This window comes from Sphingomonas sp. FW306-1B-B10E (assembly GCF_058782005.1).
This window is the reverse complement of sequence record NZ_JBYSXG010000018.1, coordinates 1-57,671: the sequence shown is the minus strand read 5'-3', so window position 1 is coordinate 57,671 and position 57,671 is coordinate 1. Positions and strand designations below refer to the sequence as shown.

At 65.7% G+C, this 57,671-nt stretch carries 43 protein-coding genes, 1 tRNA gene and 1 pseudogene (1 of these 45 running past the window's edge); 25 read left to right on the top strand and 20 right to left on the bottom strand.

What is annotated here, in order from left to right; genetic code table 11:
• The 3 genes from AC3WJI_RS09480 to AC3WJI_RS09470 all read left to right on the top strand — a co-directional run.
• Positions 1–943 carry the end of a TonB-dependent receptor gene (locus AC3WJI_RS09480; protein ID WP_492757010.1) on the top strand. Its footprint begins 2,021 nt before the window's first position, so only the last 943 of its 2,964 coding nucleotides appear in the window; its start codon lies off the left edge, out of view; it ends in the stop codon at positions 941–943.
• Between the two features lie 295 nt (positions 944–1,238).
• Positions 1,239–2,099 (top strand): NPP1 family protein, encoded by an 861-nt coding sequence (locus AC3WJI_RS09475; RefSeq protein ID WP_492757009.1) that lies wholly within the window; start codon positions 1,239–1,241, stop codon positions 2,097–2,099.
• A gap of 191 nt (positions 2,100–2,290) precedes the next feature.
• A complete protein-coding gene (locus tag AC3WJI_RS09470; RefSeq protein WP_492757008.1) occupies positions 2,291–2,653 on the top strand; it encodes a hypothetical protein in 363 nt (120 codons plus the stop codon).
• Between the two features lie 12 nt (positions 2,654–2,665).
• Here AC3WJI_RS09470 and AC3WJI_RS09465 read toward each other — a convergent pair whose 3' ends face one another.
• The gene (locus tag AC3WJI_RS09465) at positions 2,666–3,436 is read right to left on the bottom strand and encodes a DUF6454 family protein (protein WP_492757007.1); all 771 of its coding nucleotides are present in this window, start codon (positions 3,434–3,436) and stop codon (positions 2,666–2,668) included.
• Positions 3,437–3,765: 329 nt separating this feature from the next.
• Between AC3WJI_RS09465 and AC3WJI_RS09460 the strand changes: the two genes are divergently transcribed.
• Entirely contained in the window at positions 3,766–4,185 is a 420-nt protein-coding gene (locus tag AC3WJI_RS09460) for a DUF805 domain-containing protein (protein ID WP_492757006.1), read from the top strand.
• A gap of 11 nt (positions 4,186–4,196) precedes the next feature.
• On the opposite strand, the gene AC3WJI_RS09455 is transcribed toward AC3WJI_RS09460, so the two are convergent.
• From AC3WJI_RS09455 to AC3WJI_RS09425, 7 genes are all read right to left on the bottom strand, one after another.
• Entirely contained in the window at positions 4,197–5,078 is an 882-nt protein-coding gene (locus tag AC3WJI_RS09455) for an RDD family protein (RefSeq protein ID WP_492757005.1), read from the bottom strand.
• A complete protein-coding gene (locus AC3WJI_RS09450; protein WP_492757022.1) occupies positions 5,059–6,060 on the bottom strand; it encodes a stage II sporulation protein M in 1,002 nt (333 codons plus the stop codon). The genes AC3WJI_RS09455 and AC3WJI_RS09450 overlap by 20 nt, the downstream gene beginning before the upstream one ends.
• Before the next feature lie 38 nt (positions 6,061–6,098).
• Positions 6,099–7,415, bottom strand: a complete 1,317-nt coding sequence (locus tag AC3WJI_RS09445) for a DUF58 domain-containing protein (protein ID WP_492757004.1) — start codon at positions 7,413–7,415, stop codon at positions 6,099–6,101.
• A 7-nt stretch (positions 7,416–7,422) separates the two neighbouring features.
• Positions 7,423–8,379: an AAA family ATPase gene (locus AC3WJI_RS09440; protein WP_492757003.1), complete on the bottom strand. Its 957-nt coding sequence runs from the start codon at positions 8,377–8,379 to the stop codon at positions 7,423–7,425.
• Entirely contained in the window at positions 8,376–9,626 is a 1,251-nt protein-coding gene (locus AC3WJI_RS09435) for a hypothetical protein (RefSeq protein ID WP_492757002.1), read from the bottom strand. Before AC3WJI_RS09435 ends, AC3WJI_RS09440 begins: the two co-directional genes overlap by 4 nt.
• Positions 9,623–10,324, bottom strand: a complete 702-nt coding sequence (locus tag AC3WJI_RS09430; RefSeq protein WP_492757001.1) for a DUF4129 domain-containing protein — start codon at positions 10,322–10,324, stop codon at positions 9,623–9,625. Before AC3WJI_RS09430 ends, AC3WJI_RS09435 begins: the two co-directional genes overlap by 4 nt.
• 139 nt (positions 10,325–10,463) lie before the next feature.
• Positions 10,464–14,714: an SIR2 family protein gene (locus AC3WJI_RS09425; protein WP_492757000.1), complete on the bottom strand. Its 4,251-nt coding sequence runs from the start codon at positions 14,712–14,714 to the stop codon at positions 10,464–10,466.
• A gap of 362 nt (positions 14,715–15,076) precedes the next feature.
• On the opposite strand from AC3WJI_RS09425, the gene AC3WJI_RS09420 reads away from it, so the two are divergent.
• Positions 15,077–15,487 (top strand): hypothetical protein, encoded by a 411-nt coding sequence (locus AC3WJI_RS09420; RefSeq protein WP_492756999.1) that lies wholly within the window; start codon positions 15,077–15,079, stop codon positions 15,485–15,487.
• A gap of 167 nt (positions 15,488–15,654) precedes the next feature.
• Entirely contained in the window at positions 15,655–16,131 is a 477-nt protein-coding gene (locus tag AC3WJI_RS09415) for a hypothetical protein (protein WP_492756998.1), read from the top strand.
• Here the strand turns inward: AC3WJI_RS09415 and AC3WJI_RS09410 are convergent.
• Positions 16,102–16,749: a hypothetical protein gene (locus AC3WJI_RS09410; protein ID WP_492756997.1), complete on the bottom strand. Its 648-nt coding sequence runs from the start codon at positions 16,747–16,749 to the stop codon at positions 16,102–16,104. The two genes, AC3WJI_RS09415 and AC3WJI_RS09410, sit on opposite strands and share 30 nt — an antisense overlap.
• 369 nt (positions 16,750–17,118) lie before the next feature.
• Here AC3WJI_RS09410 and AC3WJI_RS09405 point away from each other — a divergent pair, with 369 nt between their 5' ends.
• The 4 genes from AC3WJI_RS09405 to AC3WJI_RS09390 all read left to right on the top strand — a co-directional run bounded on the left by AC3WJI_RS09405 (position 17,119) and on the right by AC3WJI_RS09390 (position 36,017).
• Complete coding sequence (locus AC3WJI_RS09405) at positions 17,119–31,788, top strand: SPM autocatalytic domain-containing protein (RefSeq protein ID WP_492756996.1); 14,670 nt, start codon at positions 17,119–17,121, stop codon at positions 31,786–31,788.
• Entirely contained in the window at positions 31,785–32,306 is a 522-nt protein-coding gene (locus tag AC3WJI_RS09400) for a toxin-activating lysine-acyltransferase (protein WP_492756995.1), read from the top strand. The genes AC3WJI_RS09405 and AC3WJI_RS09400 overlap by 4 nt, the downstream gene beginning before the upstream one ends.
• Positions 32,307–32,463: 157 nt before the next feature.
• Positions 32,464–34,608 carry a type I secretion system permease/ATPase gene (locus tag AC3WJI_RS09395; RefSeq protein WP_492756994.1) on the top strand — a complete coding sequence of 715 codons (2,145 nt, stop codon included), beginning with the start codon at positions 32,464–32,466 and terminating at the stop codon, positions 34,606–34,608.
• Positions 34,605–36,017, top strand: a complete 1,413-nt coding sequence (locus AC3WJI_RS09390) for an HlyD family type I secretion periplasmic adaptor subunit (RefSeq protein WP_492756993.1) — start codon at positions 34,605–34,607, stop codon at positions 36,015–36,017. Before AC3WJI_RS09395 ends, AC3WJI_RS09390 begins: the two co-directional genes overlap by 4 nt.
• 324 nt (positions 36,018–36,341) lie before the next feature.
• On the opposite strand, the gene AC3WJI_RS09385 is transcribed toward AC3WJI_RS09390, so the two are convergent.
• The 3 genes from AC3WJI_RS09385 to AC3WJI_RS09375 all read right to left on the bottom strand — a co-directional run bounded on the left by AC3WJI_RS09385 (position 36,342) and on the right by AC3WJI_RS09375 (position 40,722).
• Positions 36,342–36,418, bottom strand: a tRNA-Trp gene (locus AC3WJI_RS09385).
• Positions 36,419–36,465: 47 nt separating this feature from the next.
• A complete protein-coding gene (locus AC3WJI_RS09380; RefSeq protein WP_492756992.1) occupies positions 36,466–38,823 on the bottom strand; it encodes a putative bifunctional diguanylate cyclase/phosphodiesterase in 2,358 nt (785 codons plus the stop codon).
• Positions 38,824–38,952: 129 nt separating this feature from the next.
• Positions 38,953–40,722, bottom strand: coding sequence for a fatty acyl-AMP ligase (locus tag AC3WJI_RS09375; RefSeq protein ID WP_492756991.1), 1,770 nt, complete (start codon positions 40,720–40,722; stop codon positions 38,953–38,955).
• Positions 40,723–40,875: 153 nt separating this feature from the next.
• On the opposite strand from AC3WJI_RS09375, the gene AC3WJI_RS09370 reads away from it, so the two are divergent.
• The 5 genes and pseudogenes from AC3WJI_RS09370 to AC3WJI_RS09350 all read left to right on the top strand — a co-directional run.
• The gene (locus AC3WJI_RS09370) at positions 40,876–41,379 is read left to right on the top strand and encodes a regulatory protein RecX (protein ID WP_492756990.1); all 504 of its coding nucleotides are present in this window, start codon (positions 40,876–40,878) and stop codon (positions 41,377–41,379) included.
• Positions 41,380–41,526: 147 nt separating this feature from the next.
• Entirely contained in the window at positions 41,527–42,075 is a 549-nt protein-coding gene (locus AC3WJI_RS09365; RefSeq protein WP_492757021.1) for a cold-shock protein, read from the top strand.
• A gap of 7 nt (positions 42,076–42,082) precedes the next feature.
• Positions 42,083–42,580 carry a DUF192 domain-containing protein gene (locus AC3WJI_RS09360; protein WP_492756989.1) on the top strand — a complete coding sequence of 166 codons (498 nt, stop codon included), beginning with the start codon at positions 42,083–42,085 and terminating at the stop codon, positions 42,578–42,580.
• 62 nt (positions 42,581–42,642) lie between these two features.
• Positions 42,643–43,035 (top strand): NADH:ubiquinone oxidoreductase subunit NDUFA12, encoded by a 393-nt coding sequence (locus tag AC3WJI_RS09355; protein ID WP_492756988.1) that lies wholly within the window; start codon positions 42,643–42,645, stop codon positions 43,033–43,035.
• Positions 43,032–43,454: pseudogene (locus tag AC3WJI_RS09350) on the top strand (DUF2155 domain-containing protein); the annotation flags it as partial. The gene AC3WJI_RS09355 and the pseudogene AC3WJI_RS09350, both read left to right, overlap by 4 nt.
• A gap of 35 nt (positions 43,455–43,489) precedes the next feature.
• On the opposite strand, the gene aat reads toward AC3WJI_RS09350, so the two are convergent.
• The 4 genes from aat to AC3WJI_RS09330 all read right to left on the bottom strand — a co-directional run bounded on the left by aat (position 43,490) and on the right by AC3WJI_RS09330 (position 46,859).
• Positions 43,490–44,242 carry a leucyl/phenylalanyl-tRNA--protein transferase gene (aat, locus tag AC3WJI_RS09345; RefSeq protein ID WP_492756987.1) on the bottom strand — a complete coding sequence of 251 codons (753 nt, stop codon included), beginning with the start codon at positions 44,240–44,242 and terminating at the stop codon, positions 43,490–43,492.
• A gap of 7 nt (positions 44,243–44,249) precedes the next feature.
• Entirely contained in the window at positions 44,250–44,978 is a 729-nt protein-coding gene (locus AC3WJI_RS09340) for a ParA family protein (protein WP_492756986.1), read from the bottom strand.
• Between the two features lie 93 nt (positions 44,979–45,071).
• Positions 45,072–45,455: a hypothetical protein gene (locus AC3WJI_RS09335; RefSeq protein WP_492756985.1), complete on the bottom strand. Its 384-nt coding sequence runs from the start codon at positions 45,453–45,455 to the stop codon at positions 45,072–45,074.
• Positions 45,456–45,569: 114 nt separating this feature from the next.
• Positions 45,570–46,859, bottom strand: a complete 1,290-nt coding sequence (locus AC3WJI_RS09330) for a DNA polymerase Y family protein (RefSeq protein WP_492756984.1) — start codon at positions 46,857–46,859, stop codon at positions 45,570–45,572.
• A 215-nt stretch (positions 46,860–47,074) separates the two neighbouring features.
• On the opposite strand from AC3WJI_RS09330, the gene AC3WJI_RS09325 reads away from it, so the two are divergent.
• Entirely contained in the window at positions 47,075–47,554 is a 480-nt protein-coding gene (locus AC3WJI_RS09325; RefSeq protein ID WP_492756983.1) for a hypothetical protein, read from the top strand.
• 5 nt (positions 47,555–47,559) lie between these two features.
• Positions 47,560–48,282, top strand: coding sequence for a copper homeostasis protein CutC (locus tag AC3WJI_RS09320; protein WP_492756982.1), 723 nt, complete (start codon positions 47,560–47,562; stop codon positions 48,280–48,282).
• Positions 48,283–48,403: 121 nt separating this feature from the next.
• Here the strand turns inward: AC3WJI_RS09320 and AC3WJI_RS09315 are convergent, their stop codons facing one another.
• The 3 genes from AC3WJI_RS09315 to AC3WJI_RS09305 are packed head-to-tail and all read right to left on the bottom strand — an operon-like array spanning position 48,404 to position 49,550.
• Entirely contained in the window at positions 48,404–48,901 is a 498-nt protein-coding gene (locus AC3WJI_RS09315; RefSeq protein WP_492756981.1) for a DNA-deoxyinosine glycosylase, read from the bottom strand.
• A complete protein-coding gene (locus tag AC3WJI_RS09310) occupies positions 48,898–49,287 on the bottom strand; it encodes a type II toxin-antitoxin system VapC family toxin (protein WP_492756980.1) in 390 nt (129 codons plus the stop codon). The genes AC3WJI_RS09315 and AC3WJI_RS09310 overlap by 4 nt, the downstream gene beginning before the upstream one ends.
• Positions 49,284–49,550 (bottom strand): type II toxin-antitoxin system VapB family antitoxin, encoded by a 267-nt coding sequence (locus AC3WJI_RS09305; protein ID WP_492756979.1) that lies wholly within the window; start codon positions 49,548–49,550, stop codon positions 49,284–49,286. Before AC3WJI_RS09305 ends, AC3WJI_RS09310 begins: the two co-directional genes overlap by 4 nt.
• Before the next feature lie 69 nt (positions 49,551–49,619).
• On the opposite strand from AC3WJI_RS09305, the gene AC3WJI_RS09300 reads away from it, so the two are divergent.
• Complete coding sequence (locus AC3WJI_RS09300; RefSeq protein ID WP_492756978.1) at positions 49,620–49,964, top strand: Mpo1-like protein; 345 nt, start codon at positions 49,620–49,622, stop codon at positions 49,962–49,964.
• On the opposite strand, the gene AC3WJI_RS09295 is transcribed toward AC3WJI_RS09300, so the two are convergent.
• Complete coding sequence (locus tag AC3WJI_RS09295; RefSeq protein ID WP_492756977.1) at positions 49,951–50,418, bottom strand: class I SAM-dependent methyltransferase; 468 nt, start codon at positions 50,416–50,418, stop codon at positions 49,951–49,953. The two genes, AC3WJI_RS09300 and AC3WJI_RS09295, sit on opposite strands and share 14 nt — an antisense overlap.
• 312 nt (positions 50,419–50,730) lie before the next feature.
• Here AC3WJI_RS09295 and AC3WJI_RS09290 point away from each other — a divergent pair, with 312 nt between their 5' ends.
• The 7 genes from AC3WJI_RS09290 (at position 50,731) to AC3WJI_RS09260 (ending at position 57,621) form a co-directional block, all read left to right on the top strand.
• Entirely contained in the window at positions 50,731–51,723 is a 993-nt protein-coding gene (locus AC3WJI_RS09290) for a cysteine synthase A (protein WP_492756976.1), read from the top strand.
• An 83-nt stretch (positions 51,724–51,806) separates the two neighbouring features.
• On the top strand, positions 51,807–52,070 hold the full coding sequence (locus tag AC3WJI_RS09285; protein ID WP_492756975.1) for a hypothetical protein: 264 nt from the start codon (positions 51,807–51,809) through the stop codon (positions 52,068–52,070).
• Positions 52,071–52,504: 434 nt separating this feature from the next.
• Positions 52,505–52,990 carry a division/cell wall cluster transcriptional repressor MraZ gene (locus AC3WJI_RS09280; protein WP_492756974.1) on the top strand — a complete coding sequence of 162 codons (486 nt, stop codon included), beginning with the start codon at positions 52,505–52,507 and terminating at the stop codon, positions 52,988–52,990.
• Complete coding sequence (gene rsmH / locus AC3WJI_RS09275; RefSeq protein WP_492756973.1) at positions 52,987–53,934, top strand: 16S rRNA (cytosine(1402)-N(4))-methyltransferase RsmH; 948 nt, start codon at positions 52,987–52,989, stop codon at positions 53,932–53,934. The genes AC3WJI_RS09280 and rsmH overlap by 4 nt, the downstream gene beginning before the upstream one ends.
• On the top strand, positions 53,934–54,503 hold the full coding sequence (locus AC3WJI_RS09270) for a hypothetical protein (RefSeq protein WP_492756972.1): 570 nt from the start codon (positions 53,934–53,936) through the stop codon (positions 54,501–54,503). Before rsmH ends, AC3WJI_RS09270 begins: the two co-directional genes overlap by 1 nt.
• Positions 54,500–56,209: a peptidoglycan D,D-transpeptidase FtsI family protein gene (locus AC3WJI_RS09265; RefSeq protein ID WP_492756971.1), complete on the top strand. Its 1,710-nt coding sequence runs from the start codon at positions 54,500–54,502 to the stop codon at positions 56,207–56,209. The genes AC3WJI_RS09270 and AC3WJI_RS09265 overlap by 4 nt, the downstream gene beginning before the upstream one ends.
• Complete coding sequence (locus AC3WJI_RS09260; RefSeq protein ID WP_492756970.1) at positions 56,206–57,621, top strand: UDP-N-acetylmuramoyl-L-alanyl-D-glutamate--2,6-diaminopimelate ligase; 1,416 nt, start codon at positions 56,206–56,208, stop codon at positions 57,619–57,621. The genes AC3WJI_RS09265 and AC3WJI_RS09260 overlap by 4 nt, the downstream gene beginning before the upstream one ends.
• The last annotated feature ends 50 nt before the right edge of the window (positions 57,622–57,671 follow it).

Below are 57,671 nucleotides of genomic sequence, written 5' to 3'. Positions count from 1 at the left end.
TTACACGACAGACCTGAACTCGTCGGGCCATCTCGCCACCACGGCGGGTTTCGTGCCGGTGTCGATCGACACCAACAGCCATGGCTGGCTTCCCGCCGCCAATGTCGCGCTCGATGTGGCCAAGGACCTGGTGATCCGCGTCAGCGCCAGCCGCAACGTCAATCGCCCCGGGCTCGGCGATCTCGCCGCGGCGGGCTCGATCACCACGCGCCCCAATGGCGGCAGCCTGAGCCTCGGCAATCCGTTCCTCAAGCCATATAAGGCAACATCGGTCGAAGGATCGATCGAATGGTACATGGATCGGTCGGGCTTCGCGTCGGTCGGCTTCTTCTACAAGAACATGGACAGCTTCATCTTGCCGACCACGACGACGATCCCCTATGGCCAGACCGGTCTGCCGCTGTCCCTGCTGATTCAGGGGCAGGACGCCAACACGCCCTATGACGTCAGTCAGCCGATCAACGGCCCCGGCGCCGACATCAAGGGCGTCGAAGTGGCGTTCCAGCACGACTTCACCTTCCTGCCGGCGCCGTTCGACCATTTCGGCGTCGTCGCCAACGGGACGTGGTTCGATGGTCACCAGCAGGCCAAGGTCGGTACCGCATTCGTGCGGCTGCCGCTGTTCAGCCTGTCCAAATGGGCAGCCAATGCGACGCTATATTATGAAGACAAGGATTGGGGTGTCCGCGTTTCGGATGCCTATCGCAGCAAATATTATACCGGCGTCGGCACGATCGGGAATGTCGGCGACTATATCGCCGCCACCCACAATATCGACTTCCAGGCGCATGTGAACCTGGCCCGCGGCATCAGGCTGGTCGCCGAGGGCATCAACCTCACCAACGAGCCGATCGAGCAGTTCGCCGGCGGCGAAATCGCCCGCCGCGTGGTCTACACGACCAGCGGGCGGACCTTCACGTTGGGCGTCAGCGCCGAGTTTTGATCGCGCGATCCCTCGCCTCGGCACCGGCCGGGGCGGGGGGCTCGCTTCGCGTCGATCGCGCCCTCGACCGGCACGACGTTCGGACCCTCGGGCAAAAAACACTGTCCGGATTGGTGGCGCCGTCCGTCTTCTTCTCGAAGGGGCAGGCAAGTCGATCCGGAGGCGATAGATGAAGTGTCGCCTTGGCTCGAACAGTGCTCGGAAAAATCAATGATTTACTTCCCCGGCCTGTTCTTCGCCGGCGAGTAAATGCGTGCGTACCACGTACATCAACCTGACTTATCACGGAGATTGTATGAAAAACCGATATCCGCTCGACAAGTTTCCTGTGCGTCTTGTATCCGCGGCCACCTTCGGCGCGCTCACCCTGTTCCCGCAGCTGGCGCAGGCGCAGGGCTGGCCGGCTCCGGTCGCGCCCCTGGCGCAGCGCGCGACTGCGCTCGACAAGAGGTTCCAGCCCGCAATCGATTTCGACACCGATGTCTGCTTCAACGCCCCAGCGGTCAGCGCAACCGGTGCGATCAGCCCGGCCGCGTCGACTTACGCCACTCGGCCGCCGGCATCGTGCCGCAGCGCCAGCTATCTGACGACGAGCAACGTCTATTCGCGCGCCCGCTGCAACAACGGCTATTGCGCCCTGGTCTACAGCTATTTCTGGCAGTCCGATTTCTCGCACGGCTATGATTGGGAGTCGATCATCGTGTGGATCACCGATCAGGGCGCGAACAGCACCGTGGTCGGCGTCACGCGCGGCGATCACGGCAACTGGGAAACCCGCGCGACCAGCGGGGGCCAGCTGCGCTTCGCCACCGATTCGACCGGCCAGCACGTCAAAATGGTCTATCACTACGAAACCTGGGGCTTCTCCCACCTCTGGCGCTTCTCGAAGACCGATAATGGCGACGAGCCGCCCGAGAACGGCACCGGCAATTGGGTGCTCCAGCCGCTGGTGAGCTGGAACGGCTATCCGTCGCTCAGCGTCCGCGACACGGTGTCGAACTATAATTTCAACGGCACGAATTTCGACAACAAGGAATCGCGCTTCGCGGGCGTGCTCGCGGCGGCGCTCAACACCAGCATCACGCCGGGCTTCAATCCCAATGTGGATTCCGGCGCGAACTCGCCGGGTTGCCCGAGCGGCTCGACGATGTGCTGATCGATTCCACCCCGCGTCGCCGAGGGCGACGCGGGGCGGGTCCTTGGAAAATGTCCATGCGAGAGAATCCGGCAATGTCGAAGCGAGCGCGCATTTTCGGAGGAGCGGTGCTGGTTGTCGCTGCTGCGGCAACGGGGCACTGGCTCCTGCGAGAGGGTGATGCGAGCGGCGGGGCCGCTCCAGACGGCATCATGGTCGTCAAGCCCGCGGCATCGGAGGCGGCCGCTGCGCCGGCTGTGGCCCAGAAGCCCAGCTCTGCGCGCCTTCCCGCCTTGCCCGAGCGGGTCGTCGCCCATGTCCGCCAGGAATATCCTTGGCTGCACGACGTCGACTTCCGCTGCGATGGCGGCGGATGCCAGGTCATTGCGACGATACCGCCGCCCACGGGGGATGCCTTCCTCAAGCAGCGGCAGGAAATGCTGCTCGGCGGATTGGCCAAGCTGGTCGAGGCCAACGGCTATCGAATGCTCGGCCCGCCCGAACTCGAAGAAGTCGATGACAATCTCTTCCACCTTCGCGCCAGGACGGTGCTGGTCCCCGATGCAGTCAGCTAGGGAAGGTATCCGCTACGCCGGCAGGCTATCGTCTTGGTCGTCGAGCCTGAAATGAAACATCCGGCTGGGCCCGTCCTCGGGGACGACGTAGAGGTCACGGCCTTCGATCGCCATGCCCTCGCCGGTATAGGGCCCGCCACGGCCCAGGGGCCTGACCGGCCCGACTGCACCGGCGCGCAAGGTCCGTTCGAGCTTCATCGATGGCCAGTCGATCCAGTCGACGGCGCCGCTCCACAGACTCAGCGATCCGCCTGCGACGAGCTGCCCGCCGACGAACTTCATGTCCTGGTAGCGGGTCGAAGAGGGGTTGGGGACGATCCGTGGCCGGGCATCGTCGCGCAGGTCGAAGACGTAGAACAATTTGCTGTCCCAATTGCCCGCGACGAGCCGGTGTCCCGACGCTGCCACGCAGCCCAGATGGTCCGCGACCCGGATCTTGCGACGTATCCGCAGGCTGTCCGCATCGACTTCGACGAGCACCGCGCTGCTGTTCGGCCGCATCTCCGCAACCGGGATCCAGATCGATCTTCCGGAGATCGATATTCCGCCGGGATGGTATCGGGCGCCGTCGGTGAGTTCGAGCCGGCGCCGGAGCTTGCCGGTCCGCCGGTCGAACTCGTGGAGATAGCCCTTGTGGCTCTCCTGATCGACCGAGGTTACCCAAATCCGGCGATCGCCGAGCTCGAGGCCCTGGACATGAAACACTTCACCTTCGAGCGGGAGCGCACCGACAAGGCGCGCATGCTCGATCGCGCCGTCGAACTGATCCGGAGCGGCCGCCACCGACAGGCAAGACAATAACAGGAAAATGACCGTCAAAGTGGATCGCATTGTCTTGCGGATCATTTGACTTGCCCTTGGACCTCGAATGTCCGCGTCCAATGGCAAATGGGTGTGTCAGAAAAGCTGCGCGTCCGTGAAGCGCGCAAGACTGTTTCTCGAGCGATTTTTACTGGTCGATTATCGGGCAGGGCTGCCCGGGCCGGGTACGTGCGCGGCAGCATCGTGCAACAGCGACGCAACAGGACTGCACTATCGCGCTTGTCGCATCGAAGATTCTATGGTCCTGTAGAGTCGAATGTGAAACGAAATGGGGCAATTTGATGGAATGGATGCTTCTGCCGCTCAGGCGCTACGCTGATTTTCAAGGCCGTTCGCGCCGGCGCGAATATTGGATGTTCCTGCTGTTCATCATGCTCGTCGTCTTCGCATGGGGCGCGATCTTCGCCGTTTTGGGCGGGATGAGCGGCTATGAAAGCGGCAACGGAATCGGCATGCTGGCGACGGTCTGGGCGCTGTTGGGCGGTCTCGCCTATCTCGCGATCCTGGTACCCAGCATTGCGGTTCAGGTCCGCCGTTTTCACGACCGCGACATGAGCGGCTGGTTCGTCCTGCTCAACTTCGTTCCTTATGTCGGCGGCCTGATCGTGTTCGTCTTCATGGTTTTGCCTGGCACCGAAGGTGAAAACCGCTTCGGGCCGGATCCAAAGGATCCCCACGGCGTCGACGCCGTCGCCGAAGTGTTCAGCTGACCTGACCTGGGCTACCGCCGCGACCAGCCACTGTGCTTGTTGTCGCGGCGGCGGCCCAGCATCATTCCGCGTTCGAGCCGCGCGCACAAAGCGGCATAATAATCCGACAAGAACCCGTAATCGTCGCCATCGTCGGGAAGCCCGGCCTTGCGCCGCACCGCGGCGGCCACCGTGACGACCGCCTCCTCGCGGTTCTTGCGCAGCACGTCCTCAAGCGTCTGGAGTTCGTAGACGCCATAGACGTCGAGCGCCGCGTCGGTGAACACGCGCCGGGGCCGCTGATCGGTCTGCGCAGCCAAGTCCACCGCCAGCTTGGCCCGCGCGTTGTGCACCACCCAGGTTCCCGCGATCAGGTCGCCCACGCGCAGCCGGTCGCGATTGAACAGCGGGAAGAACAGGAAAATTCCGGTCCAGGCGAGCGCGAACAGGACCATCCATCCATCGGCGGACCCTTCGGCGGCGCGCGCGCCCAGGAACGACAGCGGCAGGAAGAATTCGATCTCGCGCATCGCATTGCGCGCGATCACCGCCGCGCCGGTGAGGCGCCCGCCGTCGCGCGCGATTACCCGAAGCTTCATCAGGCGCTTGCCCGGCGTCGCCCCGCGGCTGCCCATCTCGAATAGCGTGAACCAGCCGTTGCGCAGCACGAACAGCCCGACCAGCCAGATGATCGCAAAGATGCCGCCTTCGGGACTGGCGATGTGCAGTAGGCCCAGCGCGGCCGATATCAGGGTCAGCGCGATGACGATAATCAGCCCGTCGACGAAGAAGGCAGTGGCGCGCGACGCCGCGGTGCCGAGCTTCAGCCGCAGGTCCACGCCCTCGGGCGTGATGAAGCTCCGTTGCAGGTCCGCGGGGCCGCGCGGCTTGCGGTCAGCGCGGCGCCAGCGCATCGCTACCCTCCCGACGGCGAGGCAGGAAGAAATAGCACAGCCAGCCGACCAGCGCCGCGATGCCGATGCCATAGCGCATCGCGTCGTTCTGGATCGTCTGGCGGCCGACGCCCTCGAGCAGGCCGGCAATCATCAGCATGCACACCACCCCCATCATCGCGACGGCGGTGCTGCGCCCGGCGCGGACCGCGGCGTCGGTGCGGGCGAGGCGGCCGGGGAAGGCGACCGCAGTGCCGATCCGCACCCCCGCGGCGCCGGCGATCGTCACGGCGAAAAGCTCGGTCGTGCCGTGGATCATCAGCCAGCCGACAAAGCCGAAGCCCAACCCCTTCTGGAAGAAGAGCGCGAGCATCGCCCCCAGGGTCAGGCCGTTGTAGAGGATCAGCAGCAGGGTAGGGACCGCGAATGCGAACCCCAGAGCGAAGGCGAAGATCGAGACCTGACTGTTATGCGTGAATAGGAACGCGGCGAAAGTCACCAGCATGTTTTCCTTCTCGTCCCCGTAGATCGTCGCGCGCAGCGTCTCGGTGCTTGCCGACGGATCGCGGCCGCCCGCCATGCCGTCGGGCAGGATGCTGTAATACCAGCTGGGGTCACCCGCCACGAGCGCGAACCCGACTACGGTTCCCACCACGAGCAGGACGAAGCAGAACAGGATCTCCTTCCACAGGTCCTGGACCGCGAGCGGCCAGCCCGACGCGAAGAAGCGCCCGATCTGCACGCCCAGCGATGTCGGCACGCCGTAGAGCTGGAAATAGGCGCGGGTGCAGAGCTGCTCGAGATAAGTGACCAGGGCGCGGTCGAGCGAGGTCTCGCGCGCGACCGAGAGCGAGGACAGGGTCGATCGGTAGAGCAGCGGCAGCGCGAGGATATCGTCGTCGTCGAGCGCACGGACCGACCGCTTTTCCATGCGAGTCAGTAGGCGATCGAGCCGTTCCCAATCAGCCTCGTGCGCCGCGCGGAAGCGGCTGGCATTGACCATCGGCGCGGCGCCGAGCGGCGGCTGTTCGGCGAGCGACGTCACAACAGGTTCCTTCGCTTGAGCGCCGAATAGCCCTCGACCACGCGATCGGCGACGCGATCATATTCGCTCTCGATCACGTGCGCGCCAAGGTGACGCAGCCGCGTGAGCACGGTCAGGCGGTCGCGCAGCAGCGCCGCCGCGGTGACCGCGCGGGTGACGTCGTCGGCGGTGACCGGCGGGGCGTCCACGATACCCTCCAGCTCGTCGTCGCGCAGCACGACGATGAGCAGCAGATGCGTCTGGAGCAGCCGCGCCGCCGCCTTGACCATGAACTCCGCCGAAGTGGGATCGGTGATCTCGGTGAACAGGATGATCATCGAGCGTCGGGTCAGCCGCGCCGCGAGCGTGGTCAGCGCATAAGTGTAGTTCGTCTCTTCGCCGCTATAGTCGATGCGCGCGGCGAGATGCTGGAGTTCGGCGAAGGCGGCGGGCCCGGTCACCAGCCCGCTCGCGACGCGCGGCCGCGAATCGAAGGCGTGGAGCGCCACGCGGTCCCCGAGCTTGAGCGCCACCCAGCCGGTCAGCAGCATTGCCGAGATCACGCGATCGAGCCGGCTGAGCCCGGCGAGCGGTTCGCTCATCTGGCGGCCCGAATCGATCGCGAAGACGATCTGGTTGTTGCGCTCGGTGCGAGTCTCCTTGGCGTGGAGCTTGGAATGACGTGCCGACTGCTTCCAGTCGATCGCGCGCCGGTCCATCCCTGCGCGAAACTCGACCAGGGCATCGAAATCGACTCCGTCGCCGCGCTCGATCTGCGCCATCATCCCGTTCATCGCGTGGCGCTGGAACAGCCGGGCGCCGCGATCATGGACCACGCTGAGATCGGGCAGGATCGCGACCGACGCGTCGAGCGCCATGGCCTGTTGCTTCCAGCCCAGCCCGAGCCGGCCGGTCCAGCGCAGCCACACTTGGTCGATCCGTCCAGTGCCGCGTCGCGAGGCGTGCAGCGCGATCGCGTAATGCCCTTTGCCGGCCTCAAGGTCGAGCCAGCGGACGCCATCGTCGACACGCTCGAGAAGCGCATTGGTCTGCAGCGCGAACTCCGCGCGCGCGGGCAGGGCGCCGCCTTCGATCGCGATGTGGAGCGTCGCGACGAGATCGGTACCCACGCCGGCACTGCGCGGAAGCGCGACCCGCGCGTCGGCCTTGGCGCGGCCGGCGCCGAGCAGCCCGTCGATCAGCGTGAGCACGACCACCGCCGCCGGCCAGGCCAAAGCCGCATACCAGCGCTCGGGGACCAGCAACGCGACGAGCAAGGTCACGGGCAGGCCTGCGACGATCGCGGCGATGGCGGTTCGCGTCGGATAGATCATGCGGCGCTCAGCGCGGCGCCTCGATCGCCTCGATGATGCCGCTCACGACGTCCTCGATCGCGCGGCCGTCGATCTCCGCGGCGGGCGACAGGATCAAGCGGTGGCGCAGCAGCGCCGGCGCGATCGCCTTCACATCGTCGGGAATGACGAAGTCGCGGCCTTCGATCGCCGCACGGGCACGCACCGCGCCCGCCATCATTGCGCCCGCGCGCGGCGAGGCGCCGCTCTCGAGGTCGGCGACGCCGCGCGTGGCGCGGATCAGCGCCAGGATATAGTCGACCACTTCATCGGCGACCCGGACCGTGGCGACCACATCGAGCGCGGCGGTGATCTGGGCCGCGTCGGCGATGGCGACGACACCCCAGTCCTCAGGCGCCATCGCGCCGGGACGGACGCCGTGCACGGCGATGATCTTGCGCTCTTCCTCGGCGCTCGGATAGTCGACGGTCTGCTTGAACAGGAAGCGGTCGAGTTGCGCCTCGGGCAGCGGATAAACGCCCTGCTGCTCGATCGGGTTCTGGGTGGCGACCACCGTGAAGCGGTCGCTGAGCGGCAGGCTCTCGCCGTCGATCGTCACGGTGCGCTCCTGCATCGCCTCCAGCAAGGCGGCCTGGGTCTTGGGCGGCGTCCGGTTGATCTCGTCGGCGAGCAGCAATTCGGTGAAGACCGGACCGCGCGTCAGCGTGAACTGGCTGGTCTGGAAGTTGAAGAGATTGGCACCGATAATGTCGCCCGGCATCAGGTCGGGCGTGAACTGGATCCGCCCGAAATCGAGCCCTACCGCGCGCGCGAAGCTGGACGCGAGCAGCGTCTTCGCGGTGCCCGGCGGGCCTTCGAGCAGGATGTGCCCGCCCGAGAAGAGTGCGATCAGCATCAGCTCAACGGTGTTCTCGTGCCCGACGACGGCGCGCGAGATCTGTTCGCGGATCTTCCCGGCGAGCGCGTGGACGGTGTCAACGGTCACTTGCTGTTCCTCATCTTGTCCCTCTGCCATGCATGGAGTGCGTTGGTCGCCTCGACCAGATCGCCGCGGTCGCGCGCCGACGCTGCTTTCTCGGCCAGTTCGGTGAAGCGTTGCGGGCCTTTGAGGCCGTCGAGATAGGTGTCGAGCGCCGCGTCGCGCAGCCGGGCGGGGGCGCCGAACGCGCGTGCGGCGCGCTCGCGGACCATTGCGGCATAACGTGCGCCCATCCGCGTCTCGCGACGCGCCTTTCGGACCAGCGCCGCGCTATTGTCGATCAGCGCCGCCTTGCCGAGCGCGATCGCGCGTTCGCGCGGCGCGATCGGCCCGAAGCGGGCCAGCGCCTGCCAGCCTGCCAGCAGCAGCGCCGCGGCGAGCCCGAGCGTCACCGCCAGGAAGGGCGGCTCGAACATCAGCTTGAGCGGACTTCGCGAAGCGCCGAGGCCGTTCAGAGAGACATCGAACGCAATGCCCTCGGCATCGGTCGAATTCATCCAGTCGAGCAAGGCGAGCGCCGACGAGGCCTGGCCGACGTCCTTCATCCCGATATTGTTGAGCAGGTCGGGATCGGCGAGCACGAACAACGGGCCTTCGCCGAGCTGCGCCAGCAGCACGCCGCCGTCGCCGTCGGTCAGCAGCGGGGATAGCGCCATCGGCACGCCGTCGAGCGTGGTCTCCTTCGGCAGGCCGGTGATGACCTGCGCCTGCTCGGGCTCGCGAAAGCGGATCGCGGCAGGCAGGCCGTGACTTTTGAGCACCCCACCTTCGGTACGCTTTTGCTGCATCTGGAAGCGGATCGACGGCGTCAACACGCCGATCGGTTCGCTCAGCGGCAACATGCTCACAGAACGGACCCAGCCGCGATGCTTGGGGTCGGGCGCGGTCTGCCACTTCGGCAAGATGAACAATGTCGGCTTGGCCTCGCGTCCGCTCAGCGCCGCACTGATGTTCGTGGCGGCGCGCTCGGGCGTGACGATAAGGAGGTCCTCGGTGTCGAACTGCGCGTCGCTGCGCAGGATGCGTGGGCTGCGCTCGGTGGCGTCGGCAAGCGCGACCAGCGCGCGATAGCCGGTCGCCGCATTCGAGAGCGCGTGTGCGCCGCCGTTGCGGCCCGAGCCGAGGTCCGGGCCATAGGCACCGAGTACCAGCATACCGACAAAGCCGAGCACGCCGACAACCAGCATCAACGCTACCGTCCGGGCGCGGAACAGCCCGCTATCGGGCGCCTTGCCGATCGCGACGTCGCTCATCCGTGCCAGCTCCGCGCGCGGGCGAAATCGGCATAGGCCTCGCGGCAGCGGCCCCATTCGTCCGCCCCGACCGGCGTCCCACCGAACAGGCTGCGCTCGACCACGCCGGCGAGATCGGCGAACAGCCGGCGCGGCGCAGGCGGGATCGCCTCGGCGCGCGCAAGGTCGCGGCTGGTGAGTGCGGGCCGCAACAGCCGCGGCCGCCGTTGTCCGATATCCTCGACGCTGCGAAGCAAGAGGTGATGGACCGCCTCGGCATATTGCCCGGACGCTGCCAGCCGATCGGCTTCGTTGAGCCACTGACGAGCGGGCTCGGCCGCGGGCGTCCAATCGTCGATCGGCTCGGCTGCCTCGCTGGTCGCGGCGCTGCGCGCGCGGCGCCGAACGGGGAGGCGCCACTCGCCGTGGCGGATGCGGTCATACGCCACGCGCAGCACGAACAGGAGAAGGAGGACGATCATCGCCCACAGGATGATCCGCGCATAAGGCGCGTCGGGCATGAAGCTCGATATCCAGCGCAGAAAGCGCCCGATGGGCCTGGCCAGCTGCTGGGCAGATCGGCCGAGCGCCTTGAGCCATTCCGGGGGCGGGGCGGGCGGCTGCAGCGGGAGCATGTCGAACTGGACGTCGCCGCCATCGCGCAGCGCGCGATGCGCCGCGACCAGCCGCGCGTCCGTTGCCCCTTCCGCTTCGCTCATCCCATGCCCCCGGGTCCAAACCCATAATCGAATGACACGGACCCGCAAGCCATTTGGCGAATCAGCATGAGCAAACTAAGTCAGTCACTTGTGACCGGGACTTGCTACCAATCGATTTCACCCGGGACGAAAGCCATTCCTAGGCGCGCTCGACATCGGTCACGCCCGTGACAGCAGACTCGCTGCGGCGGGCCCGCTGGACGCGTTCGACGATGCGCTGGTAGCCGATCCGGGCGGACAGGCTGAGCGCCTGGTCCAACAAGGCGCTACCGGATTTGGGATCGCCGCGCTGAATCAGGATCTCGCCGATCTGGACGCGAAGCGATATTTTGTGGAGGCTGTGGCCGAAACGGCATGCCACCGCCAGCGCATCGCAGGAATGCTTGAGCGCCGCGTCGAATTCCCCGCTCCACAACATCATCCGGGCCAGGCTGGCGCTGGCCTCGATGCGCACGCGATAGGAATCGGTGAGCGCCGCATAATCGAGCGCGCGGTGGATATCGTCCAGCGCCTGCCTGCGGGAAATGCCGCTGCCATGCGTGTGCCGCTCGGACCCCGCGCGGAGCAGGCGCGCGCGATAGGACATGTCCATCTGATGCGCTGCGTCGGCCGCGGCGATGGCGAGCTCAGTCTGATGCTTCGCGCTGTCCTTGTCGCGCGCGATCTGGCGGAGCGAGGCATAATGGCGCTGGAACAGCGCATAGCCACGCTGCTCCCCCAGCCGTCGCAAGATCGAGATCGAGCGCTCGAACAGACCCTTGGCGGTCTTCTCATAACCCCGATTCTGCCCGATCAGGCCGCGATAGCCGGTGATCAGCCCGACCATGAGCAGCTCCTCGCGAGTGAATTGCGGGTTCGAGCAATCGTCGATGAAGCCGGATTGCTCGCCGAAGAGGTTGAGGATCCGCCAGGCGCGTCCGCGGGAAACTCCCTCTTTGTCCGTGAAGCTTCGGGGCGCCGCCCAGAGCGCCTGATCGATCGTCGCCTCGATCTCGTCGAGCCGCGTCTCCGCACTGCGCAGGCGGCCGCGCTCGATGAGGACGCCGATCATGTTGAGGGTGATCCGGCGCCAATTGTGGCCCCGATGGTCGCGCTCGAGATGGGTCTCGTTCATGCGCAGCGCGAGGCTGAACGAGCGCCGCGCGCCGTACAGGTCCCCCTGTGCAAGTTTGACCACGCCGCGCTCGTTGTGGAGCCAGACGAGATCGTCCGGATAAAAGGGCTCGGGGCCGAGCTTGTCGAGAAGCGCCTTGTCGAGCTTCTTGGCCTTCACGATTTCCCGCACGATCTCGCGCGCGCTGGCGATCTTCCCGAAACCCGTGAGCAGCCGGTCGAGCCGGTCGGAATGCTCGGTAAGCGCGCCGTCACGCGACACGCTGACCAGGCGATCGTTGCGGTCGATCGAGAGGAGGTTGCTGGTCGAATAATAGCCGCGGATCACTGCGAGCGCTGCCCGGAGGCATGAAACCGCCCTCGGCGTGCACAAGGCCTGGAATTCGGCCTTGGTGACCCGCGTTTCGCCCGGATGGTTTGCGATCTGGACCAGATGCGCGGGCGTCAACGCATTCGCGACATCCGCCCTGAGGACGTCCGAGGTTGGAATGTGATCCTTGGGAGCGCCGATCAACCGATCGACGAGGTTGCCGAGCTCGTCATGGAATTGCGGCTCGGGCATGTAATCGTCGGCCGGCTGGGCCGCGAACAGTGACATGTTGAAGGTGCTGGACAATTTGGCTTCGGACAGCGGGACGCCGTGCCGCTCGCGCAGCTCTGTCGCCAGTGCGCGATGCAGCCCGAACCGCGACTTGAGCTCGACGGGGGCGGGCACGAACGGGGCTCCGTCATTGATATGGCTCTCTGCGTCGAAGCGCGCGATCTCGGTGACCAGCGCCAATTTGCGCAGCATCTCGACGGTCTCGAGCAGCAGGTCCTCCGCGGTGCCCGCCGAAGCCTTCTCGTGCAGTATCGCCGCGATCCGCGGCACGTGAAGCAGCACGTGGAGCTCGACCGGCCAGCCGATAAAAGCCATTGCTCGCAAGATCTCGAACGCCACCTCGCTGACGAGAAATTTCCCCAGCACGGCCGGTGCCAGATATGCCGAGAAGAATGCGCGGCGCACCGCATCGCGGCCCGTATGATGCGCGATCTGCAGCTTGGCGCGTGCGGCCGGACTGATGATCTTGTCTTCGGGCAGCACAGGCTGCAGCTTCTTCGCCTCGTCCTTGAAACGTTGGACCAGGAATTCGAGATATTTGGAATCGACGAGCTGCGCCGGATCCTCGGGGTCGGCCCTGCGCTCCGGCGCCGGCGTGGACATCGTGAACGTCACCTGGCCCAGCGTGTCGAGATAGCGGCGGAGGCGCTCGGTCCCCAGCAGGAGCCATTGCACGTTGGCCTGGGCATTCGCCGGGGCGAGCACGCAACGCAGCAAATGGTCGAGTTCGGCGCTCAGCGGCGCGCCGTCGAAGCCGAAGAAGCGATCGACGCCGTTCAGCACTACGAGCGCCGGCCGTTGAATTCTAAAGGCTTCGCCGGACGCGAGCAGAAGCTCCCGGCACGGGCGCGCCGCCTCGGGATCGGCACCCCGTTCCCACAGGAAGTCGGCGATGCCGGACAGCAGCGCGTCGCTGTCATAGCTGAAGCCCGCATTGACGAGCAGCCGGTCGCACGCTTCCGTCTTCGCGAAAGACCAGGGCCCGAGCTCGGTGGGGCCATTCTGGATAATCCATTCGGCGAGAAGGCCGCGCCCAAATCCGGGCTTACTCAGGCCCGCGTACAGGCGGGAAGATTGCGCGGCCGGCGGCACCGCGTCATCGCGGCTGGTTTGTTGGAATGTGATGGGGGTAGCGGGCGGCCTCGCATCGCTCGCGCCCGTAGCCGCAACGAATGTTTGCCTGTTGGCCGCGTCCGCGAGCAGCGGGGTTCCCCATAGGCGGACGGGACGGTCGCATTTGGCTTGCGCCCGCAGCACGGTATCCCGCCACCGGTCGCCGATCCGGTCGCCGAAGGTCTCGATTTTCCCAACGGTGTCCGGCAATTCGCGGACCATCGCCTCCAAGGCGGCGAGTGCGATTTCGGTTACCGCAGCCTGACGGCTCCTGCGGAGCCTGACCTTCTCTTCCGGAACGCTGTCGAGCGCCGCCTGTGCAGCTTGGTGCCTCAACCGGAAATGATGCGGCTTCTTCCTGCTCTTCCACACCAGGTCGTCGTCGAAGATCACCAGCACGCCCAGGCGCTGGAGGAAGTCCAGCCGCTTCAGCCGCTTCTCTTCGGCCCTGATCACGGGGTCGGTGTCGAAGCGCGTGGTGTTCCACAGCAGGAACGCGGGCGCGGTGCGGCGATAGGGGCTGTCGCTTACGAAATCCTGCAGCGTCGCGTTGATCTCGCCCTCGCTCATGCCGACGCCAACGAACAGGACGGGATTGCCGGCAAATAGCACGCGCAGCCCGTGCTCGAACGGGTTCTTGAACAGGTCGTCCCGCCGGTAGAGCCGGTCATAGTCGCGGATGTCGACGACCATCGAGTCGGGGAGGTCCGCGCGACCATGAAGGTGCAGGATATGGCGGTCGATGTTGGCCGACCCCACTGCGAATTCGATCAGGCGGTCCACGCGCTCCCGGTCGAGGACGTCGCTCTCTGTCGACATGCCATCGGCATTGGTGCGGCTCATGCGATTTATCCGGTCCCGCACGATCTGGCGCTGCGCAGTGGGCGCGCCGACATAGTCGAGGAATTTCCCCCCTTTGTCTGGGTCTGCACTGGCAACGGCTTTCGCATCGGCAAGCGCGAGCGCATCGCGCTCAGCCTGGCCGAGCATCAGTGCGCGCTCGAGCTCGAAGTCGTAATTCAGCGTGACGAAACGATTTATGCCGAGGCTCTGCAGTAGCGGTTCGACTGGCGACGGCTTCGACGGCCCGCTCCGCGTCCGAAAGCGCGCGGCGAACCTTTCGTCGAATTCCTCGCGCGGCGGCTTTTCCCCGGAGGCATTCGGCGTCCTTGTGCGGCCGTGGATCTGCAGCACTTCTTCCAGCGCATCGAATGCCTCCCGGATGACGTTGAAGTGCACGCGATTGTCGATGCGGCGGATTTCCGTCGGCTTGGTCTCGAGTTCGCCGCAATGGCGATCTATGGTATCGATCAGCGCGCGGGCCTGGCGATCGGTCGTGGCAAGCGTGTCGAGCCGGCCCTTTACGATCTCGGCACAGTCCCTCGCGTCCCGGCCGAACACCCGGCACAGCCCCTCCCAGGAGAAATAGCCGAGCGCCTCGGTGCTCATCGCGCCGGTCAGCGCGATCAGCCGGCCATCGCGCAAGCCGCGCGTCAGCTCGAGCAACGCGCGATCGCGCAACTTGTCATCGTCGAACAGGTATCGCTTGATGAACGTCGTCATGGCATCCCCCCCGGACAGGGGTTCATCTGCAACGGCGCATGACGGTATGCGACGACGCTCCCCCATGTTGATGTTGAATAAGCAACAGGTTCGACAGGAGCGAATCGCGAACTAGCTTCATCCTAGTATATCGCGTCCGAATTGGTAATCTATTCGAGCGGTCCATGATGATATCGCCGAAGTGTCGGAGCTCGCCTGGAAAATCGCAGCTTTGCTTCGGAAGTTGCTTGACCGCGGCAGTTTTATGGTCAATCTCGGGCTGCGGCGGGTCAATCAGAACAATAGCCGCGGTGTCGCAAAAACTGCTTTTTTGGACACGTCGGGGCGCCCCATCCATGCGCTCGGGCGACGGGGAGGGGCTATTGCGTCGACATCGCGTCGAGTGGCTGCGTGGCGCCATCGCGGGACTCGCTGTCGCGGCTGCCAGCGGCTGCACGCCGCACTCCTATGCCGGAATCGACCTGCGCCCGGGCCGCGCCCCGGCCGAGGTGCAGACGCTCGCCGCACGCGCGCAGGCGGGCGACAAGCAGGCCCAGCTCGAGCTGGGCATGCGCTATGAGACAGGGCGCGGGCTTCCTCGGAATCCTGTTCGCGCCGAGCGCCTATACGCCACAGCCTCGCGCAGCAGCGGCGGAAGATTGGTTGTGTATGTTCCTGCCGCGGCGGGTATGCCTTCGCGGCTGGAGGCTGTCGACAGGCCGCTGGTTCCCGGCTTGGCCGAGGCTCGCCTGCGGCTGGAGCGACTGCGTGCCGGAAGAGATCTCTCGCGATGAGTAAAGTGGCGCAAAGCGGGCCCTGGCCTTGCCTGACACGGCGCGCGGTATGTTCGTACCAACCTGATCCGGTGTGCAATTTGACTTTTCGCACGCAGGCCCTGCACCGGGCGCCCCGGAGCTCTGATCATCGACCATATTTGTCGATTTCGAGACGGAATTTCCGAATGCGTTTCATGAAACTCGGTCCGTCTAGAACTTTCGTAGCCGCGGTGTGCGGCATGATGATTATCTCAGCCGCATCCGCCCTGACGGGATGTCAATCCAGCGCGCACGATAGCCGTGGGAAAGAGTTGCTTAGATCCCAATGTAGAAGCGATCTGATTGTGGAAAAAAGATATCGCGCCGCGGCGGAAAAGCTAAAAGAATCCATTCGATCTGGGGTCGTCGATAGATGGAAGGATGTGCGTTTTTCAAGCGGTCGGTATAATGAAGGTATATATTTAACGCATTACGATAGTGAGATGAGTAAGGCAGGATTGGGCATAAAATTAGAAAAAGTTTCCGTAAGGGGAGCTGAAATATTAGAAATAAAGATGCCTGTCTTGAAAATATATAGCTCACGGTTCAGTTTAAATAGTTCAGAGTATAAATACATTGATTGTACGGACTTGTTAAAAAAAGACACTATTGATTTTATCTGATAGCCGAAACAATCTGGAGCGAGGTTCATGCCGGACACGCCGAAAACGCAGGATTATTATAACGCGTCCGTTTCGGCGCGTTTTGGCTATTACGCGCGTGTACTCCGTCCGGGAATGGCGCCAGCGGCGATCAAGGCCGCGATCAAGACGTTGCAGACGACGACGGGCGGGCCTCTCAATCAGCCCTTCGTGGCGCATCTGAACGACAACGAGATCGACGACTTCATTCGCGACTGGGAAATAGTCGGGTCCTCGGCCGACAACGCCCAGGCGCAGGCGGCCGGCCTGGACGCCGTAGTCCTGCGCTCGCGGACGACGCAAAAGCTCGCGGTGTCGATTGGCGGGGTCGGGCCGTATGATCTGGATATCGCCGAAGGCGCCAAACTCGTCGCGCAGTCGGAAGTGTATGGTTTCGACATGGGCGAGTTTCTCGCGCTCAAGGCGATCTTCGATCCGATTCGTGACCAATATGCGAATGACGCGATCGATATTTTCGGCCATTCCAAAGGTGGCCAGCTTGCAACCGTTTTGTACGCCGACCTCGCGCTCGGGGGATTTGGAGGGCGCATAAACGGCGTCTATGAATTCGCTCCCATGGGTGTGGATATCCGAAGCCACACCTCAGGGTTCTTTGCTGCGGCAATGTTGGGCCTATACGGTGATGCTGTAGATCCGGCTCTATTCGCGCGATCTGGCGAACTTGTAAATTTCCTCGAAAATAATCCGATACCCATCATTTCGTTCACAGCTGAAAACGATGTGGTAACCGGAGACTACTCTGTAACACAATTCTCCAATCACGGTAAGCGATATGGCAACAAGTTCGTCCTGCTGAACGACGGGCCGTTACAATACGCGCACAACATAAACACGATCGGCGGGCTGATGCTCAAGCCGTTCAATAACACCGGACCGCTCCCGATCACGCTTAGGCCGCCCGTCATCGGAGGCCCGCGGAACGATGAGAGCAGCGAATACGAGATCATCGTGACCGGTACCAGGATTCGCCGGACCTCGCGTTACGTCGCACCGGTTCGCGTGGTCGATCCGCGGACCGGCGTTCTCCTTCCCAGCCATCTGCGCCTTCGCACCGATCGCGATCCCGGAGGTGACGCCTCGGTCGTGGATCGGGATACCGGCAGGGCAGTCGAATATGAGACGGCGATCGTGGATGGGGTGCAGGTCGTAACGCGGCAGACCGTATACGATGCACTAGACCTGGACACGGGCGTTCCGAAGATCGCAGTGGTCCAGGAACTCGACGGCCAGGGCAGGATCATTTCGTCGAATATCCGCGTAGCGAATAACCCGCTGATGATCGAGTTCTCCGATGCCGGCGCGGCGCTCGGCCAGCAGCTGGGCCAGTTGCTCGCGGGCGGCGACAGGCTTGTCGGGATAGTGGCTTCTTCCGCGTTGCGGACCCTCGGCGACAGCCTAGGCGACGTGCTGGACGGACTTATCGGCAATCAGTCGGTCAACAACGCATCCAAGGATGCGTTCGCTGCCCTCGGTCCTGAATTTCTGGACAATCTGAAGTCGGCTGGCCTCGGCGCGGTGTCGTCGTTTCTGACCGCCGAACTGGTCAAGGCGATCGGCTTGGATGGCTTTGCGGGCGAGTTGTTCAACACTGCAGCTGGGTCGGTAATCGGCACGATCGTCACGAATCTCGCGAACGGCGCGACGTCGGCGTCGGGGATCTTCGCGAATGTCGGTGCTGCCGCCACGCTGGGTTCCGCAGTCGGATCGTTTCTGGGCAGCAAGCTCGCGAGCGAACTCGTCCATTTCGATACGATCGGCGGACAGCTCGGTTCGGCGGTCGGCAGCGCTCTCGGCTCCATCGCTGGCTTTGCCATTGGCGAGAAGGTCTTCGCATCGCTGGGCGCCGCACTTGGCGGGCCAATCGGTGCGGCGATTGGTGCGTTTGTCGGGACGCTGCTCGGCGGCGTGATCGGTTCGCTGTTCGGCGGCACGCCCCGGTCGGGGGCCGATGTGGTATGGGATGCCAGCAAGAGCGAGTTTGTCGTTGCAAACGTCTACTCGCGAAAGGGCGGTTCGAAGGACGCGGCGAGAGGCATGGCGGCCGCAGTCGCCGAGACTTACAACAACATCATCTCCGCAACGGGTGGCAAACTGCTCGCACCCGAACTGGTGCAAGCCGGCAATTACGGCATGCGCAAGTCGAACTACGTCTATCGTACGACGTCGATGCGTGACGATAATGCGATCAGCCAGAGCTTTTCTGGCAAGAATGGTATGGACCGGCTGATCGGCTACGGCATCTTCGAAGGCCTGACCGACGCCGATTTCAAGATTGCAGGGGGCGACGTCTATGTGAAGCGCGCGCTCTACAACACCTTCTCCAATGGTGGTCTCGATCCGCTGCATTTCGATGCCGGCGTGCTTCTGGGCAACATCGCCGTCGCGCAGCGCTACGAGACGTATCTCGGCAATTTCGGCACTATCAACGCATTGATAGCCGCTGAGCCGGACAGCGTCTTCACCGCGGAATGGGCGCTCACCTTCGCCAAGGCAGTCGAACTCGGCCTGACGCGTCGTCACGAAAGCGACTGGTATGGCGGCTTCACGCTCTTCATGGATGAGGCTGGCGCTACCGCCGCCAGCATGTCGTTCGGTTTCGACTATGATCCGGACGCAGATCGGGTGAGTCGCGTCGTCGGCGTCGGAGACTTCGTGCTGCCTGACAGCATCGACGTCGCCGGTCAGACCACGATCGCCGGCACCGCGAGCGCGGACATCATTCGCCTGGCAGGGGACCGGCTAGTCCAGACATCCGCGACCGAGAATGTCGGCCTCATCGTGGACGGCGCAGCGCATCGCGGGCAGGCGGTCTCGATCGATGTAGCGGCCGTCGTGGACGCGGGAGCCGGCAACGACATCGTCTACGCCTCGGACCGCGGCGACAATATCTTTGGCGGCGCCGGCAACGACACGCTCTACGGCGGCCGGCTCGATGACTGGCTGCTCGGTGGCGAAGGCAACGACACGCTCGATGCCGGTTCCGCGACGGCGGGCACGCTGGGCGGCGACGGCAATTATCTCGACGGCGGCGCCGGCGACGACATCCTTCGCGGCCGCGAAGGCTCGGACTGGCTCGAGGGCGGGGACGGAGTCGACCAGCTCTACGGCGGTGCCGGCGACGACATCCTCGCGGGCGGCGCGGGCATCGGCGACCGGTTGGAAGGCGGGCTCGGCTCCGACCAATATCTCGTCCGCCTCGGCGACGGCCGCGACGACGCGGTCGAGACCGGCTCGGCCGCGAGCACCGGCACGACCGTCGACTATATCGCGTCGCGCATGGCCGCGATCGAGAAGTGGAAGGTCAATGCGGCACAGGCGGGCGCGCTGCGGCCCGACTGGGTCGGCGGCGCGATCGGCGTGAGCCAGGGCCGGATCGACGGCGGCGAGGATTCGGTGGTCTTCGCGCCCGGAATCGGTCTCGGCGACATCCGCCTCGAGCGCTCGGGCACCAAGGCGACGCCGGGCGCCGACCTCCTCGTCACCGTGTTCCAGACGGTAAACGGCGTCCAGACCGAGAGCGCGCGGCTGACGCTCAAGGACTGGTTCGTCGATGCGTTCAAGCGCATCGAATGGCTGCGTTTCGCCGACGGCAATGCGATCAAGCTGAGCGACATTACCAGCTTCGTCATCGGCGGCTCGGGCAACGATCTGCTGATCGGCACTCAGGGCAACGATTTCATCTGGGGCGGCGCGGGCAATGATTCGATCCGCGGGCTTGCGGGCAACGACATCGCCCTTGGTGGGGCGGGGGACGACCTCGTCTCGGGCGATGCCGACAATGACATCGTCGTCGGCGGCCTCGGCAACGACCAGGTGCTGGGCGGGCTCGGCAATGATTCGCTGACCGGCGACGAAGGCACCGACGAGATCTATGGCGGCGACGGCAACGACATCGTCTCGGGCGGAGTCGGCGACGGCGACGTCGTCGTCGGCGGCAAGGGTGACGACCGGTTCAAATTCACTCGCGGCGACGGCCGCGATCTGATCTTCGACGATTATAACGACGCCGGCTGGACCACGGTGTTCGCCAGCGGCGTCTACCAGGCCGGCTACAGCATCGATGCGCAGGGCAGCGTGCTCTACACCTGGGGCGACGGCACCGTCGAGACGGTCGCGCTCAACAAGACCGGCAACCCGCACGTGCTCGACCTCGAATGGCGCGGCAAGTTCAACTGGGATGCCGATACCGGCACGCTGCGCCGCTTCGTCGGCCCGGCGAGCGGGTCGCTGGTGCAGGATTCCGGCATCGACACGCTCGAATTCGCGCCGGGCATCGACATCCAGGACGTCGTGTTGCGCCGCGTCGGCAACGATCTGGTGATGGCGATCGGTGATGACGATGCCGAGAGCGGCGACGCGCTCGCGCTGACCGATAGCGTCACGATCAAGGACTGGTATGTCGTCGGCGGCGGTGGCCAGATCGAGAAGCTCGCTTTCTACCAGACCGGCGTTCTTGACATCGAGACGGTGGTGAACGGCACGCCGACGATCAAGCGCAACCTTTATGCCGGCACCGATGCCGCCGACGGCACCGACGCGGCGCCGATGGGCGGCAGCGCGATCGACGACTGGATGACCGCGGGCGCCGGCGACGACGTCGTCGCGGGCGGGCTCGGCAACGACATCATCGCGGGCAATTCGGGGTCGGACACGCTGCGCGGCGAGGGCGGCGACGACGTGCTCTACGGCGGCACCGGCAACGACATGCTCGATGGCGGCGCGGGCAAGGACATCTTGGTCGGCGGCGCGGGCTTCGACATCGCCTCGTACAAATCGGCCACCGCGGCGGTGCGCGTCTATCTGTCGATGCCCAGCGGCAATCTCGGCGATGCGGTCGGCGACGAATATTACGGCATCGAAGGCGTGCTGGGCGGTTCGGGCAACGACACGCTCGGCGGTGATGCCGGACAGAACGAGCTCGAAGGCGGCGCGGGTACCGACATGCTCGGCGGCGGCACCGGCGACGATACCTATGTGTGGAACCTCAATTACGGCGCGGACACTGTCTACGACGCGGCGTTCACCGTCACCGGCGGGACCTGGACGTTCGACACCACCGTCGACGCCGGTATCGACGTGCTCGAGCTCGGCGCGGGGCTGAGCCTCACCGACATGCAGTTCGTCTGGTCGGCGAGCGACCTCTATCTGCGCAAGGACAACAATGCCGCGCAGCAGATCAAGCTGCAGGGCCAGGCCAATGCGAACACCCGCATCGAGGCGCTCCAGCTCGCCGATGGCCTGGGAATATCGCTGACCAGCGTCCTCGTCGCGGCAGGCTCGGCGCAACTCGTCGGCACTGCCGGTGACGACCTCCTCGCCGGCCGCGTCGGTGCGCTCGCCGACAATCTCGCCGGTGGCGCTGGCAACGACGCCCTGGTCGGCTATGCCGGTGACGACCTGCTGTTCGGCGGCGACGGCGACGACGTGCTCGAGGGTGGCGTGGGTGCCGATACGCTCGACGGCGGCGCGAACACGGCGATCGGCACGACCGAGACCGCCGGCGACACGGTGCGCTATGTCAGTTCGACGGCAGGCGTGACCGTCAACCTCACCGTCACCCGCGCCCAGGCGGGTGGCGACGCCGCGGGCGACGTGCTGATCGGAATCGAGAATGTCGTGGGCTCGCAGCTTGTCGACACGATCACCGGCGACGCGGGCGGCAACCGCCTGGCGGGACTCGACGGCAACGACACGCTGCGCGGCGGCGGCGGCGATGACGTGCTGCTCGGCGACGGCGGCGACGACTTGCTCTATGGCGAGGATGGCCTTGACGCGATCTCCGGCGGCGACGGGGCCGACCAGATTTGGGGCGGCGCAGGCGACGACCGGCTCGACGGCGGCGAGGGCAATGACACCCTATGGGGCGACGCCGGCAAGGATTCGCTCACCGGCGGGGCCGGCCGCGACTATCTGTACGGCGGCGATGACGACGACACGCTCGACGGCGGCGACGGGAACGACAATATCGACAGCGGCCTGGGCAACGACACCATTCGCGGCGGCGCCGGCAACGACGCGCTGTCTGACGGCGGCGGCGACGACGTCTATCTGTTCGATTCGCAGTCGGGCGATGACGCGCTGATTGATCTCGCGGGCAAGAACCGCATCGTCTTCGACGAGTCGGTGCGTTTCGACCAATTGTGGTTCGCCAAATCCTATTCCGATCTCGTTATCGGCATCATCGGCAGCGCCAGCCGGGTGCGTGTCGTCAATTATTACGCGACGACCGCGACCGGACTGATGTCGTCGGTGTCGACGACGACGCACACCTTGTTCCTCGCCCACGCCGCGCCGCTCATCGACGCGATGACGGCGCTTCAGGTTGCGGCACCGACGGCGATGCCCAGCGCAGTCGCCTCCCTGCTCGCGACCTATTGGCACCAGGGCGACAAGGCCGCGCCGACGGCGAGCGCGATTTCGCTCACCACCAGCGAGGACACGCCTTCCGCGACGCTGTCGGTCAACGCGGTCGACGACGACGACAACATCACCGGTTACGCGATCGGGTCGGCCGCCGGCCATGGCAGCGTTGCGCTCAATGCGACGTCGGGCCAGTTCGTCTACACGCCGGGCGCCGATTATGCCGGCGCGGACAGCTTCTCGATCGTCGTCACCGACGCCGATGGCCAAAAGGTCGAGGTCCAGGTCGGCGTCACCGTCACTGCGGTCAACGACGCGCCGGACGCGATCACCGTATCCGGTCCGGCGCTCGCGGTCGCCGAGGGCGGCGCCGGCAGCGCCACCGTCGCGGGCACCGTTGTCGGCCAGCTCGTGTCGAGCGACGTCGACGGCGACACACTGACCTTCAGCCTGCTCGACGATGCGGGTGGCCGCTTCCAGATCAGCGCCAACGGCCAGGTCAGCGTCAAGACTCCCGGACTGGTCGATTTCGAGGCGGCGCAGAGCCACGCGATCACCGTCCAGGTCTCCGACGGTCACGGCGGGACGCGCCAGGCCGGCTTCACCGTCGCCGTCAACAACGTCAACGAGAAGAACGTCCTCCCTGCCAGCGCAAACCTGAGCATCGCCGAGAACACGGCGATCGGCACGGTCGTCGGCACGATGACCGCGACCGATCCCGACGGCGCGCATGCCTATGGCCAGCAACGCTATTCTTTCCTCAACGGCAGTACCGCGAGCGCGACTTCGTCCGATGGGCGCTATACGATCGACGCGGTCACCGGAGTGATCAAGACCGCCGCCGCGCTCAACTTCGAGGCGGCCAATCCGAGCGTGGTCTATCAGGTGATCGCGCGCGACAATGCCGGCGCCGCGCCGTACAACCAGGCGGTGTCGAGCGTGACGATCGGCATCACCAACGTCAACGAAGCCAACAGCCTGCCGGCGACGCTCGCGATGAACGTCACCGAGAACGTCGCGATCGGCACGCCCGTCGGCACCGTCACCGCGACCGATCCCGACGGTGCGCACGTCTTCGGCCAGCAACGCTATTTCTTCTTGAACGGCACCACCGCGAGCGCCACTTCGGGCGACGGCCGCTACACGATCGATGCCGTTACCGGCGCTATCAAGACCGCGGCGGGCATCAGCTACGAGGCCGGCGCATCGGGCACCTACAAGGTGATCGCGCGCGACAATGCCGGCGCGTCGCCCTACAATCAGGCGGCGACCGAGGTCACGATCACGGTCAACGACGTCAACGAGGCGAACAGCCTGCCGGCGACGCCCAACATGACCGTGGCCGAGAATGTCGCGATCGGCACCACCGTCGGGACGATCGTCGCGGCGACCGATCCCGACACTGCGGGGACGGCCTTCGCCCAGCAGCGCTATTCTTTCCTCAACGGCACCACCGCGAGCGCGACCTCGGCCGACGGCCGCTACACGATCGACGCGCTCACCGGCACGATCAAGACCGCCGCGGCGCTCAACTTCGAGGCCGGCACGACGAGCGTCTCCTACACGGTGATCGCGCGCGACAATGCCGGCGGCGCGGGCTATTTCCAGGCGCAGACCAGCTTCACGATCGCCGTGACCGACGTCAACGAGGCGCCCACCGACATGACGTGGACGCCGGGTGCGATCAGCGTTCAGGAGCGCGACCGCATCGCGGCGACCGCTCCCGATGCGGCGCGTCCCGCGGTCGTGCTGGCGGCTTTCGGCGTCACCGACCCCGATACCGCCGGATCGGCCTTCGCGACCTTCACTTACGCGGTGAACGACAGCCGTTTCGAGTTCGTCGGCAACAGCCTGCGGCTCAAGGCGGGCGTGTCGCTCGACTACGAGGCGGCGGCGTCGATCGCGCTTACCGTAACCGCGACCGACACGTCGGCCACGCCGCAATCGATCGCCAAGCCCGTGACGATCACCGTCAACAATCGCGACGACGTGCTCGAGGGGAGCGCCACCGGCGACGTCCTCACCGGCCAGCAGAATCGCGACCTGATCTACGGCAATGGCGGCGCGGACGTTCTCAACGGCGGCGCGGGCGACGACATGCTGGACGGCGGCACCGGCGAGGACCGGCTGATCGGGGGTCTGGGCGCGGATACGCTGTACGGCCGCGAGGATGCCGACACGCTGATCGGCGGCGACGGCAACGACATCCTTTATGGCGGCGCCAATTATGCCGGCACGAACGATGAGCTGTTCGGTGATGCCGGCAACGACGCGCTCTACGGCGAGGACGGCGACGACCTGCTCGTCGGTGGTGCAGGCGCGGACCTGCTCGACGGCGGCGCCGGCAATGACTGGGCCGATTACAGCCGGCAGAGCGAAGGGGTGGCGGCGGCCGCAGGCGTGATCGCCGATCTCGTCACGGCGGCCAACAATACCGGCCTCGCCGCGGGCGATACCTTCGTTTCGATCGAGAATCTGATCGGCACCGGCTTCGACGATACCCTTCGCGGCGATGCCAATGCCAACACCCTGCGCGGCGGGGCCGGCAACGATACGCTGGTCGGCAATGCCGGGAACGACACGCTCGAAGGCGGGGCGGGTGCCGACAATCTCTCGGGCGGCGACGGCAACGACATGCTCGACGGCGGCGACGGCAACGACATCATCTATGGCGGTGCCGGCAACGACACGCTGATCGGCGGCCTCGGCAACGACCAGCTCTTTGCGGAGAGCGGCGACGACCGGCTCGACGGCGGTGCGGGCGACGACGTGCTGAACGGCGGGCTCGACAACGACACCTATATCATGACCCGCAGCTCGGGCGCGGACACGATCAACAATTACGATCCGTCAGGTGCGGATATCGACGTGATCGGCCTGCAGGACGCCACGCCAATCGAATCCAAGGACCTCTGGTTCGAGCGCAGCGGCAACGACATGATCGTGTCGGTGATCGGCACCACGTCGAGCAGCCGGATCGTCGGCTGGTACACCATGCCCGGCGTCGACGGTGCCAATTTCAAGATCGACTTCATCATTGCGGGCGTCGCCCAGAGCAAGACGATCAACGTCGAGGCGCTTGTCCAGCTGATGGCGACCAAGACCAAGCCGACCACCGTCGCGGCGCGCGACACGCTGATGGCCGACACCACCTATAAGGCGAAATGGGCGACCTATTGGGGCACTAACGAGAAGCCCGTGATCGCCGCGGTCGCCAATCAGACGATCGGCGAGGACACGCCGCTGGTGCTGACGATCACCGCGACGGACGACATCACCCCCGCGGCGGGAATCGCCACCACGGCGCAGATCCTGTCCGGCGGCACGGTGATCCCGCAGAGCAACCTCGTCTGGGGCCTGCCCGATTCGCAGGGCCGCCGCACGCTGACGATCACCCCGGCGGCGAACGTCGCCGGCGCCGCGACGATCCGCCTGACCGCCACCGATGCCGGCGGCGTCGTCAGCGACGTGCGCGACTTCAACGTCACGGTCACCGGGACCCCGGACAAGCCCATCATCTCGTCCTTCTCGGGGCTGTCCGGCATGTCGGGCCAGGCGCTGCCACTCAACATCAATCTGAGCTTCCCCGATCACGACGGGTCCGAACTTCATGAAATCTGGATCACCGGCGTTCCCGCCGGCCTCACGCTGACCCAGGGCAGCTATGACAGCGCTACCGCGACATGGAAGCTGAGCGAAGGACAGACTGACGAGGTCGCGATCATCTTCCCCGAAGGATGGAGCAAGGATCTCAACCTGACGCTGACCGCGCGTGCAACGGAGAACGGCCAGACCGCCACCACCATCGCGACCACCACGATGGTGATCAACGCGTCGCCGACCGACATGCGCCTCGGCGGCAACGGCCTCGCGGGCCCCTCGGTGTTCGAATATACGCCGAGCACCAATCCCTCGGGTGCCTATGTCGGCGTCGTCGCTCCGGTCGATCCCGACTCGCTCGACCGCAATCGCGTCACCACGAATTTCGCCGCGATGCCGCTGCGTGGAACCGGCGAGGAGCGGGTCATCAGCGCCACCGGGCCGAGCGGCGGCGCGGTCAATGTGCTAGAGACCGGCCAGTTCAGCGGCGCGAGCGATCAGCCCGGGGGCGGCGTGTTCGACATGGGCGCAGGCGCGATCGACGTCAGCAAGGTCTACAAATATACGATCTACGTGAAGGCCGAGAACAACTCGCCGCATACGCTCTATTTCGGTACCCGCGGCAATGTCGAGAATGCCCAGACCGGCGCGGCCGACACCAATCCCTATTTCTGGTATCAGCAGGCCGGCACGCTGGTGCAGGACCGCTGGTATCGGATCGAAGGCTATGTGCTGCCGACCGGGTCGGCGCTGGTGCCGCAAGGGTTGTTCGGCGGCGTGTACGATACCGTCACCGGCGCGAAGGTCGGCAACACCAACACCTTCCGCTTCGCCCCGGGCGCGACCGACACCGGCGCGCGCTTCTTCAGCTATTATGGCGAGGGCACCTCGGGCTACAGTGCGCAATGGTATCAACCCGTCGTCGAGCAGCAGGATTTCACCTATACGCTGACCAACAACGCCGGCGGGCGCTTCGCGATCAACCCGGTCACGGGGCTGATCACCGCGGTCGGCACTGCCTTCGATTATGAAGCGGGGACGAGCCACAACGTTACGATCAGCGTGAATGACGGGGCGGGCGGCCAGCTCAGCCAGACCAAGACGATTGCAGTCACTGACGTCAACGAAGCCCCGACGATCTCGGGCGGGCCGGTGTCGGTCTATTATGACGAGACCGGGCTCGGTGCGAACCCGGCCACCGTCGGCGGGGTCTTCGCCACCTTCACGCTCGCAGACCCCGATACCGGGCAGTCGCCTTCGCTGCAGCTTGTATCCAATCCCGGCGGATTCTTCGCGATTTCAGGGAACGGTATCAAGTTCGCGTCGGCGCTCGATTACGAGACGCTGAAGAATGCGGGCTATGCCGTGGGCGACTTCAACGGCGACGGCCGAACCGAAGCATTTGTCGGCGACGTGGTCGTCCGAGCGACCGACGGCGCGCTCGCCTCTGCGAACAGGACGGTCAAGGTCTACGTGCAAAACGTCAACGAGACGCCCTATTTCACTGGCGGCGGCGATTGGCGCTTCTTCGACGAGACCGGGCTGGGCGGCAATCCGGCGAACGGAAGTGTCGCGGTCACCACCTTCACTGCGGCCGATCCGGATGGCACCGCCCCGACCTTCCAGCTGCTCAACAATCCCGGCGGCTGGTTCTCGCTCGACGGCTCGACGCTACGCTTCACTGGCGCAAATCTCAGCTACGAGGCGTTCCGCGACTCCGGCCAGTACAGCATCTATGACTGGAACGCCGACGGCCGGCTCGAAGCCTATATCGCCGATGTCTGGGTCCGCGCGACCGACGGCAGCGCCTATGTCGACAAGCTTACCCAGGTGTTCATCAGCGACGTTGCCGAAGCCCCAGTGATCGCCAGTGGCGGCGGCTGGCAGTTCTTGGATGAGACCGGGCTCGGCGGGGCGCGCGCCGCCAATGCCGACCAGATCGTCGCGACTTTCGCGATGAGCGACGGCGACGGCACCACGCCCAGCCTCGTGCTTGCGAACAATCCCGGCAATTGGTTCTATATCTCGGGCAACACGCTGCGAGTGCGCCCAGGCTTCAACTTCGACTTCGAGAGCCTGCGCGCGCAGGGCTATGGCATCAACGATTGGAACGCCGATGGTCGGCTCGATGCCCATATTGCCGACGTCTATGTCCGGGCTACCGATGGCGGCCTGAACTCGCCGGACGTGCTCACCCAGGTGTTCATCAGCGACAGCAACGATCGCCCGAACAACCTTGTCCTCGAGGCAACCAACGTCTTCAAGGAGACTGGCGACGGCAACAGCCATGCCGGCGCGCTCCAGGGACGCTTCACGCTGTCCGACCCCGATGGAACCACCCCGCGGCTCGAGATCGTCGGCGGCAACGATTATAACTGGTTCCAGGTCAACGGCCAGCACATCCAGGTTACGGGCGCCAACTGGACGGCCGATTGGCTGCGCTCGACCCTGGGCGCTTACGGCCAGGACGCCGGCTTCTACTACGACAGCAACGGCAACGGCATCCCCGAAATCCGCATCGCGACGCTGCAGCTGCGCGCCAATGACGATCGCGGCGGCGTCTCTGACACCTTCGCCTACAACGTCTATATCGAGGAGCGGAACGAGCAGAATTCGCTCGGCAACACCGTGCTCGGCGTGGACGAAAATGTCGGACTCGGCACCGTCGTCGGCACGGTGACCGCCAGCGATCCGGACCTGTGGGCGCCCTATCGCGACCAGCGTTATTATTTCTGGGACGGCGCCAACATCAGCAGTACCTCCTATGACGGGCGCTTCACGATCGACGCAGTGAGCGGCGTCGTGCGCACCAATGCCGGCCTCGACTATGAATCCGCCAATGCCTTCGCCTATACCGTCACGGCGCGCGACAATGGCGGCAATGCCGGCTACACCCAGTCCTTCGCGCGGGTCGATATCGGCGTGCGCAACGTCAACGACAATGCGCCGACCTGGGTCAGCTATCCCGGCATTCACCTCGTCGAGAACGCCAACCAGATGGGCGAGATCGTCGGGGGCGTGGTGGCGACCGACGGCGACGGCAACAATACGATCACCTATTCGATGTGGGAGGGCTCTAACCCCGGCGGCATCTTCGGCATCAATCCGCAGACCGGGCAGATACAGCTGCTGCACGCCACGATCGATTACGAAGCGAGCTATTGGACGGCGGGCGGCACGACCGGCAAATATGCCGACCTCCTCGTCTATGCGAGCGACGGCATGATCAGCACCGGCGTCACCGTCCGGATCGAGATCGAGAACAAGCGCAAATATCTTTGGAATAACAGAGCGCTAAACTCGGCATATCACCCGGAATCGCGCTCGACCTATACGGGGGGTGGGCCGCTATTGATGAGCGGTAACGAGACGCTCACGGCATCCTCGGCGAACGCGATCGGTTGGGGCTATGAATGGTTTAATGAATGGTTCCTTTATGGTCCTGAGGGCCTAGTAGGATATTATTCAGAGTATCATCAGTCTGAAGGGTTAACTAGAAATAGACCGGAGAGTTCGGCGCAATATGCTGACGGTTACGTAACGATAGGTAATTCGCAGAATTGGTCTGTGTACTCGGATGATGAGAATAACACCAATAACTTAGGATACTATGGAGGCTTCCCGATCGGGATAGACTTGGGCGGCGACGGCCTAGTCGTAACCGACATGCTTAAAACCAACGTCTTCTTTGATCGCGACGGCGATGGCTGGCGTGATCGCACGAGCTGGATCGGCGCCGACGACGCCTTCCTTGCGCTCGACCGCGATGGTGACGGCCTGATCACGGGCAGCGACGAGATCAGCTTCGTCGGCGACAAGCCCGGCGCGACGACCGATCTCGAGGGGCTTGCCGGGTTCGACGACAATGGCGACGGCGTGCTCGATGCGCAGGATGCGCGCTATGGCGCGTTCCGGATCTGGCAGGACGCCAACCAGGACGGTGTCAGCCAGGCCGAGGAGCTACGCTCGCTCGCCGAGGCAGGAATCACCTCGCTGTCGCTGCGCGGCACGGCCACCGGCGACAGCTTCACCGGCGGCAATGGCACTACGCTTGCGACGGCGGATTTCCTGCGCGCCGACGGCAGCCGCGGCACGCTGCACGACCTCGTGCTCGGCTATCTCCATGCCAATGGGGGACCGTCTGCGGACGAAGAGGAAACCGCGGCGGCGTTGTCGGCGGTTCCGGCGGAAAAGGACGGCCTCGCCGCTCCGATCATCTTCGACCTCGACGGGGACGGGAAGACGATCGTCCCGCTGGCGGAAAGCAAGACGTTGTTCGACATGGTCGGCGACGGCCAGCTCCACAAGACCGCCTGGGCGGACGCCGGGGACGGTTTCCTCGTCCGCGATCGCAATGGCAACGGCGTGGTCGACGGGATCGGCGAGATCTCCTTCGTCGCCGACAAGGCCGGCGCCAAGACCGATCTCGAGGGGCTGGCGGCGTTCGACGACAATGGCGACAAGGTACTCGACACTAACGATGCCAGCTTTGTCGGGTTCAGCGTGTGGATCGACGCCAACGCCAATGGCCGCACCGATGCCGGTGAATTGCAGAGCCTCGCCCAGGTCGAGATCGGCTCGATCAGTCTGGCCGGCGTCGCCACCGGCCAGACCGCCGCGCAGCGTACCGGCGGGCAAAGCGTGATCTTCAACACCGCCGGCTTCACGCTCTCCGATGGCACGATCGGCAGCCTCAGCGATGTCGGGCTCGCGTTCGACACGGCCGGGCAGGGCGCGGTCGGCGCCTGGACGACAAGGCCGGTGCTCGGCGAGGATCGCTTCAACCTCAAATCGGGCAAGGCGCGGATCAGTGCGGCGGGCGGCCAGTTCGTCGTGCGCCAGCGCGGGACCGACGCGCTGTTCGACCCCATGGCGGGGGCGATGGCGGCCGCGACGATCCTCAAGTTCCGCGACAAGACCGTCGGCATGCTCGGCGCGTTCGTGCTCGACCTGGACGGCGACGGGATCGAGATCGAGCACCAGCGCAATTCCGACGCCCAGTTCGACATGGACGGGAACGGTTGGCGCGACAACACCGGCTGGCTCGGCAAGGGCGATGGCTTCCTGGTCATCGACCGCAACGACGACGGCCGCATCACCACGGGCGCCGAGCTGTCCTTCCTCGGCGAGAAGGCCGGCGCGGGGACCAGCTTCGAGGGTCTGGCGCTCCTGGACAGCAACAAGGACGGTAAGATCACCGCCGCCGACGCCCGCTTCGGCGAGCTCAAGGTCTGGCGCGATGCCAATCGCAACGGCAGCAGCGACGCGGGCGAGCTCCAGTCGCTCGCCGCGTTCGACATCACCGAGATCAGCCTGCGCAACAGCGCGACTCAGGTCTCGAACCAGACGATCGGGTCGAACCTGATGCTGTCGACCGCGGTGTTCACGCAGAGTGGCAAGACCAAGACGATCGCCGATATCGCCTTCGCCTTTTCACCTGCAGCGAGCAGATTGGGCGCCGCTGCACTCTCGCCGCTCGACGATCTGACGCGGATCGATGCAGGCGCCGCACTTGACGCGGATAGCCCACTCGACGCGCGACTGGCGCTGATGCGCCAGGCGATGAGTGGATTCGGTATTGAATCGGCGGCAGAGACACGGCTCGAAAAGCGCGATACCAACAGCAGTTACGACTTCTATGCGGCAACCGCAGCATGACCGGAAACACGATGAACGAGACGAGCGCGCCACCGACCGTAAGCCACCTCCTGGGCGAGATGACCTGGCTGCTCACGCAATCGCCGCTGCACCGGGCGCTGGCGATCGGCGATCTCGAATGGCTGGTGATGCCCGCATTGCTCACCGAGCAATTCTACATCTTCCGCGACGAGGACCGTCCGGTCGGACTGGCATTGTGGGCGCAAACCAGCGCCGAGGGCGAGGCCAAGCTCGAACGCGGGATGATCGAGCCGGCGAACCGGCTCACGCTCGAGGAATGGAGCAACGGCGACCGGCTGTGGCTGGTCGATCTGATCGCCCCGTTCGCCGATGCCACCAACAAGCATCTCGAGATCATGATGGCGGATCTCATCTCTAAGCCGCTGCATGGGCGCAGCTTCCAGTTCCATCGCACCGATCCGGTGACGGGTGCGCGGACCGCCCAGCGCGTCGAAGCCGATGCGGGCGACAAGCTGGCCGAGGCAATCGCGGCGCACGTCGGCGCCGCGGCGAACTGAAGCCGGCACGACGCCCGCAAGTCGTTTGGTCGCAGAATCGGCGATCGACCGCACGAAATTCTTGGCGAAAGACCTGGCCTGACTTTAAGAGAGGCAGAACAGGCGTTTGAAAACCTTGGGGTATTGCGCAGTTCGGGGCTGCGGACGGGGGGATTTCGTGATCGAGGAGGGTGAGGCCGCGTCGTCGGCCGCATTGCACGCGTTCGTGCTCGTGGCGCGATTCTTGGGAGTACCCGCCGATCCCGCGCAGATCGTGCACGAGCACGGCAGTACCGATCGCTTCCGCCTCGAGGACCTAGCGCGTGCCGCCAAGCGGATCGGCATCGTCGCGCGGATCCGGCCGACGCGGCTCGGCGAATTGGGCAAGCGGCCACTGCCGGCGCTGGCCGAAACCGAAACCGGCGACGCGCTTATCCTGCTCAAGATCGACGAAAGCGAAGAGCCGCGCCGCTTCCTCGTCCAGCGCGGCGACGCAGAGCGGCCCGAAATCTGGTCCGAAGCGCAATTCGCCGATCGGTTCAGCGGCCGGCTGCTGCTGATGACCACGCGCGAGGCGATCGCAGGCACCAGCCGACCGTTCGACATCAGCTGGTTCATCCCCGCGCTGGTCAAATACCGCAAGCCGCTGCGCGACGTGTTGATTGCGTCCTTCTTCCTCCAACTGATGGGGCTGGTATCGCCGCTGTTTTTCCAGCTCGTCATCGACAAGGTGCTGGTGCACCAATCGATGTCGACGCTCGACGTGCTGGCGATCGGGCTGGCGGTAGTGCTGACCTGGGAAACTGCGCTGTCGGGGCTGCGCAACTGGTTGTTCGCGCATTCGACCAACCGCGTCGATGCCGAGCTCTCGTCGCGGCTGTTCCGGCATCTGCTCAACCTGCCGCTTTCTTATTTCGAGACTCGGCGCGTCGGCGACAGCGTGGCGCGGGTGCGCGAGCTCGAGCGGATCCGCGAATTCCTCACCTCCAACGCCGTGACGGTGGTGATCGACCTGTTTTTCACGATCGTGTTCTTCGCGGTGATGTATCTCTACAGCCCGATTCTCACGCTGATCGTGGTGCTGTCGATCCCGTTCTACGCTGCGATCTCGATCCTCGTGACCCCGGTGCTGCGCGCGCGGCTCGACGAGAAGTTTCGTCGTGGGGCGGAGAATCAGGCCTTTCTGGTCGAGAGCGTGACCGGGATCGGCACCCTCAAGGCCATGGCGGTCGAACCGCAGATGCGCGCGCGCTGGGAGCGGCAATTCGCGGGCTACACCCAGACCGGCTTCTCGGTGATGACTCTCGCCAATGGCGGCAGCCATGCGATCCAGTTGGTGTCCAAGCTTACCACCGTCGCGATTTTGTATTTCGGTGCCAAACAGGTGATCGGCGGCGAAATGACGGTCGGCGCTCTCGTCGCCTTCAACATGCTTTCGGGGCGGGTGGCGGCCCCGATCCTGCGGTTGTCGCAGCTGTGGCAGGACTTCCAGCAGGTCCGCATCTCGGTCGATCGCCTGGGCGACGTGCTCAATGCCCCTGCCGAGCCGGAGCACAACCCCAATCGCGCCAGCCTTCCCGCGATCCGGGGCGAGGTGCGGTTCGACAATGTCCGCTTCCGCTACCGCCCCGACGCCCCCGAGGCGCTGCGCGGCGTCGACCTCGCCATTGCGCCAGGCGAGATGCTCGGCATCGTCGGCCCGTCAGGATCGGGCAAGTCGACGCTGACCAAGCTGGTCCAAAGGCTCTACGTTCCGGAGCAGGGGCGGGTGCTGGTCGACGGCGTCGATCTCGCATTGGTCGATCCGGCCTGGCTTCGGCGCCAGATCGGCGTGGTGCTGCAGGAGAACATCCTGTTCAACCGTTCGGTCCGCGACAATATCGCGCTGACCGATCCCACACGCCCGATGGAACAAGTGATCGCCGCGGCGCAGATGGCCGGCGCGCACGAGTTCGTCCTCGAGCTTCCGCACGGCTACGACACAATCATCGACGAGCGCGGCGCCAATTTGTCGGGGGGGCAGCGCCAGCGACTGGCGATCGCTCGCGCGCTGATGACCGACCCGCGCATCCTGATCCTCGACGAAGCGACCAGCGCGTTGGATGCCGAGAGCGAGGAGATCATCCAGCGCAACCTCAATGTCATGGCCAAGGGGCGCACGGTGATCATCATCGCGCACCGGCTCTCCGCGGTGCGCCAGTGCGACCGCATCGTCACCGTCGAGGCGGGCGCGATCACCGAGGACGGCAACCACGAAGCCCTGCTCCGCGAAGGCGGTCGCTATGCGCAGCTTTATGCCAAGCAGATGGGAGTGAACGCATGAGCCTCGCCGGCTTGATGCCCAATCTCGCGCATCACTGGCAGGTGCTGCGCACTTCCTGGCGGCTGGAGAGCGAGGCGAAGTCCTCGCGGCAGGCGCGGCTGGACCACGAATTCCTGCCCGCGGCGCTTGAGATCATCGAGAAGCCGCCGAGCCCGGGACTGCGCTGGCTGATGCTGATCCTGTGCACGCTGTTCGCAGCGGCATTGCTCTGGGCCTGCCTCGGCAAGGTCGACACCGTCGCGGTGGCGACCGGCAAGGTGGTACCCTCGGCCAACGTCAAGATCATCCAGCCGATCGAGATCGGCGCGGTGCGCGCAATCCACGTACGCAACGGCCAGCGCGTGCGGCGCGGACAATTGCTCATCGAGCTCGACCCGACCCTCGCCGGCGCGGATGACGCGCAGGCCACGCAAGGCCTGCTGTCGGCGCGGATGACGCAGGCAAGGAACTACGCGCTGCTGCGCTATCTTGCCACCGGGAAGGTCGCCTATGCGGCGCCCCCGGGGCTGCCCGATGCTGTCGCGGAGACCCAGGCACGCTTCGTGCGCACGGCGGTCGCCGAATATGAGGCCGACCGCGCGAGCTTGCAGGAGAGCCGGGCGCAGAGCGCAGCCGACCTCAGCGGTGCCGAGGCCGAGATCGCCAAGCTCAACCAGACCCTGCCGCTGATCGACCAGCAATTGGAAGGCCGCCGCACGCTTAGCGACAAGGGCTATTTCTCGAAGCTCAAGCTGCTCGAATATGAGCAATTGAAGGTCGAGCACATTCAGAACATCGCCGTGCAGCGGAGCGCCGCGGCCAAGGCGCGCGCGGCCATTGCCAATATCGACGCGCAGATTGCCGGACTGCGCGAGAAGTTCGGCAAGAGCGCGTTCGCCGAACTTTCCGAGGCGGAGGACAAGGGCGCGGTCGCCGGGGAGGAGATTCGTAAGACTGCGCGGCGGCGGCAATATCAGGAGCTTCGCTCGCCGGTCGATGGCGTCGTCCAGCAGCTCGCGGTCAACACCGTCGGCGGCGTGGTCCAGCCCGCACAGCCGCTGATGGTCGTGGTTCCCTCCGCCGATGAAGTTGAGGTCGAGGCTCAAATCCTCAACCGCGACATCGGCTTCATCCGCGAAGGCCAGCCGGTTCGGGTCAAACTTGAGGCCTTCCCGTTCACCGATTACGGCCTCATCCAAGGCGAAGTCGCCTCGATCAGCCGCGACGCGATAGAGGATGAGAAACGCGGGCTGATCTACGCCGTCCGCATCCGCCTCAAGCGACGCACTATCGAAGTCGCGGGTCGCGACATGCCGATCGGTCCGGGTCTGGCAGTGCAGGCTGAGATCCGCACCGGTGCGCGGCGGATCATCCAGTATCTCCTGTCTCCGATTGCGCAGACGATCGACGAGGCGGGACGCGAGCGTTAGGCGTCTGCAGGCGGCTCCAGGCCCGCGACTTCATAGCCTGACCGTGTTTGGAAGACCGGACGGCGATCAGGGAACCGCCGCCCGGCCAAGGCCCCGGAAGACGGGATCCTCGGAACCTCCCGACCGATCTACAGTGGGATCAACAACGGAGTGCTAGCGTGGTATTCCGCAATGTTGCGCTACGGGTTCTCCACCGCGAAGCACCGTCACGCTCGGAAGACGGCAAGCAGCCTTTCTATAGCCCAAGCGCCTCCGTCTGCGGCGAACGAATAGTCGGTGATGGAGATGGGCCGCTCGGTTCGGGAGCGGGCCAGATCCCGAAAATGGCAGGGGCGCTCGGATTCGAACCGAGGGCCTTCGGTTTTGGAGACCGACGCTCTAACCAACTGAGCTACGCCCCTGTGCGGTTCGCGCCTTTAACCTCGCGTTGCGGCGCGGGCAAGGGGTCTCACGCAGCGACGCTTCCGCCGATCGCGTGCGTCGCCAGCGCGCGGGCTTCGTGCACGGGCAGCGGGCGGCCGAAATAATAGCCCTGGACCTTCGTGCAGCCGAGCTGCTGGACCATCTGGTGCTCTTCCTCGGTCTCGACGCCCTCGGCGGTCGTCGCCATGCCGAGGCTGTCGGCGAGCGCCACCACCGCGCGGATGATCGCGATCGCTTCCTTGGTGCCCTTGGACGCGCTCTGGACGAAGCTGCGGTCGATCTTGATCGAGCTGAAGCGCGTATGCGCGAGATAGCCGAGCGACGAATAGCCGGTGCCGAAATCGTCGAGGCTGAGGCGAACGCCGAGATCGAGGATCTTCTCCAGCACTTCGATCGCCACCGTGCCTTCGCGCATGAACACGCTTTCGGTCACTTCGAGCTCGAGCCGCTCGGGCGGCAGCCCCGACTGGGCGAGCGCCTGGGCGACGATGCTGACAAAGGCGGGGTTGTGCAATTGCTCGGGGCTGACATTCACTGCGATGCGCACGGGTGCGTCCCAGCGCACCGCTTCGTCGCAGGCGGTGCGCAGCACCCATTCGCCGATCGGCGCGATTAGCCGGGCTTCCTCGGCCAGCGGCACGAACTTGGCGGGCGATACGTTGCCGAACTGCGGATGTGTCCAGCGCAGGAGGGCTTCGAATCCAGTGAGCTGGCCGGTCGCCGCATTGACTACCGGCTGGTAGTTCAGATGCATCTCGCTGTTCTCGACTGCGCTGCGCAGCGCGATCTCGAGCACGCGCCGCTCCTCGGCGGCCATGTGGAGCTGGGGCTCATAGGCGTGGAACACGCCGCCGCCGGCATCCTTGGAGCGATAGAGCGCAAGGTCTGCCGAGCGGATCAGCATCTCGGCGGTGCGCCCGTCGCGCGGGCCGACGGCGAGACCGACCGAGGCGCCGATATAGAGCGTGTGCTGGTCCACCTCATATGGCTGGGAAAGCGCGTTGATGATCGTCTGGGCGAGTTGCTCGGTGCGCTGGGTATCGGTCGCGTCGCGGACCACCACGGCGAACTCGTCGCCGCCGAGCCGCCCGATCATCTCGTTCTCGGTCATCAGCAGCTTGAGACGCTCCGAGACGCGGCCGAGCAAGCGGTCGCCGACCGGATGGCCGAGCGTGTCGTTGACCGCCTTGAAGCGATCGAGATCGATCATCATGAACGCGCAGCGCGAGCCCCATTTGTCGGCATCGGCCATGGCGCGGGCGAGCGTCTCGTTGATCAGCAGGCGGTTGGGGAGCCCGGTCAGCGTGTCGAACCGTGCCATGTGGTTGATCTTGTCGGCCGACTTGCGCGCTTCGGTGACGTCGGAGCCGACGCCGCGGAAGCCGATGAACGCGCCGCGCTCGTCATAACGCGGGCTGGCGGACATTTCCCACCAGCGCTCCTCCTGGCTGACAAAGACCGGGAGCAGCAAGTCGCGGAACGGCTCGCGCGCCTTCAGCCGCTCGGCAAGCTCGCGCAGCTCGGGCGCGAAATTGCCGTCCTCCCAGGTCGGGCCGGCGAGGAGCTGCAGGAAGGGCGTACCGTTGATTGTCTTCGGATCCGCGCCCAGCGAGACCGCGAAGCGCGGATTGGCGCGCGCGACGCGGCGCTGCGCATCGATTTCCCACAGCCAGTCGGATCCCGAATCCTCGAACTCGCGCAGCAGCAGGCTGACCGTCTCGTCGCGCTCGGCCAGCGCCATCTCGTTGGCGCGGATGACGACGAGCGCGCGGCCGCGGCCGAAGGTGGCGATGGCGAGCAAAGCGGTGAACAGGATTGCGGCGGCGGCGAGCACCGGCGGGGCCGACAGCGCCAGCATCGTTGCGACCGCGGTGCCCACGATGGACACGAACGCGATTGTCGCCAGCGGCAATGCCGCCATCGCGACTGCGGAAGCAGTCATGAGCAGCGACAAGACCACCCACATGCCGAGCGCGGCACCGGCATCGGTCGCATGGCCGAAAGCCAGCGGCGGGATCGACCAGATCGCGCCGAGCGAAATCCCGTCGAGCACGGTATCGCGTACATCCTTGAGTGACGCCGTGACTGCACTGCGATGCCGCTTGGAGAGGCGCCGGAAGGCGACGGCGCACCCCACCGCGGCTACCAGCGCGCCCCAGCTGGCCAGCTGCCATAGCGGCACGCGCGGGGCGAGCAACATCGTGACGAGCGACGCGCCGACGACATTCGCCGCAAGCATGAACAGCGCCAGCTGGCTGCCTGCATGCAATTGCGCGGCGCGAATCGGGCCCCAATCGATCGTGTCGGCCGGATCGTACAGGCCGAGCAGTGCGCGCGCGTTGATGCGCGGTCGCGCGAATTGGGAAGTCGTCTGGCTGGTCACCCCCGGGGGATAGCCGAAGGTAGGTTAGCGAGAGGTTAGAGCTACCGCGAAAACGGAGGAATTTCGCGCCGTTCGGCTCCCGTTTCCCACGGCTGGACCGGCCGCTGGCCACCGGTCCGCCTGACCCCATCAGGCGGCGAGAGCGTAGGGCTTGATCTCGCCGTTGAGATAGAGGTTGCGCGCCTTGGCGCGGCTCAATTTGCCCGAACTGGTGCGCGGCAGCGTCCGCGGCGGCACGAGCTCGATCACGCAGTTCATCCCGGTGACCGAACGCACGCGCTCGCGAATCTCGTCGCGCAGCCGGATCCGCTCATTCTCGTCCGAGGTGCGGCACTGGACGAGCACTGCGGGAGTTTCCTCGCCGCCGGGCGTGGTGATCGCGAACGCAGCGATGTCGCCCTGCTTGAAGCCGGGAAGCTGCTCCACCGCCCATTCGATGTCCTGCGGCCAATGGTTGCGGCCATTGACGATGATCATGTCCTTGGCGCGGCCGACGATGTAGATATAGCCTTCGGAGATATATCCCATGTCGCCGGTGTCGAGCCAGCCGTCGGCCATGCAAGCGGCGGTCGATTCCGGATCGCGAAAATAGCCGACCATAACCGAGGGACCGCGGCACCAGACCTTGCCGATCGCCTTTTCGGGAAGCGGCGTGCCGTCTTCCTCGCGGATCTGGACCTCCATGTCCTTCACCGGCTTGCCGCAATTGACGATTGCGCGGAAACGCTGCGGGCGATCGGCGCGGGCGACGTCGCCGCCCGAGAGCTGGGTCTCCTCGACCAGCTCGACGACGATGCCTTCGCCCGGCGGCATGATCGACACTGCCAACGTCGCCTCGGCGAGGCCGTAGCTTGGCAGGAAGGCCGAGGCCTTGAACCCGGCATCGGCGAACGCGTCGACGAACGACTGCATCACGTCCGGGCGGATCATGTCGGCGCCGTTGCCGGCAACCCGCCAGCGCGAAAGATCGAAGCGCTCGCTCGCCTTGGTCTGGCTCGACATGCGCCGCGCGCAGATGTCGTAGCCGAAGGTCGGCGAGTAGGAGAGGGTCGTGCCCTGGTTACGGCTGATCAGGTCGAGCCAGGCGAGCGGGCGCCGCGCGAAATCCTCGGTCTTGAGATAGTCGGTCGAGACCTGGTTGGCGACGACCGACAGGAAGCAGCCAACCAGCCCCATGTCGTGATACCAGGGCAGCCACGAGATGCAGCGGTCACTTTCCTGGATGCGCATGCCATGGCTGTGCGCCGACAGATTGTTGAGCAAGGCGTGGTGTGTGATCGCGACGCCGTGCGGGAAACGCGTCGATCCGCTCGAATATTGTAGGTAGGCGATGTCCGAACCCTTGGCCTCGGGAAGGGTGGTGTTGGGCGCGCTGCGTGCGCCGAACTCGGCCCAATCCACCGCTTGGACATTGGTGATCCGCGCCGCCTCGGCGCACATCGCGCCGATCTCGGGCGGATAGATCAGCATCGACGGGTCGCAGCTCTCGAGCTGGACGCGAAGCTGATCGATATAGGATTGCGCGCCGCCGAAGCTGGTCGGCAGCGGCAGCGGCACCGGCCAGGCGCCAGCATAGACCACGCCGAAGAACAGCGACGCGAACTCGACGCCGGTCTCGGCGATCAGCGCGATGCGGTCCTGGGGCTTGACCCCGGCCGCGATCAGCCGCCGCGCCTGATCGAGCGCGTCCTGGCGCAAGTCCGCAAAGGGGTAAGGCCGCGTCAGGTTGCCGCGGGCATCATGGAAGTTGAGCCCGCGTACGCCCGTAGCCGCATAATCCAGCGCTTCGCCCAAGGTGGCGAAGTCCGCAAGGCGGCGGGGGAGACTGTCGTCGGTCGGGGTAGGGGCGATTTCCGCCTCCATGATACCCTGATGCGATCCCGTTTCGTCCAATACCATTCTCTTATCTCGTGCCCCTGTGAGCTGACAGGCCGTTCTGCCCCGCACCGCATACCAAATGCTAACGGCTCTGCTACGCACTGGCGTTCAAAATCGGTTGCCACTGTGGCACAATCATGGCGCATGACCCAGCCAAGGCGCCCGCCGACCCCCTTGAACTCCGCCGATCTGGAGCGGTTCGCGCTCCGCTACGTCGAACGCTACGCCACCACGCGCGGCCGGCTGGCCGACTATCTCAAGCGCAAGATCCGCGAAAGAGGCTGGGGCGGAGACGCCGCCCCGGACGTGACCGCGCTCGCCCAGCGCATGGCGGATCTGGGCTATGTGGACGATCGCCTGTTCGCCGAATCCAAGGCGAATGCGATGGGCCGGCGCGGGCTCGGCGCGCGCCGCGTCGACCAGGCGTTGCGGCATGCCGGCATCGAGGACGCGGATATCGACGCCGTCTCGCCTGTGGTGGAAGCGAGCACGCTTTCGAGCGCGATCGCCTTCGCCCGGCGCAAGCGCATTGGCGCCTTCGCCCTCAAGGCCGCCGAACGGCCAGAGCGGGAAAAGCAGCTCGCTGCCATGCTCCGCGCCGGCCATCCCCTTGATCTTGCGCGCAAGATCGTCCGCATGCTGCCGGGTGAGGACGTCGCCACGCTTGGCGAGGAATAGCGTCCCCGGCTGGGACCGAACCTTATTAAAGCTTTAAGGGGCACCCCCAACAAAGCAATTCCACATTTAGAATATGCTGTGTTAAATACCGCCCCTTGGGGGACAAGGATAATGCGTGCTGAACAACAGCTTGCGCCCAGCGACGACATGATCGCGCCGCCGGAGGATGGGGATCCGAGGGTGGAGACGGCGTCGGAGGGGCAGGTCTATAACGGGGTCGTCAAGTGGTTCGATGTGACCCGGGGGTTCGGGTTTCTCGTCGCTGACGATGCCGAGGCCGGAGACATATTGATCCATTTCACCGTGCTGCAGGAGCATGGCAGGCGGAGCCTTCCCGAAGGCGCGCGCGTCGAATGCGTGGCGGTGCCGCGGCAGCGCGGGCTGCAGGCCAAGCTGATTCGCTCGATCGACCTGAGCGAGGCGGTCGAGCCGCCGAAGCGCCAAGCCGACCGCGTCGACCGGGTCCGGCTGATCGACGATGCCGGGCCGTTCGAGCCGGTGACCGTCAAATGGTTCAATCGACTCAAAGGCTATGGATTTCTCGTGCGCGAGGCGGATTCGGCCGATATATTCGTCCATATGGAGACGCTGCGCCGCGCCGAGATCGACGAGGTCGAGCCTGGCCAGCCGCTGAGCGCACGCATCGTCGAGGGCGACAAGGGACCGCTGGCAGTGGCGGTCGAGAGGACCGGCTGAGAAAATGATGTTCCGTCGATGGGTTTGCGCGACGCTGGCCACAGCAGCGCTGCTGGTATCGGCGGGACAGGAGCGCGCTGCGGACGCGCGCGGCCCGGCCGGGCAAGGTGCCGCGACCAGGATCCAGGTCACGGTCCAGACCAGGAGCGGACCGAAGCAGTTCAACGTCGAGCTCGCCCGGACGACAGCCGAGCAGGAGCGGGGGCTGATGTTCCGCACCAATCTGCCGGCGGACGGCGGCATGCTGTTCACGCCTTATCCGGCCGAAGGCAAGCCGCGCGTTGCGAGCTTCTGGATGAAGAACACGCCGAGTGCGCTCGACATCCTTTTCATTCGGCCGAACGGGACGATCGCTTCGATCGCGCCAAACGCAGTGCCCTATTCCGAAAAGCCGTTGAAATCGGGCGAACCGGTTGGGGCGGTGCTCGAGATCAACGGCGGCAAGGCAGCCGAACTCGGCATCGCTCCGGGCGACAAGGTGCGATGGACCAGCCCGGACCATTAAACGCTGACCCCGGAATCGCAGATTTGATTGCCTCGATCCGCACCCGGGGCTAATCGGCGCGGATGAGCCTGAATCGCAATCCCTTCACTTGGTGGAACGGCGCCACCTTCGGCACATGGTTCGGCCTGCGCGGCAAGACCAAGGTCGGCGAGGACGCGCTCGGCAATATCTATTGGCAGGGCGGCACCGACCCCAACGGCCTCACCCGCCGCTGGGTGATCTATAATGGTTCGAACGACGCCAGCCGCGTGCCGCCCGAATGGTTCAGCTGGCTGCACCACCAGATCGACGCCGCGCCCGACCAGGCGCTGCCGGCGCCGAAGGTGTGGGAGAAGGCCGCCGAGCCAAACCACACCGGTACCCGACTGGCCTATCGACCGTCCGGCGCACTCGAGGCCGGGGGGCACCGCGCCCGTTCGACCGGCGATTACGAGGCTTGGACTCCCGACGCATGACGCGAGGCGCCGCAACGGCGGCGTTGCTGCTGCTCGGGCTCGGCGCTTGCAAGAGCGGCGGGGAGGCGGTCAACAATACCGCTGACGACCTGGTGATCACAACCGGGGAGGGCAATTCCGCCGGCGGCGCCGAAGTGGTCGCGGTTGGCCCTGACACCAGCGTGCTCAACGCCGCGGCGACGCCGATGAAGGATCGCGAAGCTGTGCTCGGGCTGCTCAACAAGCGCAACGGCGTGGCGCGCGAATTCAAGCTCAAGCCGGGCCAGGCGGCGCGGATCGGCGACGTGATCGTGCGTCTGCGCGCCTGCGACAAGACCGCGCCGTGGGAAGCCGATCAGCTGACCGGCGCGTTTGTCCAGGTCGATGTCGAGCAGGTCGACAAGAGCTGGCGGCGAGTATTCTCGGGCTGGCTCTACAAGGAGCGTCCGGCGCTCAACGTCGTCCAGCACCCAATCTACGACGTCTGGCCCAAGAGCTGCGCGATGACCTTCCGCGACAATGGGCCCGACACGGTTCCGGCGCCGGCGGCAGGCGGCAATTCAGGCGAACGGTCGAGCGCGAAGAAATCGCCGTCGACACAGGGCGCGCCGACCGAGAGTCCCGCCGCTGAATCGCCGAGCGCGGCATCCAGCAACGCGACGTAATCGTCGCGCGGGAGTTCGACTGCGCCGAGCGTGGCGAGATGTTCGGTCTGAAACTGGCAGTCGAGTAGCGCGAAGCCGCCCGCCTTGAGCCGCGCGACCAGATAGGCGAAGGCGACCTTCGACGCGTCGCGCACCCGCGTGACCATCGACTCTCCGAAAAATGCGCGGCCCAATGCGAGCCCGTAGAGCCCGCCGGCGAGCCGATCGCCGTCCCAGCATTCGATCGAATGCGCGAAGCCGCGGCGATGGAGTTCGACGAACACACGCTCGATCGGTCCGTTGATCCAGGTGTCCGGCCGGTCGCGCGCGGATTGGGCGCAGAGCGCGATGACCTGTTCGAACGCCGTGTCCGCAGTGACTCGAAAGCGCTCGGCACGCACAGTCTTGCGCAGCGAGCGCGACAAGTGAAAGGCGTCGAGCGGCAGGATGCCGCGCAATTTGGGTTCCACCCAATAGACGCTCGATGCCGTCCGATGATCGGCCATGGGAAACACGCCCATGGCATAGGCACGCAGCACCAGATCGGGGTCGAGGTCCAGCTGGGGCGCGAGCGGATGGCTCATGCCCTGCTCAACGCGTCGAGACCAATCTGCGTTCGATCGCCTGCCATAAAGATGCGAAGGCCTGCGCGGCTGGACTGCGCGGCGCGAGCGCACCCACCGGTTCGCGCCGGACGGTCATCGTCTCGACGATGCTCGCCATCGGGATGACTGGCCAATCGGGATGCGCGGCCAGCGCCTCGGCGTGAAGCTTGCGGCGACGATCGACCATCGAATGAACTGGCATCAGCGGCGCCCCGCCCTTGTGGCTGAGATGGCTTTCGACTTCGGCAAAGGCGCGCATCGAAAGCGGAGAGGGGATCACCGGCACGACGATCAGGTCGGCGGCGCGCATCACCTGCTCGCTGGTCTCGGTCAGCCCCGGAGGGCAATCGAGCAGCACGCGATCATAGGATCGGGTCAGGGCGCCCAGCAGCTTGGCGAGGCGCTTTTTCTTGTCGAGCTCGTGGAAGATCCGGTCGAGCGCGCGCAGCGACGTGTCGGCGCCGATCAGGTCGAGCCGGTCGATCGGGGTGCGCCGGGCCAGCTTCGAAGCCTCGACGTCGCGGGTGAAGATTGCCTGCGCCTCGCCGCGTGCGCTTGCCTGCTCATCGAGGAGGAAGGTCGACGCCGCCTGCGGATCGAGATCCCATAGCAACGTCCGCCGTGCCGAACGGGTCGCCGCCATCCAGGCGAGATTAACCGTCAGCGTGGTTTTGCCGACGCCGCCCTTCAGGCTGTACACTGCGATCGTAGCCAAGCGAGTCCCTCCCGTCGCGATGCCCAAGCTGGCATGAAAAAGGGCCGGCGGGGAAGCCCCGCCGGCCCTCGAAAACTAGCGATGTACCCTGTCTCAGGCGTGGCAATTGCGCTCCGGCTTGCCGGGAACCGTGACGGTGACGTTCTTCGACGTGCCGGTGAGCTTGTAGCCGCCGGCGGCCTCGAATGGCTGGCCGGCCTCGGGCGCCTTGAGCATCGTGGCAGGGCCGCCCTTCGCGGTCTTGAGCTGGACCTGCTTGTTGCCCTGGAAGAAATCGACATAGACCAGGCTGTTGTCGCCGCAGCGCAGCGTGACGCTTTCGGCAATTGCGGGCGGAAGCTCGACCGGTGCGGCGTTGGCGAGCTGCGACGCCATCGGATCCGGCGCGGTGCTCGTCACTTCCTCGGGCTTGTTCTCACATGCGGCGAGCGACAGGAGCGCTACGGCGGCGGCGGCGATAAGGGAGGGGTTCTTCATAGCGGGTCGTGCTTTCGAACAGGTGGCAAGAATCGTCAAGCGATTCGTGATACAAGGTCACATTATTGTGCTGCAACGCAACGTAACACGCCGATTGTGTCTCCCATGTGAACTCTATTCGTGGAATTCATCCAAGTCCGGGATTCTCCCGAAGGCGATCTTGGTCCCCACCGCATCGACGCGCCCGCCGTTCAAGGGTCCGACGCTGACGGCATGGCGTCCGAACTTCTCGTTGATCCTATCCATCGCGCGACTGAGCGACAAGGTTCGCGTCTCGCGGGCCAGCGGATCGTCGGGGTCGAGCGCGGCGAACAGCGAGCCCTGCTCGCCTTCTACCGCCTCGATCTCGCACAGCGTCACGCCGACCATGCGCAGGCGGAAGCCGCCGCTGCGCTGGCGCCCGGCCTCGGCGAGCCGCGGGAACAGCGTGTCGAGCGCCGAGAGGATAACGAAGCTGTCCTGCGTGTTCGGCAGCTTGATCGATGCGCGCCAGTTCGACTTGTCATCCTCGAACTTGCCATGGAGCACGAGCAGCCGGCTGCGATAGCCCTTGCGCCGCAACCGGCTCGCCGCCTTGAGCGCGAGGCGGCGCGCTGTGAGGCGCGTCGGCTCGAGCCCGCGCTTGCTGGGCGAAAGGACATGGCTGTGACCGATCGTGCGGCTCTGCGTCGGCTTTTCGGGCAGTTCGATGCCGTGGAGCAGGTACCAGAGCCGATCGCCGTTGGTGCCGCCCCACGCCGTGCCAGCGTCGCGCGGCCGGCGCTCGCAGAGCTGGCGGATGTCGAGGATGCCATCCTGCGCAAGGCGCCGCTCCATCTTGGCCCCGATCCCGGCGATCTCGCGCAGCTTGAGATCGTAAAGGCCATGAGGCAGCTGGTCGGCGGTAAATACCACTAGACCGTCGGGCTTCTGCAGGTCGGAGGCGAGCTTGGCGAGCAGCCGGTTTGGCGCGATCCCGATCGAGCTGGTTAGGCACTCGCCGACATTGGCGCGGATGCCCGCCTTGATCCGCTTCGCCAGCGCGACCGCCGCCTCGCGCGAATTCTCGTTGTCGAGCAGGCGGCAGGCCACTTCGTCGATGCTGCAGACGTGCGTGACCGGGATATGCCTCCAGATCTCGGCGACGACCGCCTCGTGAAATTCAACGTATTTTTCATGGCGCGCGGGCGCGATGAGGATGTCGCGGCATTTGCGCTTGGCCTCCCAGACCGGCGTGCCGGTCGCGATGCCGTAGCGCTTGGCCTCGACCGAGGCGGCGATCGCGACGGTAGTGTCGGCATCGACCGGGGCGACGATCAACGGCTTGCCGCGCAATGCCGGATCGAGCTGCTGCTCGACGCTGGCGAAATAGCTGTTGAGGTCGAGGAACAGCCAGCGCAGCGGTCGTGGCGGAAAAGTCAGCATGTTGGGAATGCCGGGCTTAACTTCGCATTTTTCACGCGAATCGTGAACAGAAGTTTCCTTCACGCGATCGATTGTTGCGCGGCGCGGTGCGGCATCAGCGGTCAAGGCGGAGACGGCGTGACTCATCATCCGGAACAATAGCAGAACGAAGCGGCGTAGGAAACGCACTTGACCCATGCCGCCCCGCTTCGCAGGACGGGAAGATGGAGAAATATATGCGACTCTTGCTGATGACAGGCCTGGCCTTGACTCTCGCTGGGTGCGGCGGAGGCGACGAGGGCGCGAACCGGACCGCGCCGGTCCCGACGCCGACCCCAATGCACGGCCCGATGCTCGGGAACGTCGACCTCGACAAGCCGATCCGCACGGCAGGGAAGGGGCAGGGCTGGTCGCTCCAGCTCGCGCCGGGGAGGATCCTTTTCACCGAGGCGCCGGACGCGCCTCCGATCGACTTCTATCCGGTGAGTCCGAAGCTCGACGAAGGGCGGGCGGTTTTCGCGACCCGGACTCCCGACGCCAAGCCGGTGACGATCACGCTGACCCGCGAGGAGTGCATGGCGGATAGGGCGGAACTGCCGCTGACCATCGAGGCGCGCATTGGCGCACGGACGTTACGTGGCTGCGCCGGGCCGTCGGCGCCCCCGGCGCGCCCGGCTGGGGAAGCCTCGCCGGGCAATGCGGCGGCGGCGCAGTGACGGCGATGCCAATCAAGCTTGAAATCTGCGTCGACAATCCGGCGGGGCTCGCCGCCGCAGTCGCCGGTGGCGCGGACCGCATCGAATTGTGCTCGGCACTCGAGCTGGGCGGACTCACGCCTTCGGCCGCGTTGCTCGACGCGGCGGTGCGGAGCGGATGCCCGGTGCACATGATGATCCGCCCGAGCGCCGGTGGCTTCGTCGTGGACGCGGACGAAACCGCGCTGATGCTTGAGGAAATCCGTTTCGCGGTGGCGCATGGCGCGGCGGGCGTGGTGGTCGGCGCGCTGGGCGCGGACGGGCTCCTCGACCGCGAGCGCCTGGCGCGTTTCCGCGATGCGACGCGTGACGTCTGCATCGTGCTCCACCGCGCGATCGATCTGGTGCCCGATCCGGTCGCCGCAGTGGGCGAGGCGGTGGCGCTCGGCTATGACAAGATATTGAGCTCGGGCGGTGCCCTCACGGCGATCGAAGGCGCCGCGACCTTAGCGGCAATGGTGAAAGCGGCGGGGGAGCGGCTGTCGATCATCGCCGGCTCCGGAGTCAATCCGCAGAATGTCGCGCAATTGATCGCCGAGACGGGCGTGCGCGAAGTGCACGGCTCGGCGAGCCGGAAGGGCGTCGAACCCGACGTCGCGACGCGCCGGCTCGGCTTCGCGACCGAAGCCCGGCGGGAGACTGATGCGGAGATTGTCGCGGCGATGCGCGCGGCGATTACCGAGGCGTGACGTTAAGTGTTCCCCCGCGAAGGCCGGGGCCCAGACTCAGCGTGCGCGCAGAGACGCGCTACCGCGCGTGATTATTTGAGGACTGGGCCCCGGCCTTCGCCGGGGAACAGTTGTTATCGGCTCACCCCAGGTGCTGCGCCAGCGAGCGCCACGCCGGAAGCTTGGCGTCGAGGCCAATCGTATGAAGCGGGCTGCTCGAAGGAAGCGCGACGATCTCGTATCGTACCGCCGCCGCGCCCAATTGCTTGACGCCGTGGCGCGATGCCGTCCCACCGTTGAAGGCGATCGCGCGCAGATCGGGCAGCTTGGCGGCGAGCGCAGCGACATCATGCCCTTCGATATCGCGCATCGCCGCGTCGGTGCTGCCGGTGCGACGGGCGCTGGCAACGACATCCCACAAACCGATATGCGCTGCGAGAAGCGCCTCCAGCCGCTGCTCGTAGGGCAGGGCGGCGAGATCGCGGCCGGCTGCCGGGGAGATCAGTCGCCAGAACTGGTTCTGCGGATGCGCATAATAGCGCTGCTCGGCCAGCGAGCGCTCGCCGGGCAGCGAGCCCAGCACGAGCAGGCGAACGCGCGCGTCAACGACCGGCGGGAAGCTGCGCTTGCGCTCGCTCACGCGGCGGGCGTGACGTCGGTATGGATGAAGTCGTCACCCTTGAAGAGCAGGGGCTCGCCGGTCGCCTTGGCGAGCGCGTAAGCGAAGCAATCGCCGAAGTTCAGATAGGCGCGATGGCCGGTTCCCCGCCCATATAAGCGATAGGCATCGCGACCAAGCCGAGCCTGGTCGAACGTCACATCGACGATTTCGAGCCTTATGCTTCGAAGCAGCGTTTCTATGAGACGGGCCTTTTCAGGGTATCTCCTCACGATGACTGTTGCCAGCTCCATCCAGGTTCCGGCGGACATCTTGCGCTCACGCTCTTCCCATATCCGGCGTAGGATGACGTCGCGTTCTGGCTCTTCGAGCATGATCGCCAAAATCGCCGAGCTATCCACGATCACTTGGGCAGGCCGTCCTCATCATAAAGGTCGTCTATCCATTCCTTCGAGGATTTACCGCGCATCTCCGGCGGAATCGACGCGACGAATTCCCGGCTGATTTCCTTCACTTTGGCGGAGAATGCAGCGAATTCCTCTTCGCGCCGCTGCAACTCGCGTTCGAGCGCCGAACGGATCGCCTGGGTGACGGGCTGGCCAGTCACATCGGCTAGCTGCCGCGCGAGACGGACGGTTTCTGCGTCCTTGATGTTCAGCTGCACGCCCATCGTTCTACCTCCGTCTCGGGGCATTCTACCATGGCTTGCGCGGCGGCGAAAGAAGCGTAGCATCCTGCCATGGCGCGCACGATCATCCGCTATGGCGATTTCTGGCCCTATTATCTGCGCGAGCATGCCAGGCCTGAGACACGGCGACTGCATTATATCGGCACTGCGCTGACCTTCGTCTTCCTCGTAATCGCGCTGATGCAGGGCGGTTGGTGGTGGCTGCTGGTGCCGCTGGCCGGCTACGGCTTCGCCTGGGGCGCGCATTTCGGCGTGGAGAAGAACCGGCCGGCGACCTTCACCTATCCGCTCTGGTCGCTCTTCTCGGACTATCGCATGTTCTTCCTGTGGCTGAGCGGGCGGCTCGACCCGCATCTCGAACGCGCAGGTGTGGCGACACCGGTCAGGACGCAGTGAGGATCGGCCCGGCCGCGACGCGATCAAGCGCCTGGCCGAGCGCGCTCGCCGGATAAGGCATGGGCTGGGACAGCAGGATGAAATCGGCGGCGCCGTCCTGCTCGGCGGCCAGCGCAGCGATCGGCTCGACCATGTCGAAGCGCAGGCTCGTGCTCGGATGCGGCTCGGCGCGGGCGTGTGCGCGAGCCTGACGGATACGCAGCGCGGAGAGGTCGGTGCCGCGCCCTTCGACTGAAACGAAGCCGAGGCTGCGCGCGAACGCGGCGGTATGGATCAGCCGGTCGCCGGTGCCGCAGCCCAAGTCGAGGATGCGCACTGCGCGATGGCCGGCGAAGCGAAATTCGGCAAGCGAGTGCTCGATCAACGCCAGGCTGGGCCCGTGGCGCGGGTGCGGCGTGTGGCCGTCCTTCGGCGCGCGCATGAGCGCCGACAGGGAGAAATGCGCGCGTATCATCGGCGCTTTTCCGGCGCGGCAGGTTTGCCCTCGACGGCGGCCCAGAATGCAGTGAGCGAGAGGCGGCCTCCGCGGCGTACACGCGTCCTGTCGTTGAGAAGCGGGCGGGCGTCGGGATCTTCGTGCGGCTTCATGGTGGCTCCGGCGTGTCGTCCCGGTGCAAATAAGCGAGTCGCACATAGGAATTCGAGATTGGAAGGCCGGCCCAGGCATAGTATTTTCGTAGTTCCCCTCCGCCCGGAAAATAGGGGTTGGGCACGGCCTACCAAGCCTTGCTTGCCGAGTGCGGCCCGGCATCCCTATCTAGCCGCCATGCATGTGACATCCGACACCCTGGGCCTCATCGGCAACACTCCGCTGGTGCGGCTCAAGGGGCCGAGCGACGCGAGCGGCTGCGACATCTTCGGCAAGTGCGAATTCGCCAATCCCGGCGCATCGGTGAAGGACCGGGCGGCGTTGTTCATCGTGGCGGACGCCGAGGAGCGCGGGCTGATCCAGCCGGGCGGGACGATCGTCGAGGGCACTGCGGGCAATACTGGGATCGGCCTGGCGCTGGTCGCCAATGCCAAGGGCTACAAGACGATCATCGTCATGCCCGAGACGCAGAGCCGCGAGAAGATGGACACGCTGCGCGCGCTCGGCGCCGAGCTTGTCCTGGTGCCGGCGGCGCCCTATTCGAACCCCGGCCATTTCGTCCACACCTCGCGCCGGATCGCGGAGGAGACGCCCAATGCGATCTGGGCCAACCAGTTCGACAATATCGCCAATCGCCGCGCTCACATCGTCGGCACGGCCGAGGAGATCTGGAGCCAGATGGATGGCCGGATCGACGGCTTCACCTGCGCGGCGGGAACCGGCGGGACGATCGCGGGGGTCAGCCTTGGGCTCAAGGCGAAGGACGAGAAGGTGTGCATCGCGCTGAGCGACCCGCACGGCGCCTCGCTGTACGAATTCTATGCGTGCGGCGAGCTGCGCTCCGAAGGCTCGTCGGTCGCCGAAGGGATCGGGCAGGGGCGGATCACCGGCAACCTCGAAGGTGCCGCGATCGACACCCAGTTCCGCATCTCGGACGAAGAAGGGCTCGAATGGGTCCGCCGGCTGCTCGACGAGGAAGGGCTGTGCCTGGGGCTCTCCTCGGGAATCAACGTCGCCGGCGCCGTCCGGCTAGGCAGGCAATTGGGGCCGGGCAAAAGGATCGTGACGATCCTGTGCGACACCGGCTTCCGCTACCTCTCGACGCTCTACAATCCCGAATGGCTGCGCGCCAAGGGGCTGCCCGTGGCCGGGAGCCTAGAGACAGCCTGACGCTCCGCCTCGACAAACCGAGTGCGAGGCGTTACATTTATACCACAGCCATGAAGTCGGGATCGCGAGACTCACAACAGGCGATGCAGCGTGTCCGGGTGGGGATGACCGGGCTGGCGATGGTGCTCGTGCTGATCGGATTGGCCAGCGCGATCTTCTCCTCGGCCAATCGCGACGAACCCGTTTCGGCGGTCGGCGCCCCCAATGCGATGGTCGTCGCCAACATCACCGGCGAGCCCGGCAACACCGCCATGGTAAAGGGCAAGGACGAGCCGCTCGCCGAGCTCGGCGTCGCACCCAGCACATCGTCGACCGACGCGCCTGCGGAGCCCAAGAGCGAGCAGTAACCTGATGTGACGTAATGTGCTCCTGCGAAAGCAGGAGCCCAGAGTTACGAAGGACGCGCTTGCGGCCCTGGGCTCCTGCTTTCGCAGGAGCGCTGACGGCGTCGATTTCCTTCATCTGAGTCGTTTCGCTGCGACTCACTCGCGCGGCTCCTTCTCCAACTTGGTCCGAAATCCAGCCAGCGACTGCGGTTGCCCTTTTGCATCCAGAAACAGGATGAGAACATATTGCGCCCGTAATATAAACAAGCCAATTTTGAGGGGCTAAGTGGGGCAAAATCCCGTCTGATCCCCATATTTTCCGTTGTGTCCCGGCGGGCTTTGTGATCAAAGGATCGCAGGGGTACACCCTTTCACCGTGAGAGCATCAACCGGGAGGCGGCAGCGAACCGCGATTCCGGAGGCGGGGAAGGCGTGCCCAAAAGGGGTGTTTGGGCGTGGCGGACAGGGAGCTCTTCGAGGGATTTGCGCTCCAGGCGGTCGACCTGAAGGGTCGCGTCGCTATTCCCGCCGACCTGCGCGCCGCCGCCGAGCGCAATTCCGACATCCGCCAGATCGTCGTCGGCCTTCACCCCGAGGATGCCTGCCTCTCCGCGCACGACCTCAGCTGGTCGAAGGAGAAATACGACCGGCTCGACCGCAAGGAAGCGCTCGCCGAGGAGCGCGGCACCGAGGTCGACACGCGCGCCAAGCGCCGCGCCTTCGGCCAGGTCGAGAAGGCGCCGTTCGACGATAGCGGCCGCTTCGTGATTCCGCCCTTCTTTCGGATGAAGGCGAAGATCGGGAAGTGGGCGTTCTTCAACGGCTCGGGCGAGACCTTCGATGTGTGGGCGCCCGAAGTTTTGCTCGCCGACGAGAATGCCGATTCCGGCCTCCGCGAGATCTGCGAGTATCTGTGCCAGTCCAAGGGGGTGAAGCTGTGAGCGACGCGCCCCACATCCCGGTGCTGCTCGACGAAGTGGTCGACGGCCTCGCCATCGTGCCCGGCGAGCGCCATGTCGACGCGACGTTCGGTGCGGGCGGCTATACCGACGCCATCCTCGAGCGGGGTGCCGAGGTGGCCGCTTTCGATCGCGACCCCCATGCGATCGAAGGCGGCCAAACCCTTGTCGCCAAAGCGGGCGGTCGGCTGGTGCTGATCGAGGCGCCGTTCAGCCAGATGGAAGGCGAATTGACGCGCCGCGGGCTGGTGCCGGTCGACGGCGTGACGATGGATATCGGCGTCTCGTCGATGCAGCTCGACCAGGCCGAGCGCGGGTTCAGCTTCCAGAGCGACGGGCCGCTCGACATGCGGATGAGCCAGGAAGGCCTGACCGCAGAAGAGTGGCTCAACACGGCCGACGAAGAAGAAATCGCTAACGTTTTATTTAATTATGGCGAGGAGCCCAAGTCGCGGCGAGTCGCGCGCGCGATCGTCTCCGCACGACCCCTTAAGCGGACTTCCGAACTCGCCAACGTGGTAAGGAAATCCTTAAACCATAAACACTACGACAAGAAGGACCCGGCCACCCGGACCTTTCAGGCGATCCGCATTCACCTCAACCGCGAGCTCGACGAACTCGCGGAAGGGCTGGCTGCGGCCGAGCGCGTGCTCAAGCCGGGAGGGCGGTTGGCGGTGGTCACGTTCCATTCGCTCGAGGATCGCATGGTCAAGCGGTTCCTGCGCGAGCGGAGCGGCAGCGAGCCCGCCGGCTCGCGGCATCGTCCGATGGCCGGCCCCCGGGCCGCGCCGAGTTTCGAGACCCCCGCCAAGGCCGTGCGGCCCGGCGAGGACGAAGTAGCGCGTAACCCGCGCGCCCGGTCTGCGACGCTGCGCGTGGCGCGTCGGACGGCTGCGGCGCCCTGGGGCAGTGAGGGAGTGAACTGATGGCAGTGCAGGGCTTCAAGGGACTGGGATGGTTCCTGTGCGGCGTTGTCGTGGCGCCGGCATGCTACCTCGTCAATTCGCACGGCGCCGCCGAACAGGCGAAGCTCAACGCGACCAAGCTGGCTATCGTCCAGGCGCAGCGCGACATTCGCGGGCTCGAGACCGAGTTCAACACGCGCGCCAACCTGGCCCAGCTCGAGCGCTGGAACGGTGACGTGCTGGCGCTCGCCGCCCCGGTCGCGCAACAGTATCTCGCGAGCGAGACCGCGCTGGCCAGCCTCGGCCAGGCGCCTGCCGACGTTCAGGTCGCCGCATTGGTGGTCCCGACTGGCGCACCCGCGATGCAGGCCGCGTCACAAATTGTGGTACCCGCCGCCAATCCGGTGCAGGCGACTGCGCAGGCCGCTATGCCCGCGAAAAGCGTGGCGCAGCAGGATGGGGAGCTTCGCAAGCTGATGAAGAAGGCTGACCGCCAGGCGATCGCCTCGGCGGACAATGGCGTATTGAGCGCGTCGACCATGGAAGATCTGCAGAAGCTGGCGAAGCGCGAGAAATTGGCGCTGCGTTGATCGTCGTCGTCGCCCCGCCGGCCCGACAGGGTCGTACGGGCGGTGCCCGTCAGGCGCTCGTCGCCGTCGCCCAGGTGCGGCTGATGATCCTGTCCTTGTTGTTCGGCGCCGGCATGCTGGTGGTGATCGGCAAGCTTGCGCTGCTTGCGCTCTGGGCCGAGCCTGCCACCGCCCGCGACATTGCAGCCTCGCTGATCCCGCCGCGCGGCGACATCGTCGATCGCAACGGCGCGCCGCTCGCCCGTAGCATCGATGCCTGGTCGATCGCCGTCCACCCAAACCAAGTCATTGGCGACAAGGCCGCGCTCGCGCAGAAGCTTGCCGAACTGATCCCCGATAAGAGCGCCGGCGCCTATTATGCGTTGCTCAATTCGGGCAGCAGCTTCGCCTATCTCAAGCGCCGCGCGATGCCCGAATTGGTCACTGCGGTGAACGCGCTCGGCGAGCCGGGCATGGAATTCCAGCGCGAGCCCGACCGGCTCTATCCGCAATCGATGATGGCGGCGCACATCCTCGGCTTCCTGGATGCGGCAGGAGCCGGCGTCTCGGGAATGGAGAAGGTGCTCGACCGCCAGCTGACCGACCCCGCCAAGCGCGGCGCGCCCGTGGCGCTGTCGATCGACGCGCGCGTCCAGGCGGCGCTCGAGAACGAGCTCGGCCGCGCGATGACCGACCTCCAGGCGCGCGGCGCCGCGGGGGTGATCCTCGACGTGCACACCGGCGAAGTGCTGGCGATGACCTCACTGCCTAGCTTCAATCCCAACGCGCTGCAGGGCTCGGCGCCGCCCAATAACGTCACGCAGAGCGTCTACGAGCTCGGCTCAACCTTCAAGCCGCTCGCCGTCGCCGCGGCGATCGATTCGGGCACGATCACCAACATGGCGCGGCGCTTCGATGCGACGCGGCCGCTCCAAGTCGGCCGGTTCATGATTCATGACGATCCGGGCGACGAGCAGTTTCGCTGGCTCAATATCCCCGAGACCCTGATCTATTCGTCGAACATCGCCACTGCGCGGATCGCCGACGAACTCGGCCAGGCCAAGCTGCAGGACATGTTCCGCCGGCTCGGCTTCGATCGTCGCCCGGGGATCGAGGTTGGCGGCGCCAAGCCGCTCTGGCCGAGCTATTGGGGCCGGATCACGGTGATGACCACGGCTTACGGCCACGGCATCGCAGTGACGCCGCTCCACCTCGCCAATGCCTATGCGACTCTGGTCAATGGCGGCATCCTGCGCCCGGTGACGCTGCTGAAGGTCGATCCGAACAAGGCGCCTGCCGGCGAGCGCGCGCTCAAGGAATCGACCAGTGCGCGGATGCGCCAGCTGCTCCGGCTGATCGTGCTCAAGGGCACCGGCCGCAAGGGCGAGGCGCCGGGCTTCCGCATCGCCGGCAAGACCGGCACCGCCGAAGCGGCGTCGGGCGGCGGTTATGACAAGCATCGCAACGTCTCGACCTTCGCGGCGGCTTTCCCGATCGATGCACCGCGCTATGTGATGGTCGCCATGCTCGACTCACCCAAGGCCAACCCCGCGATCGGGGTCTACCGCACCACCGCCGCCTGGACCGCCGCGCCGGTCGTCTCGCGTGTCGTCAGCCGCACCGGCACCTTGCTCGGCGTCAAGCCCGACGCCGGCCGCGACATTGACGAGCGCGAATTGCTGCCGCTGATCTGGACGGCGCCCGAACCCAAGCAGAGCGCCGAATGAAACTGAGTGCACTGACCGGCGGAGACGAAAGCGCCGCAGTCACCGGGTTCGCGATCGACCACCGCAAGGTCGCTCCCGGCACCATTTTCGGCGCGTTCGAAGGCGCGCGGGTCAATGGCGAGGACTTCATCCCCGCCGCGATCGAGGCGGGTGCGATCGCGATCGTCGCGCGGCGCGGCGTCGTGGTCGAAGGCGCAGTCCACATCGCCGACGTCAATCCGCGCGAGCGCTTTGCACGACTGGCGGCGAAGTTCTTCGCGCCGTTCCCCGAGACCGCGATTGCCGTGACCGGAACCAACGGCAAGACCTCGACCGTCGAGATGACCCGCCAGCTCTGGCGGATGGCCGGGCACCACGCGGCGTCGATCGGGACGCTGGGCGTGACCACCTCCGACGACACCGTCTCGACCGGGCTGACCACGCCCGACGTGGTGACGTTCCTCGCCAATGTCGCGGGGCTGGCGCGCGAGGGCGTCAGCCATGTCGCGTTCGAGGCATCGTCGCATGGTCTGTCGCAATATCGCACCGAGGGGCTGCCGGTGCGCGCCGCGGCGTTCACCAATCTGAGCCGCGACCATCTCGATTATCACGGCGACATGGCGGCTTATTTCCACGCCAAGCTGCGGCTGTTCGCCGATGTGCTCGACATGGACGGCGTGGCGGTGGTCTGGGCCGACGATCCGCATGCGATGCGGGTCGAGGAACTCGCGCGGATGCGCGGCAACAGGCTGATCACGGTCGGCGAGCATGGCGAGACGCTCAAGCTGGTCGGGCGCGATCCGACCTTGTTGGGGCAGGGGCTGACGATCGAGGCCGACGGCAAGACGCACCAGGTCAATTTGCCGCTGATCGGCGCGTACCAGGCGGCGAACGCGCTGACCGCGGCGGGGCTGGTGATCGCGACCGGGGGCGATGTCGCGACGACGCTCGCCAATCTCGCGCGGCTCCAGCCGGTGCGCGGACGGCTCGAGCGCGCGGTGATCGCGCGCAGCGGCGCCCCGGTCTATGTCGATTATGCGCATACCCCCGACGCGCTCGAGGCGGCGATTGCGGCGCTCAAGCCGCACACCAGCGGCCGGCTGATCCTGGTGTTCGGCGCGGGCGGCGACCGCGACACCGGCAAGCGCGAGCCGATGGGGCAGGCGGCCGCGGCGGGTGCCGACATAGTGATCGTCACCGATGATAATCCGCGCGGTGAAGATCCGGCGGTGATCCGCGCCGAAGTGCTGAAGGGCGCGCCCGAGGCGACCGAGATCGGCGGGCGGCGCGAGGCCATTGCCGCGGCGATCGGCATGGCAGGCGCCGAGGATATCGTTCTGATCGCCGGCAAGGGCCACGAGCAGGGCCAGATCGTCGGCGACCTGGTGCTGCCGTTCGACGATGTCAGCGTAGCGCGGGAATGCGCGGCGTGACTCATTCTGCTCTTCTATTCCCCTTCCGCTTGCGGGAGGGGCTAGGGGAG

Coding starts and splice junctions, on each gene's coding strand:
- AC3WJI_RS09450 (WP_492757022.1), bottom strand. CDS start 6,060: ATGGTCAATGCCAGCCGCTTCCGCGCGGCGCACGAGGCTGATTGGGAA.
- AC3WJI_RS09435 (WP_492757002.1), bottom strand. CDS start 9,626: ATGAGCGACGTCGCGATCGGCAAGGCGCCCGATAGCGGGCTGTTCCGC.
- AC3WJI_RS09335 (WP_492756985.1), bottom strand. CDS start 45,455: ATGAAGAACCCCTCCCTTATCGCCGCCGCCGCCGTAGCGCTCCTGTCG.
- AC3WJI_RS09260 (WP_492756970.1), top strand. CDS start 56,206: ATGAAACTGAGTGCACTGACCGGCGGAGACGAAAGCGCCGCAGTCACC.
- AC3WJI_RS09400 (WP_492756995.1), top strand. CDS start 31,785: ATGACCGGAAACACGATGAACGAGACGAGCGCGCCACCGACCGTAAGC.
- AC3WJI_RS09365 (WP_492757021.1), top strand. CDS start 41,527: ATGATCGCGCCGCCGGAGGATGGGGATCCGAGGGTGGAGACGGCGTCG.
- AC3WJI_RS09325 (WP_492756983.1), top strand. CDS start 47,075: ATGCGACTCTTGCTGATGACAGGCCTGGCCTTGACTCTCGCTGGGTGC.
- AC3WJI_RS09415 (WP_492756998.1), top strand. CDS start 15,655: ATGCGTTTCATGAAACTCGGTCCGTCTAGAACTTTCGTAGCCGCGGTG.
- AC3WJI_RS09430 (WP_492757001.1), bottom strand. CDS start 10,324: ATGAGCGAAGCGGAAGGGGCAACGGACGCGCGGCTGGTCGCGGCGCAT.
- AC3WJI_RS09360 (WP_492756989.1), top strand. CDS start 42,083: ATGTTCCGTCGATGGGTTTGCGCGACGCTGGCCACAGCAGCGCTGCTG.
- aat (WP_492756987.1), bottom strand. CDS start 44,242: ATGAGCCATCCGCTCGCGCCCCAGCTGGACCTCGACCCCGATCTGGTG.
- AC3WJI_RS09290 (WP_492756976.1), top strand. CDS start 50,731: ATGCATGTGACATCCGACACCCTGGGCCTCATCGGCAACACTCCGCTG.
- AC3WJI_RS09425 (WP_492757000.1), bottom strand. CDS start 14,714: ATGACGACGTTCATCAAGCGATACCTGTTCGACGATGACAAGTTGCGC.
- AC3WJI_RS09330 (WP_492756984.1), bottom strand. CDS start 46,859: ATGCTGACTTTTCCGCCACGACCGCTGCGCTGGCTGTTCCTCGACCTC.
- AC3WJI_RS09285 (WP_492756975.1), top strand. CDS start 51,807: ATGCAGCGTGTCCGGGTGGGGATGACCGGGCTGGCGATGGTGCTCGTG.
- AC3WJI_RS09320 (WP_492756982.1), top strand. CDS start 47,560: ATGCCAATCAAGCTTGAAATCTGCGTCGACAATCCGGCGGGGCTCGCC.
- AC3WJI_RS09305 (WP_492756979.1), bottom strand. CDS start 49,550: ATGGGCGTGCAGCTGAACATCAAGGACGCAGAAACCGTCCGTCTCGCG.
- AC3WJI_RS09475 (WP_492757009.1), top strand. CDS start 1,239: ATGAAAAACCGATATCCGCTCGACAAGTTTCCTGTGCGTCTTGTATCC.
- AC3WJI_RS09455 (WP_492757005.1), bottom strand. CDS start 5,078: ATGCGCTGGCGCCGCGCTGACCGCAAGCCGCGCGGCCCCGCGGACCTG.
- AC3WJI_RS09375 (WP_492756991.1), bottom strand. CDS start 40,722: ATGGTATTGGACGAAACGGGATCGCATCAGGGTATCATGGAGGCGGAA.
- AC3WJI_RS09460 (WP_492757006.1), top strand. CDS start 3,766: ATGCTTCTGCCGCTCAGGCGCTACGCTGATTTTCAAGGCCGTTCGCGC.
- AC3WJI_RS09355 (WP_492756988.1), top strand. CDS start 42,643: ATGAGCCTGAATCGCAATCCCTTCACTTGGTGGAACGGCGCCACCTTC.
- AC3WJI_RS09390 (WP_492756993.1), top strand. CDS start 34,605: ATGAGCCTCGCCGGCTTGATGCCCAATCTCGCGCATCACTGGCAGGTG.
- AC3WJI_RS09470 (WP_492757008.1), top strand. CDS start 2,291: ATGGTCGTCAAGCCCGCGGCATCGGAGGCGGCCGCTGCGCCGGCTGTG.
- AC3WJI_RS09300 (WP_492756978.1), top strand. CDS start 49,620: ATGGCGCGCACGATCATCCGCTATGGCGATTTCTGGCCCTATTATCTG.
- AC3WJI_RS09445 (WP_492757004.1), bottom strand. CDS start 7,415: ATGATCTATCCGACGCGAACCGCCATCGCCGCGATCGTCGCAGGCCTG.
- AC3WJI_RS09270 (WP_492756972.1), top strand. CDS start 53,934: ATGGCAGTGCAGGGCTTCAAGGGACTGGGATGGTTCCTGTGCGGCGTT.
- AC3WJI_RS09295 (WP_492756977.1), bottom strand. CDS start 50,418: ATGATACGCGCGCATTTCTCCCTGTCGGCGCTCATGCGCGCGCCGAAG.